This is a genomic window from uncultured Gordonia sp. (assembly GCF_937858515.1).
In the GTDB taxonomy this organism is placed as follows: Bacteria; Actinomycetota; Actinomycetes; order Mycobacteriales; family Mycobacteriaceae; genus Gordonia.
In genome coordinates this window covers 1-54,832 of sequence record NZ_CALLZT010000167.1, presented here as the reverse complement: position 1 = coordinate 54,832, position 54,832 = coordinate 1, and the positions used below count along the sequence as shown (strand labels likewise).

Below are 54,832 nucleotides of genomic sequence, written 5' to 3'. Positions count from 1 at the left end.
ACAGCGACATCAAGGTCGACGACGTCATCGAGACGTACGAGCTGCGCGAGAAGCCGCGCGACTGATCCGCTGTCCCGCATCCCGGCGCACAGGGTCCACCCGGACCCTGTGCGCTGCGGTCGTGCCCGGTGTTTCCTCCCTTGAAAGTGACGCGTCACACGACGTGGCGTCGCACGCTCCGAGCTCCGGGGGAGTAGTAGTACTTTGAAATGTGAAAGGACGTGACATATGGCTGACCCCGCACGGGCACAACGGCTGGCCAAGCGGATTTCCTCGATCGTGGCCTCCGCTATCGCGCACGACATCAAGGATCCGCGGTTGGCGCACGTCACCATCACCGACGCCCGCGTCACCAACGACCTGCACGAGGCGACGCTCTATTACACAGTGATGGGCGAGTCCATCGATTCGCCGCCCGACTACGCCGAAGCGGCCGCCGGCCTGGCCAAAGCCACCGGAGTCCTGCGGTCCAAGGTCGGTGCGGGGACAGGTGTCCGGTTCACCCCCACGCTGACGTTCGTCCGTGACTCGGTGCCCGACGCGGCCCGGCACATGGAAGAGCTCGTCGCCCGCGCCCGGGCCAACGACCTCGCAGTCGCGCAGCAGGCGGCCGCGGCCCAGCCCGCGGGCGAGGCGGATCCGTACCGGCACGACGACGAGGACGGTCGGACCGAGTGAGGGCGAGCACGCCCCAGGACGTCGCCGAGGTGCTCGGCGATGCGACGGCCGTGACGATTCTCTGTCATGTCCGGCCAGATCCCGACACGATCGGCAGCGGACTGGCGCTGGCCTTGGGGCTGTCGCGGCGCGGCGTCGACGTCGAGGTGTCGTTTCCGGGGTCCGAGAAGCTGCCCCGGTCGCTGACTGCGCTCGCAGGAGCCGATCTGGTGGTTCCCGCCGGTGAGGTGGTGGGTCATCCGGTGGTGGTGTCGGTCGACGCGGCGACCCTCGGTCGTCTCGGCGATCTCGGCGCCGTTTTCGAACGTGCCGAACACAACATCGTCATCGACCATCACGTATCCAACAGCGGATTCGGTGAGTTGAACCTGATCGATCCGGCCGCCGATTGCACATCGATCCTGATCCTGGCGGTCCTCGACGAACTCGGGGCCGAGATCGACGCCGATATCGCCACCTGCGTCTACGCCGGCCTGATCACCGATACGGGTTCCTTCAAATGGGCACGTCCGGAGTCGCTGCGCGTCGGTGCCCGGCTCCTGGACACCGGGGTCGACGGTGCGGCCTGGAGCCGGGTTCTGCTCGACAGCCATCCGGTGTCCTGGTTGTCGCTGGTGTCCAAGGTGCTCGGCGGGGCGCGTTTCGACGCGAACGCCTGCGACGGGCACGGCGTGATCTACGCGGTCGTCGAACACGACATGATGGGGCCGGTGGGCTGGGCCGATGTCGAGAGCATCATCGACGTGCTGCGCGTCGCCGAGGAGGCCGAGGTGGCGGCGGTGTTCAAGGAGACCGCACCGTCGAAGTGGGCCGTGTCGCTGCGGGCCAAGGACAAGGTCGATCTCGTTCCGCTGGCCGGCGCGCACGGCGGCGGTGGCCATCGGCGGGCGGCAGGCTACAGCGACAGCGGTGTGGTCGGCGATGTGGTCGACCGGTTCCTGAGGTCCCTCTGACCACTGGCCCGGCGCCTGCCGACGGTACTGACGGGCGGGTACCCGACACCGGTGTGCGCCGTATCGCGGTGCTGTCGGTGTCCGCTCTGGTGGTGCTGGTCGCGCCGCCTTTCTACCTGCTGCTCGATCTTGCCGTCGTCGGCCGGCTCGGTGGTCACGAACTCGCTGCCCTGGGCGTGGGCACGCTGGTGCTGGCCACCATCAGTACGCAGCTCACCTTCCTCTCATATGGCACGACGGCCCGATCGGCTCGGTTGTTCGGTGCCGGTGATCGCGGCGGTGCTGTGCGTGAGGGTGTGCAGGCGACGTGGGTGGCGCTCGGTGTCGGTGTCCTGCTGATCGTTCTCGCGTATCCGTTGGCGCCGGTGGTGATGGGCGCGCTGGTGGGTTCCGGCGAGGATGGCTCGGCACAGGTCGCGGCCGATGCGACGCGTTGGGTGCGGATCGCGATGTTCGGTGTCCCGCTGATCCTGGCGTCGATGGCGGGCAACGGCTGGATGCGTGGCGTGCAGGACACCCGCAGGCCGGTTCTGTTCGTGCTGTGCGGTTTGTCGATCGGTGCTGCCGGGGTGATCGGGCTGGTCCACGGTGTCGGCTGGTTCCCGCGGCTGGGCCTGACCGGCAGTGCGGTGGCCAACGTGGTCGGCCAGTCGATCACGGGGGCGCTGTTCGTGACCCGGTTGATCGGCGAATCGCGGCGGCGAAGGCTGTCGTTGAGCCCGGATCGCTCGATCATCGCCGCGCAGCTTCTGATGGCGCGTGACCTGATCCTGCGTAGTCTGTCGTTTCAGGTATGTTTCGTGTCGGCGACGGCCGTCGCGGCACGGTTCGGGATGGCCTCCGTGGCCGCCCATCAGGTGACCATTCAGGTGTGGGATTTCGTCGCGTTGCTGCTCGACTCGGTGGCGATCGCCGCGCAGTCGCTGGTGGGTGCGGCGCTCGGGGCCGGTGCGGCCGGCGTAGCAGTCACCGTCGCCCGGCGGGTCACCGTGGTGGCGGTGGCGATCGCCGTGGGCGTGGCCGCCGTGTTCACCCTCGGTGCCGGGGCCATCCCGGGGCTGTTCACCTCAGATGCCGACGTCCGCGACGCCATGCTGGTGCCCTGGTGGTTCCTGGTCGGTATGCTGCCGATCGCCGCGATAGTGTTCGCGCTCGATGGTGTTCTACTCGGTGCCGGCGACGTGGTGTTCCTGCGCAAGGCCACCCTGTTCTCGGCGCTGTGCGGATTTCTGCCGCTGATCTGGTTGTCGCTCGTGCTCGGCTGGGGGCTGGCGGGGATATGGTCGGGTCTGGTGGCGCTGATGGTGTTGCGTCTGATTCTGGTGGTTGTGCGGGTTCTCGGTGGACGCTGGCAACTCGTCGGCACGGAGTCTGTGACCTGATCGGCATTTGCATACCGTGGTGAACGGTGTCCGTAGGATGATTCGCGCCGGCAATGAGTCCGGGCGGCGGGGTGGGGAGCGAACGTATGGCAATGAGACCGGCGAAGACAGCGTTGGTCGTGGGCCTGAGCATGCTGGCACTGTCCGGCTGCGAGCAACTCGACAAGGTCATCGCGACGGAGACCGTCACCGTCACCGAGACCCCCGGCCCCGAGACCCAGGACGGCCTGACTGCGGCCGAGGACAACGACCCGGTCGACGAGGGCAACCAGGAGGAAACGGTCGAAGCCGACGATCAGGTCGGCGGTTCGCGTGACTATTTCCAGGGCCCGACGATCAGCCAGGACCGGGGTGCCGTCGTCTGGACGTGCGGCCGTAAGGCGATCCTGATCAGCGGTGACGCCAACATCGTCACGCTGCTGGGCATGTGTCCTTCGGTGCTGGTCAGCGGCGACGGCAACAAGGTGATCCTCAGCGGCGTCGAGCGGCTGTCGGTGTCGGGCAACGGCAACACCATCACCTACTGGCCCAGCACCGCCAAACTCACTGACACCGGCAACGGCAATACCTACTTCAAACGCTGACGTCGCTTCCGCTGCCCGCTGCGTCGACGGTGAGGGTGAGATCGACGGGTGCGCAACCGCGGGCCGACGCGGTCAGGCGCACCTGGCCGGGCACGTGCCCGGCCCGCAGTACGGCCAGAGCCCGGCCCTGATAGGTGCGGTGTACAGGTGAACAGAACCCTTCTTCGGTGATCGGTTCGGCGCTGCCGAATCCGAGCAGGGCAGCGGCACCGTCGATTTCAAGTGATACAGGACGATCGTCGAGTGGCCGGACGATGCCCTCGGCGTCGGTTATCTCGACATGTACGAACGCCAGGTCGTGGCCGTCAGCGCGTAGCGATCCGGATTCGGCCCGCACCGTCAGGCATAGGTCCGGTCCGGCACTGCGCAGGGTGTCGCGGCCGATCTCAGTGCCGTCTGTGCCGCGCAGTACCGCGGTCAGTTCCCCTGGCGCGTACGGCACGGTGAAGCTGACCAGGTGCCCGGACTTCGCCGATATCTGCCCGCGCCCGACCGGTACTCCGTTCAGGGACAGTTCGGCCACACCGTCTGCGCCGTACACCTCGACCGTCGCGGGTTCGCCTTCCAGCCCGGCCCAGCTCCAGCTGCGGATTGAGTCGGTGGAGCGCCAACTGGAGTCGACCGGCCGGTCCCGCGCATGGTCGACCGGCCGCACCGCCAGATGCGGCCCGTAACTTGAACCCCACGCGATCTCGTTGAGGTAAGTCTGCGTGTGCCGATGCCCGGTGATGTCGAAGTTGGGGGTGCCGGCCGCGAGCGCGGGGTACGGCTGGAACAGCCGAGGACGGTCGTTGTAGCGGGCCGCGGCGATCGCGCCCTCGCCCAGGTAGTCCCAGCCGGTCCACACAAAATCCCCGATGACGTGCGGTTGGTCGGCGATGTCGTGCCAGATCTCGACGGTTTGGGTGGGTGGATTCTCGCTGCCGACGGCGATCCGGTCCGGATGCAGCAGGTGGTCCTGGCGGAACCGGGCAGCCATGTAGTTGTAGCCGGCGATGTCGACGTCGGCGAACGCGTCGCGGGTCTTGCGGTCGACAACCGGTTTGGTGAGGACCACTTTCATGATCTTGCTCATCGCACCCATCGCCAGGTTCAGCAGCAGAATCAGGTTCTTGTTGGCTGCCGTGGTTCCCGCGGCGCGGGCCTTGGCGGCCTTGCTCTGGGCCTTCGCCTCGTCCTTGGAGGCCACCAGATTGAGAAGACCGTTGATGCAGTTGGTGACCGGCCGGGAAGGGTCGAACTCGCGGGTCGTCGCGGCGAGTTGCGCGCCGAGCCGGATTCCGTCGGTGGTCGCGGTCTCGCCGATCTCGTTGCCGATCGAGTACATGATCACCGACGGGTGGTTGATGTCCTTGGCGATCATCGCCGCGAGGTCGGTGCGCCACTGATCGGTGAACTCCAGCGAGGCGTCCCAGGTGGTTTTCGGTCGGGTCCACACGTCGGTGAGCTCGTCCATCACCAACATTCCCAGCTCGTCGCAGGCGTCGAGCATGGCCCGTGATGCGGGGTTGTGGGCGCTGCGGATCGCGTTGAACCCGGCCTCTTTGAGCAGCCGTACGCGCCGGTGCTCGGCGGCCGGGAGACAATGCGCGCCGATCACCCCATGGTCGTGATGTACCGCTGCGCCGCGCAGCTTGGTCGATTCGCCGTTGATCAGCAGTCCCGAGGCCGCAGTCACCTCGACGGTGCGGATCCCGAACCTGGCATGTGCCTCGTCGGTGCGTCCGCCGGCAGCAGTGGTGACGCGCACCGTGTACAGGGTGGGTGATCGGAGTGACCACAGTGCGGGATCGGGTATCTCGACGGTCTGTGTCACGGGCAGCCGGGCTCCGGTGGCCACCTGAACGGTACGCCGCGCCTGCTGTACCGGTTGTCCGGACGGATCGTCGACCGTGATCGCCAACCACACGTCGCGGTCGGTGTCTCCGGCATTGACCACGTCGGTACGGATGTCGAGCGTCGCGGTCCCGGTGGCGACCGTTCGCGTCGTCACCTGTGGGTATCCGGGTGCGATGTGCACCGCCGGCCCGACCAGCACGTGCACGGGACGGTAGATTCCGCTGCCGGTGTACCAGCGGCTGTTGGGTTGCTGCGAGTTGTCGACGATCACCTCGATCGTGTTGGTCTCACCGAACCGCAACCCGGTCAGCGGCACCCTGAACTCGGTGTACCCCGACGGGCAGCCGCCCACCTCGACGCCGTTGAGCAGCACGTGCGAGCGGTGATAGACGCCCTCGAACTCGCACTCGACGACGCAGTCGCGCCACTCCTGCGGGGCGGTGAAGCGCTTGCTGTAGCGGTAGACACCACCGGGGAAGTAGCCGGTGTTGTGCGCAGCCGCGCAATCGGGATCGCGGGTCTCGAACATCATCGCGTCGTACGGCAATGTGGCCGGCCCGACGGTCCGTGCGGGTCGACCGGGCGTCTCGGTCGTGACCGTCCAGTCGGCGTCGAACGAGGAACCGATCACAGAGATCTCCATCCATAGCCCGGCTTCTGATATGTCAGTACATGTAAAACATATCAGCAGGGCGGGACGATGTTCGGTGTTCCCGCGTCCGGGATCGCAATACCGGACGCGGGCTCTGGCACTATGGACCCTCGTGGCTACTCTCTGGGCGATCAGTGATCTGCATGTCGGGCATCGTGGAAACGAGGAGATCGTCGGCAAGATCCGGCCGCAGAGGTCTGATGACTGGCTGATCGTCGCGGGTGACGTCGCCGAACGCACCGACGACATCATCGACACGCTGCGCCGGTTGGAGATGAAGTTCAACACCGTGATCTGGGTACCCGGCAATCACGAGCTGTATACGACCAGCCGCGATCCGCGTCAGTTGTTCGGGGTGGCCCGCTACGACTATCTGGTGCAGGCGTGCCGGGACATCGGCGTGGTGACGCCCGAGGACATCTATCCGCTGTTCGATCCCGGCACGGGGGAACCGCCGGTGCGGATCGTGCCGATGTTCCTGCTGTACGACTACACGTTCCGGCCCGAGGGCACCACGACGACGCTGTCGGCGCTGGCGCTGGCCCGCGAACGCAACGTGGTGGCCACCGACGAGTTCCTGCTGTCCCCGGAACCGTTCCCGACGCGGGACGCGTGGAGCCGTGCGCGGATCGAGGCCACCCGGCTGCGGCTGGAGGCGCTCGATCCGAACGAGAGGAAGGTCCTGATCAACCATTGGCCGCTGCGCCGCGAACCGACCGACGTGCTGATGTATCCGGAGTTCGCGCTGTGGTGCGGCAGCGAGCTGACCGCCGACTGGCACACCCGGTTCAACGCGGTGAACTGCGTGTACGGACACCTGCACATTCCGCGTTCCACCTGGTACGACGGCGTCAAGTTCGATGAGGTGTCGGTCGGCTATCCCCGTGAGTGGAAGAAGCGTGGACTGCCCGAGCCGTTGCTGCGCAAGATCGTTCCCGACGAGGGGGTCAGGCCGGCCGACCTGTCGGAGTTCGGCGAACGTTTCGACCTGCCGCCGGAACTGTATGCCGAGCGGGCCGAGGCATTGCGGCGCCGGGTCGCGCAGGCGGAGGCGCGGCGGCGCATGACCGGCGGGTCCTGATCACCCGATCGTCGTCGCAGGGTGAGAATCAGGTCACCCTTGCTAGAAATTTCGGTTACCCGAAATTAGGGTATCGGGCATGTGGAACTGGTGTCGGTTGCGGTGGAGGGCGCCGGTCGTGGCTGCCGTCGTCGCGGTGGGTGCGCTGTCGGGGTGCGCACCCGAGGATTTCCCCGACGACGGCAAACCGATCGTGGTGACCACCTTCACGGTCCTGGCCGATATCGCCTCGGTGGTGGCCGGCGACCGGATCCACGTGCGGTCCATCACCAAGCCGGGCGCCGAGATCCACGGTTACGAGCCCACCCCCGGCGACATGCGGCGATCGGCGAAAGCCGACCTCATCGTCGACAACGGTCTGAACCTCGAATCGTGGTTCTCCCAGTTCGTCGAGCCGCTCGACGTCGAACATGTCGTGATCAGCGACGGTGTGAAACCGATCGACATCACCTCCGATGCGTATGCGGGTAAACCGAATCCGCACGCCTGGATGAGTCCGTTGAACGTCGAGATCTACGTCGACAATCTGGTGCGGGCCTTCACCGGCATCGACCCCGGCGGCGCCGTCGCGTTCCAGGCCAACGCGGTGGCCTACAAGAAGCAACTGCGGCAGGTGCACGACGACCTGGTCGCGGCGCTGCGCACTGTGCCTGAGAAGCAGCGTGCCCTGGTGACCTGCGAGGGCGCGTTCCCGTACCTGACCCGCGACGCAGGGATCGCCGAACACTACATCTGGCCGGTGAACGCCGAACAGCAGGCCACTCCTAAACAGGTGTCGGAGACCATCGATTATGTCCGTGACAACGACGTGCCGGCGGTGTTCTGCGAGTCGACCGTGTCGGACCGGCCGATGAAACAGGTCGCCGCAGCCACGGGCGCACGGTTCGGCGGCACTCTGTACGTCGACTCGCTGTCGGATGCCGACGGGCCGGTGCCGACCTATCTGGATTTGATCCGCCACGACGCGAAGACCATCGTGTCGGGCCTGACGGGCAGGTGAACCGATGAGAACCACTGATCCGGCCGCGATCGTCGTCGACGACGTGACCGTCCGCTACGGCGACGTGGTCGCCCTCGACGGCGCGTCGCTGACGTTGCGGGCGGGCACGGTGTGCGGGTTGGTCGGGATGAACGGGTCCGGCAAGTCGACGCTGTTCAAGACGATCATGGGTCTGGTGCGGCCCGATGCGGGCACCGTCACCGTCGGCGGCCAGGCACCGCGCACGGCGCGCCGGTCGGCCTCGATCGGGTACGTTCCGCAGTCCGAGGACATCGACTGGCAGTTCCCGGTGTCGGTGGAGGATGTGGTGATGACCGGCCGCTACGGACAACTCGGGTTCACCCGGAGGCCGCGCCGCAAGGACAGGGCGGCTGTCGACGACGCGCTGGCCCGGGTGGAGCTGACCGAGTATCGGCACCGGCAGATCGGCCGGCTCTCCGGAGGTCAGCGCAAACGGGCATTTGTCGCCCGGGGCATCGCCCAGGGGGCGTCGATCCTACTGCTCGATGAGCCGTTCGCCGGTGTCGACAAACGCACCGAGGCCACCATCACCGCGCAGCTGCGGGCCCTGGCCGCCGACGGGGTAACCGTTCTGGTGTCGACGCACGACCTGCATGCACTGCCGGCGCTGGCCGACGAGGCGATCCTGCTGATGCGCAAGGTTCTTGTGCACGACACCCCCGAGACGGTGCTCAAACCGGAAAACCTGGTCCGTGCCTTCGGAGTGGACCCGCTCGACCTGGCACCCGGGGGTGTGGCGTGATCGACTACCTGATCGACCCGTTCACCTACTCGTTCATGGCCCGAGCGCTTGCGACGACGCTCATAGCGTCGGCGGTGTGCGCGTTGCTTTCGTGCTGGCTGGTGCTGATCGGCTGGTCGCTGATGGGCGATGCCGTCTCCCATTCGGTGCTGCCCGGCGTGGTCCTGGCCTACATCGTCGGCGCGCCGTTCGCGCTCGGTGCGGTGGTGTTCGGCTTCCTGGCGGTGGGACTGATCGGTGCGGTCCGTGACCGGGGCCGCATCAAGGAGGACGCGGCGATCGGCATCGTGTTCACCACGCTGTTCGCGGTCGGACTGGTGCTGATCTCGGTGACTCCCAGCCAAACCGACCTCAACCACATCGTGTTCGGCAACGTGCTGGGCGTCTCGCGGTCGGATCTGGTGCAGATCGCGGTGCTCGGCGCGATCGTCGCGGTGGTGTTGCTCCTCAAACGCCGTGACCTGGTCCTGTTCGCGTTCGATCCCATCCACACCCACGCCATCGGACTCAATCCGCGACTGCTCGGCGCACTGCTGCTCGGGCTGCTCGCGCTGACGACCGTCACGGCGTTGCAGGTGGTGGGAATTGTGCTGGTGGTGGCGATGCTCATCATCCCGGGCGCCACCGCCTACCTGCTGACCGACCGGTTCAGCCGGATGCTGGTCATCGCACCCATCGTGTCGATGCTGTGCGGCCTCGTCGGCCTCTACATCTCCTACTACCGCGACACCTCGCCCGGTGGGATGGTCGTGGTGGTGCAGGGCAGCCTGTTCACCCTCGTCTACCTGTTCAGCCCGAGCCATGGGATCGTCACCGGCTGGATCAGACGCCGCCGGCAGCCGCGTCCGGTGGGAGCCAGCCCTGTCGCGGCGGAGTTGAACCAGTGATCATCACCGCGACGGCTACACGTGTTGCTGCTCAGACGGATGCGGTCCCGGTGCTGAGCGCCCCATACGGCCGCGGCGCACCCTTCGCGTAGAACTGATCCAGCTCGGCGACGACCAGCCCGGAACCTGTGAGCAGGGACGGGATGTCGCGGGTGAGGTGGCAGCCGCCGCCCAGCCGTTTCTGGACCGGTTCGAGCAGCCGCTGAGTACGACGCACCTTCTCGTCGGGTGCGCGCCCATGTTCCAGAAAGCACACCGTGCCACCGGGTTTCACAACCCGCCGCAGTTCGGCGAGCGCCGCCGCGACATCGGGAATCGTGCACAGCGTGAACGTACTCAGGGCACTGTCAAAAGTGTTGTCGTCGAACGGAAGTCGCTGACCGTCAAGGCCGGCCCGTTCGATCGGCACCGCCGAGCCCGCTACTCGATCGGCAGCCAACCCCCAGCCGCCGTCGGACGGTTCGACGGCACTGACCCGCGTCACCGCGTCCGGATACAGCCCGACATTGAGCCCGGAACCGAACCCGATCTCCACGACCTCCCCGGTCAGTCCCGCACACGCCCGCTGCCGCAGCGGCCGCATCGCCGCCATCCCGCACGTCTTCTCCACCAGACGCGGCAGAATCCGGTCGTCATAAAAGTCCATGCGCCCATCATGGCGCCTTCGACACGACGGACATGCGGATTGCGTCATCCCTTCGCATTCCTCGTGCTGGTCCACATCACCGCGTCCTTGCTAGCATTGAATGCATTGCATGAAGGAGATGGGCTATGGCGACGTTGACGATCAGGGATCTTGATGACGGCTTGAAGGCTCGACTGCGCATCCGTGCGGCCGAACATGGCCGATCGATGGAGGCTGAAGTTCGTGAAATTCTGCGAACCACGCTCGACGAACCACGCGGTCAGCGCGGACTTGCCACGAGGATCCGTCGTCGCCTCGCCGGCGACGGCTTTGATCTGGAACTGCCTCCCCGCACCGAGATGCCCCGCGCGGCGGAGTTCGACGAGTGATCGTCCTCGACACCGATGTGGTGTCGGAGGTGATCCGCGTCGAACCGAATCCCGAGGTGATCGGGTGGATCGACGGTCTCCTCGATGACGAAGTGTTCATCACGGCCGTCACTGAGGCTGAACTCCTGTACGGGATGGAGCAGCTGCCGGACGGCAAGCGGAAGTCCGCCCTCGGCGGAGCGATTGAGGAGATTGTCGAAGACGATTTCCGCGACAGGGTCTTGCCGTTCGACCATGGCGCTGCGAGCCACTACGGGCGCATCGTGGCCGGTCGCGAACGGGTCGGCAGGCCGATCGCCGCGCTGGACGCGCAGATTGCATCGATCTGTGCGTTCTGGGGCGCGACATTGGCGACTCGCAACATATCGGACTTCGTCGGAACGGGTATTGAGCTCGTGAATCCTTGGGATCCCGTGATCGGTGGAGAGGAATCCGATGCGCATACCCGCTGATTGGACCCCGCACAGACGATCCGGACGGTTCACCTTCTCAGCGAGTGGGGTCACGACGGAGTGACTTGTTCGGTCCGTTTCGGAAGTGCGACCGCTCAAGCTCTGAACGCCTCCGCAAGGGCGATACGGAGGTCATTTCGTGCACCTGGCCGATCGATCCCAGGAGGCGACGGCGACGGTGTGAACACCGTCCGGAGCCCGGGCGCAACGGACGTGAAATCGTGATCGTGCCATCCCTTGCGAATCGCGGAGCCCATGACGACGATAGTCTTCGGGCGTCGGAGATGGGCAACGAAACTTCGGAAGTCCTCCTTGCCCTTGACGAATTCTTCATCGGATGGGTCGAAGTTCCGGATCGGGAAGATACACATATTCCATGCGACGAAGCGCTTGCGGTCGACTCCCAGTTCGCCGAGTAGCTCGAAAAGTGTGGCGGCGACATCGTCGTCATTGTCGAGCGACAACAATCGACCGCTTCCACGTCTGACGTCGGCGTCGGCCTGCGGCGCCTTGAGTAAGAGGACGACCTCCGCATCTATGCCACCGAATGTGGGATCAAGGTATGCGAGTTTGCCTTCGCGGTTCTCCCGCTTGCTGATCCGCCATACGAGTCGGTTGATTTCCAGGACAGCGGGATCCCGTTTCGCTTGCTCCAACCTGTACGCGCGGAGCGCGCCGTCATTCAACGCGCGAGGCGAGGACGGGTATGCGCAAATGCGAGTCTCGACCAGTTCTGCGGCGTTGCGGGCCCCGGCGCGGCGAAGCGCATCGAGTGTTGACTGATCCGTTGCGCCTTTGAGTCCGGTGACGTGTGCCCGGTGCACTTTGATCATGGTCTCTGGATGGTCCGTGATGATGGCGCTCAGGAGACTGTCGGATGTGATCACCTTGATCCCCAATTCTTGCATGACGTCGGGAGGGAAGCCCGTGCGGTCGTCGCTGCACAGCGCTGTTGCTTCGGCAGAGACAGCTGCGGCGATGACGTGGCGGTCGTCCTCGTCGGTCATTCGGTACCCGGCGACGGCCGCTCGTGCTTCATCTGTGATCTCGATCTGGGAATGCGGGAACGCAGAGTTCATGGCCGAGACCAATCGGCGTCCGGCCTCCTTGTCGAAGGACTCGATGTTTGCCGTCAGATGTTCGATGACTTCGTCAAGGATTTCGGCGCTCCAGATGACACGGATCAAGTGGTGAGTCATCGCATAGAGCAGGTAGTCGCGTAAGACACGCGAGTACAGGACGTTGGCATCTCCCAAGACGATGCTGAACAGGGCGCGGGATTCGGCCGAGTCCGCGCTCACTCCAGCAGGCCCAGATCGTTCTGAAGTGAAGAGAGTGCCGTCATGCCGATCTCCATGTGGCGGCGCTCAGTCTCGAGGAACGCGTCGATAGACGCGACGGTGACGCGGTGGTGAGTGCCGACCTTGCGGAAGGCGAGCTGTCCCTGGTTCATCAGCTTGCGAACCTGCGGCCTTGACATACCCAGCAATTGGGCCGCCTCCGCAGGGGTGACTTCCGTCGCGCCGCGAGACAGTACGACTTCGTGACCTTGAGCCTTGGCGTCGATCAACTGGGCAAGCCACTCCGCTGTCTGGCGGGAGACACTGACCTCGACCTCGTCGCCGGCCTGCTCCAGCGCGAGATGCAGCGCGTGAGCGTCGCGAGCCAACAGGTCCGTCATGATCTACCTCCGGCAATAGCTGCAACATCTGAACTTACTGAAATAACTGTAACAGATCGAACCGAAATGCCCCGTGCGGCCGAGTTCGACGAGTGATCACTTTTGACACGAATGCGGTGTCCGAGCTCGTTCGCGATACACCGAACCTCACACTGTCATCGCGTGGATTGACGGCTAACTTGACACTAGAATCTTCTGATGCCGATCCCGTCTGACTGGACCCCGTATCGTCGTGAGGACGGTGAACTTCTCGGCTGGATTGTCGCCGACGACGCGTCGGGCGATGCGTGGACGAGCTACGACGTGCTGGGTCGCGCCGTGGCCGCCGGCGCCGACTGGCTCGACGCCGAGGTCGCCCTCGACGACCACGGTCTCCACTATCTCGCCGACCCGTACATGCTCGAAGGTGTGTGGGCGCAACCGCTGCGGGTGCGTCTGGTGGAGGTCACGCCGGAGCGGATCGTCGTCAAGGAGGAGGACTTCGGGGACATGACCGCCAAGACCGAACGTTTCGTGCTGCCGTGGCCGATGCCGACGGAGCTGCGGTCGGTGCGCCCAGATGATCCGGACGGGTTCACCTTCGGCGCTTCCCACTAGACTCTCGGACGGACTTTCGTAGAAGGGAACTGGGTGTGATCGAGCAGGTTGTGGCGTCCGGTGTCGCGTCGGTGGAGACGTTCGCCGACCCGCCGGGTATCGCGCCGATGGCGGGGGAGGAGGCGATCATCGCCCGCGCCGTCGACAAGCGGCGCCGCGAATTCATCACCGCCCGCGACTGCGCACGCAAGGCGATGGCACAGCTCGGTGTGGAACCGGCGCCGATCTTGCGCTCGCCCACCGGGTCGCCGCAGGAGAAGGCCGCCCCGATCTGGCCGCGCGGCATCGTCGGCTCCATCACCCACACCGACGGCTACCGGGCCGCGGTGGTGGCGTACAAGCTGCAGATACGTTCCCTGGGCATCGACGCCGAACCTCACGAGGCGCTGCCCGACGGGGTGCTCGATCACACGAGCATCGCCGAGGAACGCACCGTGCTCGCGACCCGGCCGTCGGGTCTGCACTGGGACCGACTGCTGTTCTGCGCCAAGGAGGCCACCTTCAAGACGTGGTTCCCGCTGACCAAGCGGTGGCTCGGTTTCGAGGACGCCCACATCACCTTCGAGCAGACCGGCGACAACGAGGGCACGTTCGTGTCCAAGCTCCTCGTGGACGGTTCGGTGATCGACGGCGGCACCCCGCTGACCTCGTTCGACGGTGTGTGGCGCGTCGAGCAGAACTTTATCCTGACCTCGATCGCGCTGACCTGACATGGCCGACGCGTCCATCGAGAACGCCGGACTGCTGATCGTCGACAAAGAAGCCGGCATGACCAGCCACGACGTCGTGTCGCGCTGCCGCAAGATCTTCAACACCCGCCGCGTCGGCCACGCAGGCACGCTCGACCCGATGGCGACGGGCGTGCTGGTGATCGGTATCGAACGCGCCACCAAACTCCTCGGCCTGCTGTCGCTGACGACGAAGGCCTACGAGGCGACGATCCGCCTGGGAGCATCCACCACCACCGACGACCGCGAGGGCGACATCCTCGAAACCATCGACGCCTCAACCGTTTCCGACGACGAGATCCGTTCCGGTGTCGCTGCCCTGACCGGCGACATCGAGCAGGTCCCAGCGAAGGTCAGCGCCATCAAGGTTGACGGCCGCCGTGCCCATGCCCTGGTCCGTGGAGGCAAGGAGTTCGACCTCGAAGCCCGCCCGGTTACGGTGTCCCGCTTCGACATTCATCACATCCGCCGCGACGAGCCGGGTTTCATCGACCTCGACGTGACCGTCGAATGCTCCGCCGGCACCTACATCCGTTCCCTCGCACGCGATCTCGGCGCTACTCTGGGCGTAGGTGGCCACTTGACCGCGCTACGCCGCACCGCCGTCGGCCCCTTCACCCTCGAACATGCGTTGACGCTGGACGAGGTACGCGACAACCCCCACGTCAGCCTCGACATCGACCAGGCCGTCAAACTCTCCTTCCCCCGCCGCGACATCGACGACGACGAAGCCGAATCCATCAGCCAGGGCCGCTGGCTGGAACCCATCGGCCGCAAAGACATCTACGTCGTAGTAGACCCCGCCGACAAAGCCATCGCCCTCATCCAGGAAAAAGGCCGTCGCGCCAGCTCGATCATGGTCGTCCGCCCCGCCACCCTCCGCTGACCCCGGAAACTCCGCTTTTCCTTGTCGCTGACGGCAACAAAACGCGGAGTCCTCGCCGGAGAGGATCAGTGGTGCATCACAACGCCGGATGCGGACACAAACCTTGCGTTCAGGTCTGGATTCCGGAGCTGAACGCAAAGTTCAGCGGTTCCGGGGGCTATGTCGCGGCCGGGGATCGCGATGTCGCACCGGCGAGATCCGATAGTTGCATCGAGACCCGAACCGCCGCACCCTGACCCGAAACACGCACCGACGACGCGTCGAGTGAGCCGATCAGTTCAGTCAGCACCCGCGTTCCGTTTTCGGCGTACACCTCGACGGCGTGCCTGTCGAGCCAGATCGTCAGGGACACGACCGCCGAATCGTCGGGCACAACGGCAGGGGTAGGGCTGACCGGGAGCCGGACGGTGCCGGCGAACTCCGGCGGGAAGCCGTGGGCGGCCGCCTGCCGGTCCAGCGTCAGCTCCTGGGCGGCGCAGATGTAGGTGAGCGTGACGCGGGAGTCGTTGTCGTCGGTGAACTCGACGGCGAACCCCGCAGCTCCGTCCGGTGTGACGTCCAGGTCGATCCGGCATGCACCCCGGATCGACTGCACCACAACGGGTTCAGTGACGACTGTGGGGCTGTCCCCGGCGGGTGGGCCGATGGGGATTTGCCGCACCCTCAGCCGGCCGTGGACCTTCACCAGGGAGAGTCTGCGCGGCAATGTCATTCGTCCACGTTGCGGAGGATCGGCATCGAATGGCATGTGGCGCGCGTAATCCCAGTTGCTCATCCACGCGATGAGTGTTCGGGAGTCGTCATCGAGTCCGGCGAATGTGACCCCCGCATAGCAGTCATGCCCGAAGTCCAGCCAGTTCAGCGCATGCAGGCCGGGCACATCGTCGGCCTGTACGCGCGGCGTGCCATCGTGCGGGGTAAAGGTGCGCCCGTCAAAATCGCCGACGAAGTACTGCGTTCCCGACCCGCCAGCGATGGCTCCCGGGTTGAGGCTGACGAGCAACACCCAGTGCGTCTCGTCGGTGCCGTCGACACGGAGTGGAAACAGGTCCGGGCATTCCCATTCACCGCCGACGGCACCGGCCGGCCCGAATGACGACAGAAACTCCCAGGTCAGCAGGTCGTCGGAACGGTAGAGCACCACCTGACGGTCGATCGCCTCCACGGCGACCATCACCCAGTAGGACTCGTCCTGACCCTGCCATCGGATGATCTTCGGGTCACGGAAGTTGTCCGATCCGCGATCGAGGACCGGATTGCCGCCGTACTTGGTCCAGGTCAGACCCTCATCGGTGCTGTACGCGACGGACTGGACCTGCCTGCCCGTAATGGTGGACATCGAGGTGTAGAGCGCGACGAACGCGGGGACTTCCGGGTTACCGAACCCGGTTGTCCCCGCCTCGTCGACGACCACCGATCCCGAGTACACCTGCTCCCCGTCGTCGAACGCGATGGCCACCGGATGGTCCTCCCAGGTGACCAGGTCGACGCTCGATGCGTGCCCCCAACTGAGGTTCGTATGGTCGACGCCGAGCGGGTTGTACTGGAAGTACAGGTGATAGCGGCCGTTGTGGTGGATCAATCCGTTCGGATCGTTCACCCAATTGCGGGGCGGCGCGTAGTGCAGGCTGTTCATGAATCCGTATCTGTGCAGCGGGGGAGTCGGATCGACCGGCATCCACGATACGTAGCGGGATCGGGTGATGCGCCGCACGCTACTCGACAGCGACTTTCGTGTCGTCGCGAGGTGTGTCATCGTCACTTCTGGTGTCCTTGTGTGCCGTATCGCGGATGAACGGATCGCCGAGGACGTCCTGGTCGTCGTGCTTGAGCGCGAAGTACGCCCATAGTCCGGCTACGAACACCACGCCGGAGATCACGAAGAAGGTGGGCTGATATCCGATGTGGTCGCGCAGACGGCCGAACGCGGGCGCGAGGACGACATTGCCGATCTGTGCAGACACCTCGAAACCCACGAGATAGAGGGTTGCGGAGAGTTTCGACGGGAAATGAACGGTGATGTAACGAAAGATGCCCAGGATGAACAACGGAACCTCGATGGCGTGGAACATCTTCACCACCGACACCAGGACCGGGTCGCTGAACACCGCGGAGCCGAAGATCCGCAGACCCATCACCGCCACGCCCATCAGCAGGATGTTGCGGACACCGACCTTACGCATCAGGATCGGGACAAGCATCATCATTCCGCCTTCGATGAACACCTGGACCGAGTTGAGAACACCGTAGGTCCGTTCACCGGTGTCCTTGTCGGCGAACAATCCGGTGTAGAAGTCGGGAAACATCTGCTGGTCGTAGAGGTTGTAGAAGGTCCAGCTGAAGATCACGAAGATGATGATCTGCCACAGCGCCGGCATTCTCAGCACGCCGGCGATCTCCTGGAAACTGGGTGTCGACGGAGTATCGGTGTGACCGGGAGCGGTAGGTACATTGGTTGTGCGCCAAAAGATCTGGACCAGAAGGCACACGATGCCGAGGACCGATCCGCCGACGAAGTTGATCATCGGGTTGACGGTGAACATGAATCCGGCGATCAGTGCCGCAACCGCGTACCCGAGTGAGCCCCAGCCGCGGGCCTGTCCGTATTCGAATCCGTAGGTTCGGCTCATGCGTTCGGAGAACGCTTCGAGAAGTCCTGCCGCGGCGGTGAATCCGACCGGCAGAAACAGCATTCCCGCGACGACGCCGAGGGTGAATGCGTGCTCAAGCAGCGGTTTGTACACGAAAATCACGAATGGTGCCAGACACGCCATTCCTATCGACGCGACGATCATCAGGTGCCGCTTGAGCGCGAGCCGGTCCTGGATCGTGCCGTAGAGGAACATCACGACCAGGGTGGCCATGGAGTTGGCCGAGTACAGGGTGCCGACCTGCGAGCCGTTGAGGCCCAGGCCGGTGTCGTCGTCGGTGAGCCAGATCTGGAAGAACGACCACCAGATGCCCCACGACGCGAAGAACAGCATCAGCGTCGCGGAGCTTTGTAAGTAGGCGCCGTTTCGGAACAACTGGGTGTTGATGGGCACGAGCAGGACCTCCGTTGGTCTCAGGGCACGTCGATCGGCGCATCGCCCCGTCCCGATCTGGTGAACCGTTTTATCATCGGTGCTGAATCGATTTAGCAGGTCGAAAATAGCGCAGTGATCCACATCACGTCAAGGTCGGCGTGTGGGTTATGGTGCAGGAGGGATGGCGGTCGGCGCGATCGGGCGGTGTGGCAGATTTCGTAGCCGGAGCAGGGAATGGGCCGGAGCAGGAAATGGGCCGCAGCAGGGAGTGGGCAGGAGCAGGGATGGGTAAACGCAGTACCGGACGTCCGACCCTCGCCGACGTGGCACAGCGGGCTGGGATGTCCAAGGCTGCGGTGAGTATGGTCCTCAACGATCGGCCCGGTTCGCGGGTGTCGGCCGACGCGGCGCGACGTATCAGGGAGGCTGCGGCCGCACTCGACTACCGCCCCAACCCCGCCGCACAGAGCCTGCGCCGCGGTACCACTCAAACGATCGGATTCATCTCCGACGAGGTGACCATCACCCGGTACGCGTCGGGAATGATCCGCGGAGTGCTCGACGCCGCCCGCGCCAACGGTCACATCGTGCTGATGTCCGAGACCGGCGACCAGCACGACATCGCCAGTGCCGCAAGAGCAATGACCGACCGGCGCGTCGACGGCCTACTCATCGGCCTGATGGCGGCGCGCTTGATCGATGCCCCCGACGTGCCACCCGGCCTGCCGGTGGTGATCCTCAACGGTATGTCGTCACAAGGACATCCGTGTGTCCTGCCCGACGAGTCGGCCGCCGGCGAGGCCGTCGCCCGGTACCTCCTCGATCGCGGTCACCGATCCATCGGCATCATCGGTGACCTGCCCGAGATCGCGAGCGACCCACGCCGTTCGGTGACCATCGCCGACAGATTCGCCGGCATCCGGAGGGCCCTCGCCGATGCGGACGTCGACGCACGGTGCGTAGAACTCGACGCGTGGGGACCCCAGATCGGCTATGACCACACTCATGAGCTACTTGACGCCCACCCCACGATCACTGCTCTCATCGCCGGCAACGACAGCGTCGCATTCGGCATCTACCAGGCGCTCGCCGAACGCAACCTCAAGGTGGCGCAGGATATTTCGGTCATCTCCTTCGACGACGAAGAATTCGCCGCCATCCAGCGTCCCGGTCTGACCACCGCCCGCCTGCCCTACGAAGACATGGCCACCTGCGGCGTCGACATGCTCCTCGGCCGCAGGGAGCCAGAGCACCTACGACTGCCGATGCCCTTGATCCAACGGGCATCGGTGGCCGATGTGTCATGAGATCTGCCTGATTCGAGAGTGACAATCATCCCGGTCGGTGCCGCGGCTCGTGCACGGACCCAACTCCCGGTACTAGCGATACCCTGGAACCCATGACCGCAGTGCTCCGTCACGACGACGCCGACGACGAGTTCGCGCCGAGCGCAGAAATATTGCCAAAACCGCAGGTTGCAGATCTCCCCACCGGCGCCTGAGGTCCGATCGACGCGAGTTGGGACGCTACGCCACAAACCGTGCGCCTGGTTCCGGGCCAGGTCGGCGGATGATCTCGCATAAAACTGTATTGCAGTTTACTGATAACCGCAGTACAGTACCCAACGCAAGTAGAGGGGACTGACATCATGAGTACTCGTCGCCGTACCGATGCGGAATACGCTGAACTGCAAGCCGACATCGAGGCTGGTGCCTGGCTGCCCGTCAGTGAGCCTGTTGCCGGAACCGGCGCCCAGGTCGTTCTCAAAGGCGGCCGGCCGGCCGGCCGGAAGCTTCCGAGCGGGAACACCCCGACTACTTCCGTTCGGCTGCCCGTCGACATCAAGGCGCGGCTCGATGATCGGGCAGCAGCTGAAGACGTCAAACCCGCCGAGATCATCCGCAGGGCGCTCGTGGAGTACCTTGACCGGCATCCCGCCTGACACTGCCATCTCCTGGAACGGTCAATATGGTGGCGCCGACATCGCCGCTTCCCCTGTTCGCACGCTCCGCGCCGAACATTCCACCGCTCCTCGCCTGCCCGCGAGGCCGGACCGACGCGAGTTGGGACGCTGTGCCGCAAACCTTGCGCGTAATTCCGGTTTCCGGAGCTAATCGCAAAATTCAGTGTTGCTCACCGATGGGCCGTTTCCCACCGCCCTGCCATTTCCGTCTGCGTAGAAATCTACTAATCGAATACGTGAGCAGTGGACACATGAGATGAACCTGAATTGACCTGTGTGCCGGGTCATGTGGTGACGATGAAGATGGCCCGGGTGGCGATGTCGCCGAGGTCAACGGTAGTGGCGTTGTCGATGGCGACTGAGATCGTGCCGGCGAAGGGGCGCTTTTCGCGGATGGTGAGGATTGAGTCGAGGGCTACGCCGACTTCGTCGAAGTAGCGGAGCATGTTGGGGTCGTCGTCGGAAATGCGGGCGACGCGGCCGGATTGGCCGGTGTCGAGGTCTGAGAGGAGACAGGCGTCGGGGGTGGGGACCGAGCCGTCTGTGCGGGGGATCGGGTCGCCGTGCGGATCACGTTCGGGGAAGCCGAGTTTCGCGTCGAGGCGGGCCAGCATGCGGTCGGAGACGGCGTGTTCGAGGATTTCGGCTTCGTCGTGGACCTCGTCCCAGCCGTAGCCGAGTTCGCGGACGAGGAAGGTTTCGAGGAGGCGGTGGCGGCGGACCATGTCGATGGCGGCGGTGCGGCCCTCGTCGGTGAGGGTGACCGCGCCGTACTTCGCGTGGGACACCAGGCCTTGTTCGGCGAGTTTGCGGATCGCCTCCGACGCCGTCGACGCCGACACGCCCAGTGATTCGGCGAGCATCTTGGTGGTGACCTTGACCTCGGCCCACTCCTGGCTGGTCCAGATCACCTTCAGATAGTCCTGCGTCACCGACGACAGATCGGTGACCGCGCGCCCGGAACCGGGGCCGGCGGGCCGCGCCGAACGGGCACGCGAGTTGGGCATACCTGTCACTGTAAGCCATACGGTTCCGATCCTCTCGCAAGCCGAAAGGCCGCCCCGGTCCGGCTGTTTACCGGGCCGTCGCTTGTGTGTCGGGTGTCCGCGGTGGTTGCCGCGGGCGGGCGGTCGTAGGCTTGTGCGCGTGTTGCGTTGGAGAGGCTTGGAAGACATCCCCGCCGATTGGGGTCGCTGTGTGGTCACCATCGGCGTGTTCGACGGCGTCCACCGGGGGCACGCCCAGCTCATCAACTCGGCGACGGCCGCGGCCAAGGACCGCGGGATCCCGTCGGTGCTGATGACGTTCGACCCGCACCCCACCGAGGTGGTGCCCCCCGGTGCGCTCCCGCCGCAACTGACCACCCTCACCCGGCCCGCCGAATTGGCGGAAGAGCTCGGCATCGACGTGTTCTGCGTCGTGCCGTTCACACCCGAGGTGATGTCGCGGACGCCCAAAGACTTCGCGCACGAAGTGCTCGTCGAACATCTGCACGCCGCCGTCGTCGTGGTCGGCGACAACTTCACGTTCGGGCGCAAAGCTGCCGGTGACGTCGCGAAACTCACCGAACTCGGACAGCGATTCGGATTCGAGGTCGAGGCGATCTCGCTGTTCGGTGAACATGCCGTCACCTACTCGTCCACCTACATCCGGTCATGTGTTGCCGCCGGTGATGTGGAAAGCGCCGCCGAGGCGCTCGGTCGGCCGCACCGGGTCGAGGGGGTCATCGTGCACGGTGAGAAGCGGGGCCGTGACCTCGGATTTCCCACCGCCAACGTCGCCCCGCCCATGTATTCGGCGATCCCCGCCGATGGTGTGTACGCGGCCTGGTTCACCGTCCTCGGCCAGGGCCCGGTCACCGGACAGGTCGAACCGGGACAGCGGTACCAGGCCGCGGTGTCGGTCGGCACCAACCCGACGTTCTCCGGGCGCACCCGTACCGTCGAGGCATTCGTGCTGGACCGCACCGCTGACCTTTACGGTCAGCACGTGGCCGTCGACTTCGTCAGCCGCATCCGGGGTATGGAACCGTTCGCCGACGTCGATGCCCTCATCGCCGAGATGAACCGCGACGTCGAGAAGACGCGGGTGATCCTGGGAGCACAAGAGTCCTGATTTGGGCCGACGGTCCGAGCGCTGGTAGATTGGCCCGTCGGTGTTGCTGCGGTCCGCGGCGGCGCACCACCCGCATCGGTACCTGGGTAGGCGCCTGATCGGGACATCATCACGCGGGACTGAAAAACAGGGAGTATCCCCATGTCTTTGACTGCTGAGCAGAAGAAGGTCATCCTGGCCGAATACGGGCTGCACGAGACCGACACCGGCTCACCCGAGGCTCAGGTCGCGCTGCTGACCAAGCGCATCACCGACCTCACCGAGCACCTCAAGCAGCACAAGCACGATCATCACAGCCGCCGCGGCCTGCTGTTGCTCGTCGGTCGTCGCCGTCGCCTGCTCAAGTACGTCGCCAAGGTCGACATCAACCGCTACCGGTCGCTCATCGAGCGTCTGGGCCTGCGTCGCTGATACCTTCGCGCACTTCATACTTCGCTTCGGCCGCTCCCCGGGATTCGGGGGGCGGCCGAAGAGTTATATCCGGCCGCGGGCCGACAGTGATAGGCTGGAACAGGCTGTTGTCAAGATATATGCAGGATGAATACGGGCATCGTCGGTAGATCGGTCCTCGGTAGTGGCCGCCGGAACAGGGGTTCCGGCCGCTTCGATCGAAGGCCGTCTCCGCGGAACCGGACACAACACGATCGTGTCCGACGTATCTGATCCGCGATATGCCTCGACTCCACCCTGCTCGACGCTCTTCGCGCACATCCGATGGTGTGCTGCGTGGCGTCAGGCTGTCCACAAGATCCGGCCCACGCGCCGGAGACACACCCGGCCGCCACCGATGAGCGGCCGACACGAAGGGAATCCCCACCTCACATGACCGATGTGAACACCGACGTCGCCGAAGACTTCGACGACTCGATCACCGAAGCCACCGCCATCATCGACAACGGCAGCTTCGGCACCCGCACCATCCGGTTCGAAACCGGACGTCTCGCTCTGCAGGCCGCCGGCGCGGTCGTCGCCTACCTCGACGATGAGACCATGCTGCTGTCCACCACCGCAGCCTCCAAGCAGCCGAAGGAACACTTCGACTTCTTCCCGCTGACCGTCGACGTCGAAGAGCGCATGTACGCAGCCGGCCGCATCCCCGGCTCGTTCTTCCGTCGCGAAGGCCGCCCGTCCACCGACGCCATCCTCACCTGCCGGCTCATCGACCGGCCGCTGCGCCCGTCGTTCGTCGACGGCCTGCGCAACGAGATCCAGGTCGTCGTCACCGTCCTGAGCCTCAACCCGCAGGACCTGTACGACGTGCTTGCCATCAACGCCGCCTCGGCCTCCACCCAGATCGCCGGCCTGCCGTTCTCCGGTCCCGTCGGCGGTGTGCGCGTGGCCCTCATCCCGACCGAAGAGAACAAGGTCGGCCAGTGGGTCGCGTTCCCGACCGTCGAGCAGCTCGAGGGCGCCGTGTTCGACATGGTCGTCGCCGGTCGCATCGTCTCCGGTGAAGGCGCCGACGCCGACGTCGCCATCATGATGGTCGAGGCCGAGGCCACCGAGAACGTCATCGACATCATCGCCGGTGGTGCGCAGGCACCCACCGAGGCGATCGTCGCCGAAGGTCTCGAAGCCGCCAAGCCGTTCATCGCCGCCCTGTGCGAGGCCCAGAAGTCGATGGCTGCCGCCGCGGCCAAGGAGACCGGCGAGTTCCCGCTGTTCCCGGCCTACGAGGCCGACGCCTTCGACGCCGTCGCCGCAGCCGCGTCCGACAAGCTGTCGCAGATCCTCACCATCGCCGGCAAGCACGAGCGCGAGGACGCAACCGACGACCTCAAGGCCGAGATCCTCGACCAGCTCGCCGGTCAGTTCGAGGGCCGCGAGAAGGAGATCGGGGCGGCGTTCCGCTCGCTCACCAAGAAGCTGGTGCGTCAGCGCATCCTCACCGACCACTTCCGCATCGACGGCCGCGGCACCACCGACATCCGGTCGCTGTCCGCGGAGGTCGCGGTCATCCCGCGCGCCCACGGTTCGGCCCTGTTCGAGCGCGGCGAGACCCAGATCATGGGCGTCACCACCCTTGACATGGTGAAGATGGCCCAGCAGATCGACTCGCTCGGACCCGAAACGTCCAAGCGGTACATGCACCACTACAACTTCCCGCCGTACTCGACCGGTGAGACCGGCCGCGTCGGGTCGCCCAAGCGCCGCGAAATCGGTCACGGTGCGCTCGCCGAGCGGGCCCTCGTGCCGGTGCTGCCGAGCGTCGCCGACTTCCCCTACGCGATCCGTCAGGTGTCCGAGGCGTTGGGCTCCAACGGTTCCACCTCGATGGGTTCGGTGTGCGCATCCACCCTGTCGCTGCTCAATGCCGGTGTGCCGCTGCGTGCCCCGGTCGCCGGTATCGCGATGGGTCTGGTGTCCGACGACGTCGACGGCGAAACCCGCTATGTCGCACTGACCGACATCCTCGGCGCCGAAGACGCCTTCGGCGACATGGACTTCAAGGTCGCCGGCACCAAGGATTTCGTGACCGCGCTGCAGCTCGACACCAAGCTCGACGGCATCCCGTCGCACGTGCTGGCCGGTGCGCTCAACCAGGCCAAGGACGCCCGGCTGACCATCCTCGACGTGATGGCCGAGGCCATCGACGAGCCCGACGAGATGAGCCCGTACGCGCCGCGGATCACCACCATCAAGATCCCCGTCGACAAGATCGGCGAGCTGATCGGCCCCAAGGGTAAGACGATCAACGGCATCACCGAGGAGACCGGCGCCAACATCTCGATCGAGGACGACGGCACCGTGTTCGTCGGAGCCGCCGACGGCCCGTCCGCGCAGGCCGCGATCGATCGGGTCAACGCCATCGCCAACCCGCAGCTGCCCAAGGTGGGCGAGCGGTTCCTCGGCACCGTGGTCAAGACCACCGCGTTCGGTGCGTTCGTGTCGCTGCTGCCGGGCCGCGACGGCCTGGTGCACATCTCCAAGCTCGGCAAGGGCAAGCGCATCAACAAGGTGGAGGACGTGGTGAACGTCGGCTCCAAACTGCGTGTGGAGATCGCCGACATCGACGAGCGCGGCAAGATCAGCCTCGTCCCCGTCGACGACGACAAGCCTGCCGAGGCCAAGGCCGACGCGGAGAAGGTCGACGCCTGACCGATCAGGGTCCGATGACAGGGCGGCCCGCCATCCTCACCGGGATGGCGGGCCGCTCTCGTTGTCGGTATGTGATCAGGAGTTGTTCGGCCGGTCGTTGCCGGGGCCGAGTGACCCGTTGTCGAGTGCCGTGGTGAGCAGGGTGGTGATCTGCTGCATTCCCACGGTCATCTTGGCGAACCCGGTGCGGACCTCGGTTTCGAGTCCATCCATGCGTGCATCCAGTCCATCCATGCGTGCATCGAGTCCGTCTATGCGGTCGCCGAACCGGCCTTCTTGCTCGAGTTGGGTTTCGCGCAAGGCGTTCAGGATCATCGTCTGTGCGCGGAATGCGGCGTGCATCCCGCTGACATCCTGGTCGGCTCCCGCGGCCAGTACCCGCGCTGCCGACACATCACGGCGTAGTTGCTCGTTCTCTGTCTTGAGTCCTTCGACGTCGCGTTCCACATTACGCAATCGCGCGTCGAGTTCTTCCGGATCTGCCACTGTGCCCCCTCACTGGTTCTTCGTGTCCGTTCAGCGTAACGGCTCCCTGAGGCTGCCGCGGAAAGTTATCCACAGGCTGAGCGCCGTCGGAGTGCGGCCGTAGAATCACGGAGTGCAGCAGTCGACTCCGCAGGTCCCGGTCCCGCATTCTCGTGGGTGGCAAACCGGTATGACCGGGGACAAGCTGACCGTGCCACATCGGGTCGGTGAGGCACCGGCCGGTGCGATCGGCACCCTGATCTCAGGTGATCCGATGGTGGTGGCGGCCTCGATGCCGGTGCGTGATGCGGCGACGGTGATGACCGAGCGTGGTTTCGCGGCGCTGATCGTGGGGGTCGGCGACGGCTTCTGTGTACTGACTGATGTCGGGATCCGCGCCGATGTGGTGGCCCGTGGAGTCGACCCGTGCACGCCCGTCGGCGACATAGTCGGGCCACCGGTGCCCGCGGTCGCCGCCGATACCCCGGTGGCGACCGTGCTCGCCCTGGTGCTCGAACAGGACTTGACCTGTGTGCCCGTCGTCGACGCGGAAGGCGCGCTGTTGGGTTCGGTGACGGCCGCCGACCTGCTGTCGGCTCCCGCCGGACCCAGCCTGACATTGCGCCGGCAGATTGCGACGGCAGTAACACCGTCCGGGCTGCAGCGGCATGCGGCGCGGATCCCGTACTTCGTGGCGGACCTGGTCCGCCGGGGTCAGCCGGCGCACGAGGTGAGTGCGATCGCGTCCCTGCTCAGTGACGCGGTGGTCCGCCGTGCGCTGGATCTCGTGAACGACAGACACGACCTCGACCCGGCCGGGATCTGCTGGATGTCGTTGGGCAGCAACGCCCGTCGCGATGCTGTGCTCAGCTCCGATGTCGACTCCGCGGTGGCCTTCGCCGACGATGTCACCGACGCCGACATCGCCCGGTTCCGGCAGGCCTGCGCAGAGGTGATCGGGATCGCCGGCGGCGGTGGGCTGGCCATCGACCTCAACGGGGTGGTCGCCTCCAAACCGTGGTTCTCGCGGCGTCGTGGCGAATGGTCGGCTGCGGCGCAGAAGTGGATGGACTCCCCACTGCGCGACGAGGCGATCGTGTACACCTCCCTGCTGCTCGACGCCCGGCCCATCTGGGGGACCGGCGGCACCGGGATGGAATCGGTGCTCGACGGGCTCCGGGGCCGCCGGGACACGATGGGTCTGATCCTCGCCGAGGCATTGAGCACCAAAGCCCGGATACGGTCGATGCGCGATGTGCTGTCCGGGAAGGGCGGCACCTTCGACATCAAGGAGCACGCGCTGGCGCCGCTCACCGACATCGCCCGCTGGGTGGCGCTATTCGTCGGCTCCGGCGAACGCGACACCCGGTCGAGGCTGCGGGCGGCCGCGGGCAGCGTCGTGTTGCCGGGAGATCAGGCATCCACGCTGATCGAGGTGTTCGAGGTGCTGCAGCGCGTGCGCCTGAATTATCAAGTGGCTCAGTTCGACAGGGGTGAGACGGTCAGCGACCTGTTGGAGATGAAACGACTGTCCCCATTGGACCGGAGTCTGGTGGCGCAGGCGGTGCGCGAGATCGCCGGTATTCAGCGCAGGCTCGACAATCTCGGGCAGAATCTTCCCCTGATCGATTGACGGGTGTTTTCGATGACTATGGAACCGGCCGGTGCCGGGTCAGGGATGTGGTGACGGATGTGTCTGATTGTGTTCGCGGTCAACGTGATCGACGGCTACCCGTTGGTGGTGGCCGCCAACCGCGATGAGTTCTATGCGCGCGAGACCCGGACGATTCACCGATGGCCGGACCTGCCGATCATCGGTGGCCGGGATACGCAGGCCGGCGGCACCTGGATGGGAGTGAGTGCCGAGGTACCGGGGCGGTTCGCGGCGGTCACCAATGTCCGCGACGGTGATCCGGTGCCCGAACCGGACAAACGCTCACGCGGCGCATTGCCCGTCGACTTCCTGACGTCCGATATTTCCCCGGCCGATGAGGCACAGCGCCTCACCGATACCGCCGAGGAGTATGCGCCGGTGAATCTACTTGTCTCGGATGGTGATTCGGTGTGGTGGGCGGCCAACAAGCCAGAGGTCGCGGCGCATCGGGTCTCCGATGGTGTACGCGGGGTGTCCAACGGCGCCCTCGACAACTCGTGGCCCAAGGTGACCCGCACCGTCGACGCGGTGGCCGCGGTTCTGAAAACCGCACCGCCGCAAACCAATGCGACCGACGAGGCATTGTTCTCCGTGCTCGCCGACGATCGGCCCGCACCCGATGACCTGCTGCCCGACACCGGAGTCGGCCTCGAACGGGAACGGGACCTGTCGCCGGCGTTCATCCGCATGCCCGGCTACGGCACCCGCACCAGCTCGGTCCTGTGGATGCGCGCCGACGGCCACGGCGTACTCACCGAACGACGTTTCGACGAGGGTCGCTACCTCGATCAGTCGACCATGCAGTGGTAGACCGCCACGATCTCGGCCATCCGGGGCGAACGTAGACTGTGCGGGTAATCAGGTCGCACAGGTGAGGGAGTGGCAGTGAGCGGAATCAACGTCGGCGTGCTCGGCAGCAATGGCAAAGTCGGGCAGGCGATCGTGGCCGCAGTGGAGGCGGCCGACGACCTGGCCTACAGCACCGGCGTCGACAAGGACGACGCGCTCACCGCCTTCACCGACACCCAGACCTCGGTGGTCGTCGACTTCACCCACCCCGACGTCGTCATGGGCAACCTGGAATTCCTCATCAACAACGGCATCCACGCCGTCGTCGGCACCACCGGATTCACCACCGAACGCCTCGACACCGTCCGAGGCTGGCTCGACGCCAATCCTGGCGTCGGCGTGCTCATCGCCCCCAACTTCGCGATCGGTGCGGTGCTGTCGATGCGATTCGCCCAGCAAGCGGCCCGGTTCTACGAATCGGTGGAGGTCATCGAGTTGCATCACCCGCACAAGGCCGACGCGCCGTCGGGCACCGCCTACCGCACCGCCGAACTCATCGGAGCGGCCCGCGCCGATGCCGGACTCGCACCCTGCCCGGACGCGACGTCGCAGGAACTCGACGGTGCCCGCGGTGCCGACGTTTCAGGCGTTCGGGTGCATTCGGTGCGCCTGGCCGGTCTCGTCGCCCATCAGGAAGTGCTGCTCGGCACCCAGGGCGAGACGCTGACCATCCGGCACGACTCGCTGGACCGGTCGTCGTTCGCGCCGGGCGTGCTGCTGGGTGTGCGCAATGTGGCCGCGCATCCGGGGCTGACCGTCGGTCTCGAATACTTCATGGACCTCTGAGGTCATGGCGTCTGAGAAGACCTCGGGAAAGCCGCGGGAGAAGGACGCCCGGCCGATCGTCTGGCTGATCGCGTTCCTCGTCGTCGCGCTGTGCTTCTACTTCGGGCTGCTGGGCTGGCGTGGTTTCGGGCTCATCGCCACCGGCAGTGTCGCCGGCATCGGACTGGGCATCGGTGTGATCCTGCTGCCGATCATCGGGGTGTGGCTGGTGTATTCGACTCTGCGCGCCGGCATCGAACACCAGCAACTGGCGCGCGTGATCAAGGACGAGGGCCGCGAACTGGACATCTCACACCTGCCGCGCCGCCCGTCGGGACGCATCGAACGCGACGCCGCCGACGAACTGTTCGCCCAGGTCAAGGCCGAGTGGGAGGCCGACCCCGACGACTGGCGCAACACCTACCGCATCGCCCGTGCCTACGACTACGCCGGCGACCGCACCCGCGCCCGCGAGATGATGAAGCGCGCCGTCACCCAATACCAGGACGCCGCAAAGGGGTCCGGCTCGTGAGCAGGTTGCTGATCATCCACCACACGCCGTCCCCGCACTGCCAGGAGATGTTCGAGGCGGTGGTCAGCGGCGCCACGGACCCCGAAATCGAGGGTGTGGAGGTGGTGCGCAAGGCAGCGCTGTCCGTCACAGCGACGGATGTGCTCGAAGCCGACGGCTACCTGCTCGGCACCCCGGCCAATCTCGGCTACATCAGCGGCGCCCTCAAACACGCCTTCGACACCATCTACTATCCGTGCCTCGACGAGACGCGCGGACGTCCGTACGGGCTGTTCCTGCACGCCAACGAGGGCGGCGAGGGCGCGGTGCGGGCCGTGGAGTCGATCACCACCGGGCTGGCGTGGGTCAAGTCGGCCGACCACGTCGTCCTGTCCGGGAAGCCGGGCAAACAACAGCTGGAAGAATGCTGGAACCTCGGTGCGACGGTGGCCGCACAGTTGATGCGGTAGTGCCGCAGGGACGCGAGGGTCGACCGACATTAGACTTGCGCGAGTGAGCACAGGGCAAGCGGAACGCCGGGACGATATCGCGACCGAGCACGACCCGGTGCGCCCCGCGCCCGGAACCATCCCCACCCCGTACGAAGATCTGTTGCGGCTGGTGCTGAACAGTGGCACGTCGAAGGCAGACCGGACCGGGACCGGTACCCGCAGCGTCTTCGGGCATCAGCTGCGCTACGACCTGGCGGCCGGGTTTCCGCTGATCACCACCAAGAAAGTCCATCTGAAGTCGATCATCTACGAATTGTTGTGGTTCCTGCGCGGCGACTCCAACATCGGCTGGCTCAACGAGCACGGCGTCACGATCTGGGATGAGTGGGCCGATCCTTTCGGTGAACTCGGTCCTATCTACGGCGCGCAGTGGCGGGCTTGGCCGACGCCGTCGGGGGAGTACATCGACCAGATCTCCGCGGCCCTCGATCTGCTCAAGAGCGACCCGGATTCGCGGCGCAACATCGTGTCGGCCTGGAATGTGGGGGAGATTCCGCAGATGGCGCTGCCACCGTGCCATGCGTTTTTTCAGTTCTATGTCGCCGACGGAAAACTGTCGTGCCAGCTGTATCAGCGCAGCGCCGACCTGTTCCTCGGCGTGCCGTTCAACATCGCGTCGTACGCACTGCTCACCCACATGATGGCCGCGCAGGCCGGACTCCGGGTGGGCGAGTTCATCTGGACCGGCGGCGACTGCCACATCTACGACAACCACGTCGAGCAGGTGACCCGGCAACTACTCCGGGATCCGTACCCGTATCCGACATTGCACCTGCGTAAGCGCGCGTCGATCTTCGACTACGAGTACGACGACATCGCCGTGATCGGCTACCGCTCGCACCCGGGTATCGCCGCACCCGTGGCCATCTGAGGTGATCTCACTCATCTGGGCTCAGGACCGCCGCGGGGCGATCGGCCGGGCGAACACCATCCCGTGGCGGGTGCCCGAGGACATGCGGCGCTTCCGGGAACTCACCGGGGCGTCGCCGGTGATCATGGGGCGGCGGACCTGGGAGTCGCTGCCGCCGAAGTTCAGGCCGCTGCCCGGGCGGCGCAACATAGTGATCAGCCGTAACCCCGACCTGCGGGCCGATGGCGCCGAAGTGGCCGCATCGCTCGATGAGGCGTATGCGCTGACAGCGGCCCCGGATATGACTGTGTCGGTGATCGGCGGTGAACAGATATACCGGGCCGCGATCGTCGGCGCCGATGAACTTCGGGTCACCGAGTTGGATCTGGTCATCGAGAATGCGGACGCCTTCGCTCCGGCGATCGATGAGGCGACCTGGTATGCGGTCGACGTCGGTGACTGGCTGACGTCGTCGTCGGGGGCGCGATACCGGTTCGCCGACTACCGTCGGCGGCGCCCGCGGTGACGGCAGCGGACATCTCGGCGGCGCAGGCGCGCAGGATCGCCCTTGCCGCACAGGGTTTCGCCGACAGGCGACCCACGTCGGCCCCTACGATGACGCATCTGAAACGGGTGCTGGGGCGCACCGGGCTCATTCAGCTGGACTCAGTGAATGTGGCGGTGCGCGCTCACTTCCTGCCGCTGTTCGCGCGCCTGGGACCTTACGACCGGCAGCTGCTCGCCAGAGCCGCTTGGCAACCGGTCGGCAAACCGCGGGCGCTGGCCGAATACTGGGCGCATGAAGCGGCGCTCATCCCCGTCGATGATTGGCCGCTGTTCCGTTGGCGTATGGACGAATTCACGGGCGGCCGATGGAAATACACCCGCGAGGTGATGGCCGCCAACGCGGCGCTGGCTGCCGACATTGTCGCCGTCATCGACGAACTCGGCCCGAGCATGCCCCGCGACATCGAGGCCGCCCTCGGCATCGTGCGCGACAAAGGCGACGCCGGAAGCTGGTGGGAGCGCGGCGAGGTCAAACACGTCTGCGAGGCACTGTTCGCCGAGGGGCGGCTGTCGGCGGTGCGGGACGAGAAGTTCTCCCGCTTCTATGACCGCAGCGAACGCATCGTCGGCACCGATATCGCCGAGACGCGGATCGACCGCGCCGATGCACAGCGCATCCTGGTCGGGCGAGCGGCGGCATCGCTGGGCGTCGGCACCCTCACCGACATCGCCGACTACTACCGCATGAGCCGTACCGATGCGCAGCGGGCCATCGCCGAGGCGAACGACGACGGGATGGTCAGCGAGGTGACCGTCGAGGGGTGGGACGACCGCGCCTACCTGGCCGCCGGAGCGCGCACGCCACGCGCCGTCACCTGCTCGACGATCCTCTCACCGTTCGACCCGCTGGTGTTCTGCCGACCACGGGCATTGCGGCTGTTCGACTTTCACTACCGCATCGAGATCTACACACCGGCCCACAAACGCGTCCACGGCTACTACGTGCACCCGTACCTGCTCGGCGACGACATCGCCGCACGGGTCGATCTGAAAGCCGACCGCGCCACCGGCGTGCTGCGGGTGCCCGCCGCGCATCTGGAGCCGGGCCGTGATCGCGGAGTCGTCGCCGAGCGCCTTGCCGCGGACTTGACGACGATGGCGCAGTGGCTGGGACTTGACGCGGTGGCGGTGGCGGACTCCGGTGATCTCGCGAAGGAATTGGCCCGCCGGGTTCGGTCCTGACGACCTCAGGATGCGATCTTGGGCACACCACGGCCGTTCACGAGTTGTAGCGGATAATGGTTGCACTACCCAACACGTAGTGTCCTCGTACAGCGACGTGCGCGCACGCGCGCGTGGATCGAGGAAGAGTAGGTACGCACTGCGATGGCTGTTGAACACGGCGGCAACACATACCGGCTGGTGATGTTCGATCTCGACGACACGCTGGCCCCGTCCAAGAGTCCACTGCCCGACGAGATGGCCGCGCAACTGCGCAGGCTCCTCGAGCGCGGCCTGGTCTGCATCATCTCCGGCGGCCAGTTCGGGCAGTTCGACGCCCAGGTGCTGAGCCGCATCGGCGATGACCCCAACGCCGCGAACCTGCACCTGATGCCCACCTGTGGTACCCAGTACGTCCGGCTCGGCGACTCCGGCTGGGAGACGGTCTACGCCGAATACCTGTCCGACGACGAGAAGTCACGCACGCTCGATGTCCTGGAGAGCGGCGCCGAAGAACTGGGCCTGTGGGAGGCGCAGCCGTGGGGTCCGATCCTGGAGGACCGGGGCTCACAGATCACCTACAGTGCGCTCGGCCAGGCGGCCCCCGTCGACGCCAAGGCCGCCTGGGACCCCGACGGTGCCAAAAAGGAAGCATTGCGTGCGTATGCGGCGCAACGGCTCCCGGACCTGGAGGTCCGCAGCGGCGGATCGACGTCGGTCGATGTCACCCGCAAGGGCATCGACAAGGCCTACGGTGCCCGGCGCCTGATGGAGATCCTCGACCTGAACATCGCCGACATCCTGTTCTACGGCGACCGGCTCGACGAGGGTGGCAACGACCGCCCCGTCGCCGACCTCGGGATCACCTCGATCGCCGTGCACGGCTGGCATGACACCCACGCCAGACTCGACGAGTTGCTCAGCGCAGCAGATTAGCCCGCAGCGTATTCAGATCCTTGGTGGTCAGGCCCAGACCCTTGCGCAGGTAGCCGTCGAGACTGCCGTACTTGCTGTTGGCGGTGGCGAACGATGAGCGCAACCACTCGATGCGGACACCGTTGAGCGGGTCACTCGGCGAGGCGTGGCGGTAGGTGTTGCTGGCCAGGTAATCGCGTTCGATGGTCGCCCGGTCGACGCCGAGGATGCTCAGCAGCAGCGCGGCCGTCCAGCCCGTGCGGTCCTTGCCCGCGGTGCAGTGGAAGATCACCGAGTTGCCGGCGGAGGTGGTGTTCTTGATGTTGAGCAGTGTCTTGCGGAACGCGGCGCGGGCCGACGGCGAGGTCACGAACGCTCGATAGGCCGACGAGAGGTCGATCAGATTGGTGATCGGTGTCTGACCGAGCACGTCGAAATGCTTGAGTGGGGCACCCGGGACCGCCCTGTTCGGCTGGACCGTGTATTCGAGCTGGGTGCGCAGATCCACGATCGACGTCACGTTCAGGCGCTTGAGGGTGCGGATGTCCGACGCGGTCAGCTTCGACAGATTGTCGCTGCGGATCACGGCGGGCGAAACGCTCTTGCCCGATGTGGTGGTGTACGCGGCGAAGGTCCGGGTGTTCTCGGTACCCGCGAGATGAATGACGCTCGGCGTCGCCACCGCGGGTGCGTCGGTGGTGGACGAGCCGGTGTCGGCCGGAACAGCCACCGCGACACCGGCCTGCCCGGTGACGGCCGGAGCCAGGGCGATGGCGGACACGGCGGCCACACTGGTGATGACGCGCATCGGCCGGGATAATGAGCGAGTTGTCATCGCAAGGTTGTCCTTTCGGGGACGGGGGCGTGTCTCAGGGTATGGGGTTGACTACCGGAATAACACGGTTGGACCCGCTGCGGACCCGAAATGACCTGCCGTGGTACTCGCCGGTGCGGGGTTGGGTCTTGTCCCGCAGGAAGTACCAGTCCATCTGCACGGCGGCCTTGGTGACGGTGAGCACCCCGTAACCGTGCGCGTCGAGGTCGGTCCACTTGATGTGCGGGTTGAGGGCTGTGATCGCCGGGGGGATCGCGTTGCTGACCGTGTGTTCAGGCACCTTGATCATCTCGTCGATGTTGGATGCGGTCACCGACGGCACCACCAGCTCGGTGGCCACGGCACCCGTCGACCGATACCGGGCGGCGTCAACAGGGACATCGCACGCCCACGACGTGTGGATGTCGCCGGTGATGAACACCACGTTGGAAATCTTCTTGTCCCGGATGGTGCGCAGCAGCCGTGCGCGGTCGGCGGTGTAGCCGTCCCACTGGTCGGCGTTGTAGGGGATACCGCCTTCCGGGATACCCAGGACGTCGGTGATCGCGCCGGTGGTGGCCCTGTCGAGCGGCGGGAGGAGCACAGGCGTGATCATCACCGGGTTGCCGACGATCCGCCAGGTGGCCGTGGAGCCGGTCAGGCCGTCGGTCAGCCACTTCAGCTGCGCCTTCCCGGTGATCGAACGCGCCTTGTCGTCGATCTTGCGGGAGAGCACCGACACCTCCCTGTCCCGGTATGTGCGCAAATCCAGCATCGACAGGTCCAGCAGGTTGCCGAACCTGAGGCGGCGATAGAGATGCAGACCGCCCGCATCGGCCGGTGGCCGCACCGGCATCCACTCGTAGTACGCACGTTCAGCAGCTGCCTTGCGGGCGGCCCAGCTTCCTTCCGACGGTGAATGGTTCTCGGCACCACCGAGCCAGCTGTTGTCGGCAGACTCGTGATCGTCCCAGGTGCAGATCCACGGCAGCGCCCGATGCAGCGCGGCCAGGTCGGTGTCGGTCTTGTACTGGGCGTGCCGGATCCGGTAGTCGCGGAGCGTCCGGGCCTCGTTTCGCGGTGCGTGGACACGGATCGCGTGCCCTTTACCCGTGTACTCACCGGTCTTGTACTCGTAGTAGTAGTCGCCGAGGTGCACGATCGCGCTGAGGTCGCGACGGCCGAGGAGGTGGCGGTACGCGCCGAAGTATCCGGCCTCCCAGTTGGCGCACGACACCACGCCGAACCGGACACGGCTGACATCCGCATCCGCGGGGGGCGCGGTGCGAGTCGCACCGATCGGTGACCTGTGCGTCGTCCCGGCGGAGGTGAGAGCGAACTCGTACCAATAGCGGGTGTCGGGAGAGAGCCCCGTCGCGTCGATCTTGACGGTGAAGTCGCGTTCGGGGCCGGTCGTCGTGGTGCCCGACGCGACCACCGATCGCAATGCGCTGTCGGTGCCGATCCGCCAGGTCACCTGGACCGGGGCCCCGACGCCCGAGCCGGGTGTGGCGGCCGGGGTGGGGGAGACCCGCGTCCACAGGATGACCCGGTCGGGTAACGGATCTCCCGAGGCCACACCGTGCGCGAAAACGTCATGGCTGCGCGGGCGGGGCGGCGCGGCAGGTGCTGCGGTGGACCGCCCGGCACCGTACACGGCACCGGCGACGCCGATACCCGCGCCGCCCAGCAATACGCTGCGTCGGGAGGGGGAGCCTGCGGTGACGGCCGGCGGAGCGTCGGCGGGGGACGGCATGCCGGGAACGGGGGGCTGAGTACGCACGTCGAACATCATGCGCCATCGGGCCGGTGCCCGTGTGCGTCTGGTCACCTTCACCTGGGAATGTCGACCCGGCGAAACGCGGGAATCGGGCAGAATTCGTTCCCGATTCACCACATCGGCACCGCGAAACCGGAGGCAGCGACGCGATCGACGGGCCTGACGACGACCATCGCAGATGTCTGGGGGAGAATCGAGGCGCGGCGGCGACGGAGGAGCCCGCCCTGACCGCACTCGTCATGCGAACGAGTCGACCGATGAGCGGTGGCAGACGACGAGCGGCGGGAATCGACGATGGAGGAGGCGGTGTGTCCGAACTGGTGCCGTTGAAGGTCCAGATGGTGGCGGTGACCGAGTTCACGCCGCCGCCGGACGTGCCGTGGAGCACCGACACCGACGGCGGTGAGGCGCTGGTCGAGTTCGCCGGGCGCGCCTGCTACGAAAGCTGGGACAAACCGAACCCGCGGACCGCGACCAACGCCGGTTATCTGCGGCACATTCTTGAGGTCGGGCACCTGTCGCTGCTCGAACATGCGTCGGTCACCTTCTACATCACCGGGATCTCGCGATCGTGTACCCACGAACTGATCCGGCACCGGCACTTCTCGTACTCGCAGCTCTCGCAGCGATTCGTACCCGAACACGACTCCAATGTGGTCGCCCCACCGGCGATCAAGGATGACGCCGCACTCGAAGAACTGTTCATCAAAGCGACCGACGCCAGCCGCGCGGCGTACGTCGAACTGCTCAACGCCCTCGAAGCGAAGTTCGCGGACGTGCCCAACGCGATCCTGCGCCGCAAGCAGGCTCGGCAAGCTGCCCGCTCGGTGCTGCCGAACGCCACCGAGACCCGGATCGTCGTGACCGGGAACTACCGCGCCTGGCGGCATTTCGTCGGCATGCGCGCCACCGAACACGCCGACGTCGAGATCCGCCAGCTCGCCGTCGAATGCCTGCGGCAGCTGATGGCGATCGCGCCCACCGTCTTCGGCGATTTCGAGATCGGGACGCTCGCCGACGGCACCGAGGTGGCCACTTCGCCGTACGTTCTCGAAGGCTGATCGCATTCGCGACTCGCCTGTGCGCGCCGGCCTCGCGCGTGCGACCATTCGGCCCGCTCTCGTTCTCGACACACCACTGCCCGCACAGGTATCCCCGGCGCGGGATCGACCCAGGAGAAGGTAGCCTTGACCACCATGAACGCAGCCGTGCAGCAGCCTGACGCGCACCCTTTCGGGACGAATGTGGTGGCGATGGTGACTCCGTTCCGCGCCGACGGAACTCTCGATCTCGACAAGGCGGCGGAGCTGGCCGACCACCTGGTGACCAAGGGTTGTGACGGGCTGGTGCTGTCCGGCACGACGGGTGAGTCGCCCACCACCCAGCCTGCCGAGAAACTCGAACTGCTGCGGGCCGTCCTCGACGCGGTCGGCGATCGCTGCCGCATCACTCACGGCGTCGGTACTTACGACACCGCTGAAAGCGTCGAGTTCGCGATCGCCGGTGCAGAGGCGGGTGCGCACGGTCTGCTCGTGGTCACCCCGTACTACTCCAAACCACCGCAGGCCGGTCTGCTGGCCCATTTCCGGGCGGTCGCCGACGCCACCGACCTGCCCGTGCTGCTCTACGACATTCCCCCGCGTTCGGTGATCCCGATCGCCGAACCCACCATCCGCGCACTCGCCGAACACCCCAGGATCGTCGGGGTCAAGGACGCCAAGGGCGACCTGGCCGCAGGTGCCGGGCTCATCGCCTCCACCGGTCTGGAGTACCTGTCCGGCGACGACGGGCTGAACCTGCCGTGGCTGTCGGTCGGCGCCACCGGATTCGTCAGCGTCATCGGTCATCTCGTCGCCGACCGGCTCCGCGAGATGCAACTGGCGTTCGAGAAGGGTGACGTGGTGGCCGCCCGCGAGATCAACAACTCGGTGGCCCCGCTCGTGGGTGCGATGGGCCGGCTCGGCGGTGTCACGATGGTCAAGGCATCGCTGCGGCTGCTCGGCCTCGACGTGGGCGATCCACGTCTGCCGCAGGTGCCGGCCGACGCCGCACAACTCGATGAGCTGGCAGCGGATCTGACCGCAGCGGGATTACTGAACTGATGACGAGCCCAGCCCGGCGTCGGCGCGGCGCCTCACGACATGCAGGCCCGCCGAGCCCCGCGACGGTCGCCGAGAGCGCCTCGGGCGCGGCCCGGCACGCCACGGAAACCGAAGCCCCCGGTACCGGCGGGCAGGCATCCCGCGGCAAACACGAACGCGCCGTTGCCGAATCGCAGACCACCCAGACCGCCCCCGACCGGATGGGGCCTCCGCCCAAGCTGCGCAGCGGTGGATTGCGGGTCGTCGCACTCGGCGGTATCGGCGAGGTCGGCCGCAACATGACCGTCTTCGAATACGACGGCCGTCTGCTGATCGTCGACTGCGGCGTGTTGTTCCCCGAGGACGCGCAGCCCGGCGTCGACCTGATCCTGCCCGACTTCCGGTACATCGAGGACCGAATCGATGACGTCGAGGCGGTGATCCTCACCCACGGCCACGAGGACCACATCGGTGCGGTCCCGTTCCTGCTGCGGTTGCGCGGCGACATCCCGGTCGTGGGCTCCACGTTCACGCTGGCATTGCTGGAGGCCAAGTGCCGGGAGCATCGGCAGCGGCCCAAGCTGGTCAAGGTCACCGAGGGTGAACGGACCCAGCACGGGCCGTTCGACTGCGAGTACTTCGCGGTCAACCACTCGATTCCCGATGCCATCGCCGTCGCCATCCGCACCGGTGCGGGTCTGGCACTGCACACCGGCGACATCAAACTGGACCAGCTCCCGCTCGACGGCAGGCTCACCGATCTCGCCGGGTTCAGTCGGCTCGGCGACGAGGGCGTCGACCTGTTCCTCGTCGATTCCACCAATGCCGAGGTCCCCGGCTTCGTCACCCCCGAACGGCAGATCGGTGGCGTGCTCGACCAAGTCATCGGCAAGGCCCGCCAGCGGGTGATCGTGGCGTCGTTCGCCAGCCACGTACACCGCATCCAGCAGATCATCGACGTCGCGCACGCCCACAACCGGCGGGTCACGTTCGTCGGGCGTTCAATGGTCCGCAACATGCAGATCGCCCAGGACCTGGGGTATCTGTCGGTGCCCGACGGGGTGGTCGTCGACCTCGACACCGCAGCCACGCTTCCCGATCACCGGGTGGTGCTGATCTCCACCGGGTCACAGGGCGAGCCGTTGTCGGCGCTGTCGCGGATGGCGCGCGGCGAACACCGGCAGATCAACATCCGCGCCGACGACCTCGTCGTCCTTGCCTCCTCGCTGATCCCGGGCAACGAGAACTCTGTGTTCGCGGTGGTCAACGGCCTGGCCAAGCGAGGCGCGACCGTCATCACCCAGCAGTCGGCGAAGGTGCACGTGTCCGGGCACGCCTCGGCCGGCGAGCTGCTGTACCTGTACAACGCGGTGCGCCCCACCAACGTGATGCCGGTACACGGGGAGTGGCGGCACCTGCGCGCCAACGGCGACCTGGCCATCGCCACCGGTGTGGCGCCGGGCCGGGTGGCCCTGGCCGAGGACGGCGTGGTCGTCGACCTCGTCGACGGCTTGGCCACCATCACCGGGCGCGTACCCGTCGGCTACGTATACGTCGACGGGCTGTCCGTCGGCGACGTCGGCGAGTCCACGCTGTCGGAACGTTTGGTCCTCGGCGAGGGCGGTTTCATCGCCATCACCGTCGCGGTCGATCCGGAGACCGGCCGCACGGTCAGTCCGCCGGAGATCTCCGGGCGTGGTTTCTCCGACGATCCGGCCGCGCTCAAGGACGCCGCCGATCTCGTCGGCAGGGCCCTGGACACCCTGTATGCCGAAGGGGTCACCGACACCCATCGCATCGCCCAGACCATCCGTCGGACCGTCGGCCGCTGGGTGTCGGAGAAGTACCGTCGCCGCCCGATGATCGTGCCCACGGTTCTGGCCGTGCGGGGCAACTGACTGCCCTGAACCCCACGAACAGGCCCCGGCATCACAAATATTGCGATGCCGGGGCTTATTCGTGGGGTTTACGACGAGCCTTCGCGCAGGTGCCGCCGCAGTAGTTTCCCGGTGGACGTTCTCGGCAGGGCACCGACCACCTCGACCTCACGCGGATACTTGTAGGCCGCCAGACGAGCCCGGCAGAACTCGATCAGACCCGCCTCCGTGACCGGGCACTGTCCAGTCGCTTCTTGCGGAGTATCAAGCACCACAAAGGCTTTCACGCTCTGTCCGCGATAGTCATCCGGGATCGCGACCACCGCGGCATCGCGGACCAGCGGATGTGAGAGGAGAACCCGCTCGACTTCCCACGGCCACACCTTGTACCCGGCGGCATTGATCACGTCGGTGCTGCGGTCGACCACATAGAACCAGCCCTCGGCATCCATGAAACCCACATCGCCAGTGTGCAATTCACCCCCAGCCAGCGCCGCGGCCGTGGCAGCCGGGTTGCCCCAATACTGGCTGATCACCTGTGGCCCGGAGGTGACCAGCTCACCGATCGCACCGACGGGAACCTCCTCACCGTTGTCGTCGACGACACGAACCATGGTGTTGCACACCGGGATTCCGACCGAGATCACCCCCGTATCGGCGTCGACGGGTGCCCGCAGGCCCGGTGGCACGATATGCGATGGTGACGTGCTCTCGGTCTGGCCGTACACGTTGTGGATGTAGCCGCCGAGAACGGCTTCGAGCCGGTCGGCGGTATCGGGGTCGATCGGGGAACCGCCCGAAAAGCGCAGACGCAGGCATGTCAGGTCCTCGGGCGTGAGATCGGACTCGTCGGCCAGCGCGATGTAGGCGGTGATCGCGGCGGTCGCGAACGCGGGCCGATGCGTCCTGATCGCGTCGGCGACGACCATCGGGTGGATGCGATGGGTGAGTACCAACGCTGATCCCAGGTGCATCGCCAAGGTGACACCCGCAACCAGGCCGGTGACATGGAAGATCGGGGCGAGCGCGAGAATCGGGTCCATCTCACCCACACCGGTCCAGTTCCGGTAGGTCTGAGTGCTGAACATGAGGTTGGCGTGCGTGATGGCAGCGCCCTTGGGAAATCCCGTGGTGCCGGATGTGTTGAGCAGCACCGCGGTGTCTCCGGGCCCGATGGTGCACCGGACGCGCGGCCGGGTGTGGGCGGCGGTCAGTGCATACAGGTCGACTGTGTCTGCTGGGCGGTGCCGGGCTGATTCCTCCAGCACCCGCGGATCGTCGGTGCTCTGACCGTCGAACGGTGATGCGGTCACCACGATCGGAACGGGCCAGGTGTCCGAGATGTCGGTGAGCGCGGTACGGGCGATGTCCCGGTAGATGTCGCCGAGCACCAGCAGCCCTGATGGCCGGTAGGTACCGAGGAACTGGCCGAACTCCTCTAGGGTGCTCATCGGGCTGATCAATACCGCGGCACCTCCGGCCTTCCACGCCGCGACGAGCCCGATGACCAGGGCGGGGTTGTTCTGAGTGCAGATCGCCAGCCGGTCGCCGGACCTGAAGCCACGCGTCTGCATGTACGCGGCCAGCGAGTCCGCCGCCCGGTCGAGCTGTGTCCATGTGGTGGCGCCGTCGAAATAGTGCAGGGCGATGTCATCGCCGCGCGCTGCGACGGTGGCGTCGAACATCTCCAGTGCCGTGTCGTAGCGGCTGCGCTGGAATGCCGGCCGTTCGCCGTAGAGAGCGAGCCATGGCCGGGAAACGTAGTCGGACATCGGTCTCCCTTCCCGCACAGTTTAGGGCGTGCCTCCGCTACGGTGTTCAGTATGGCTGAACATCCGGGCCCTGCCATACGTGCCGCGCGCGCACGGGCCAGGTTGACATTGCGAGCCCTCGCCGACGCCATCGGCGTGAGCGTGGGCACCATGAGTGCCATCGAAACAGCCAAGGTAGCGCTGACGACGGACCGGCTCGACGTCATCGCGGCAACCCTGGGCGTGCGTTCGGCGGATCTGCTCGATCCGCCACCTGAACGCGCCGAACCCGCGCCGGGTCCGGTGGGGGAGGTGATGTCGTGGCGGCGGTTCGACGAACTGCACCTCGATCCCGCGCTGCGGGCGGCGATTGAAGTGTTCACCGAGTTCGGCTACCACGGGGCGACGATGAGGATGGTGGCCACCGCCGCCGACAGCAGCGTCGCCGGCATCTACCACTATCACCGCAGTAAGCAGGGCCTGCTGGCGACGCTGACAAACCTCACCATCGACGATCTGGAATGGCGGGTCGCTGCGGCGGACTCAGCCGGCGACACGCCTGCCACCCGGTTCGCGCTGATGGTGGAAGCGCTGGCGTTGTTTCATGCGAGCCGACGCGACCTGGCGTTGATCACCGTTACGGAGATGCGCAGTCTGGAGGAGCCCGACAGAGGGCGGCTCGCCGATCGGCGCCGCGCGATACAGTCTCGGGTCGACGCGGCCGCGATGGCGGCGGTGGCCGACGGGACGTTCGCCACCGGTGATCCCCGAGAGACGGCGCGCGCAGTGGCCACGATGTGCATGGCATTGCCGCAGTGGTTCCACGCCGATGGTTCCGCCGGTGCCCAGGAGGTGGCGCGGGACTATGTGCGCTATTCGATGGCGATGATGCGATTTCAGTCTGACTGAACTCCTGGTCCGCTGGAATTCCCGGTGGGGCAGCTGTTTTCGTCGTCAAGGGCATGCTTGACGAAACCCCGCCGGAGTGTGATGCTGGTCTCGACTGAAACATCCCGAACGTTCGATCAGCCTTGTTCAACTTCCGGGTCTTCAGTGACATTCGCCGGCACTGGCACCGCTATCGCATTGGAGAGTTGTCATGACCTATCCCGACCCCACCGCCCGGCCCGCCGGTCAACCCGGGGCTCAGGCGAGTCCGGCGTCGGGGATCTACGCGGCGCGGCCGTGGCTGGGGTTGTATCCCGAGGGCTCTCCCGTTGACATCACCGCCGAGTGCGCGACAGCGCTCGACGTGTTCGACGCGTCAGTCCGAACCGGCGCCGACGACCCGTTTCTGATCTACTTCGACGGTGTCCTGACCTTCGGCGACGTCGACAAGGCAGCCGACGTTCTGGCGGCGGCGCTCATCGCCGAGGGGTTCGCCGCGGGTGACAGGCTGGCACTGTACGTCCAGAACAACCCGGGCTACGTGATCGGCCTGGTCGCGGCCTGGAAGGCCGGTGGTATCGCCGTCGCCATCAACCCCATGAACCAGCAGCGCGAACTCCGGTACATGCTCGCCGACTCCGGCGCGGTGGCCCTGCTGACCCTTGACGATCTGTACCTATCCGTGGCCAAGCCCGTGATCGCCGAGGGCGGATCATCGATCCGGACAGTCATCACATGTTCGCCGCTGGACTTCCAGACCCGCGACGATGAGCGGCTCTTCGCCGGGGTATCCCGGAGCGCGGTGCCCGGCACCGTCGACCTGGCGGAGGTCATCGCCGCGTACGAGGGATCCGCCCCGCCGGTGCCCACACTGAGTCCGGACGACACCGCGGTGCTTACCTACACCTCGGGCACCACCGGAGAACCCAAGGGCGCGATGAACACCCATCGCAATCTCGCATTCAACGCACAGGTATACCGGGACTGGACCGGACTGGGCGCGGGTGAGCCGATCCTCGGTATCGGCCCGCTGTTCCACATCACCGGGCTCGTCGGCCACATCATGTTCGCGATGATCGCCCACACGTCGCTGATCCTGATGCACCGCTTCGCACCCGACGTCGCCGTGGACACGATCCGGGAGTATCGGCCGGTGTTCACGGTGGCGGCGATCACCGCCTACAACGCGCTGTCGGCCGCACCGGGTGCCACACCCGCCGACTTCGAGAGTCTGCGGATCCTCTATTCCGGTGGCGCACCGATCTCACCGGCCATCGGCGACCGCATGGAAAAGGTCTTCGGTGCCTACATCCACAACATCTACGGCATGACCGAGACGTCCTCGCCCTCGCACGGTGTGCCGTTCGGCGTGCGTGCCCCTGTCGATGAGGACTCGGGCGCGCTGTCGGTGGGTGTACCCGTGTTCAACACGGTTGTGCGTGTGGTCGCCGAGGACGGCAACGACGTTCCCGTCGGCGAGGTGGGGGAGTTCGTGACATCGGGTCCGCAGGTGGTACCCGGCTACTGGAACAAACCGGACAAGACTGCCGAGTCCATGCCGGACGGCGCGATCATGACCGGCGACGTCGGGTTCATGGACGCCGACGGTTGGTTCTACATCGTCGACCGCAAGAAGGACATGATCAACGCCTCCGGCTACAAAGTATGGCCCCGTGAGGTGGAGGACGTGATCTATACCCACCCCGCCGTGCGCGAGTGCGCGGTGATCGGAGTGCCCGACGAATACCGCGGGGAAACCGTGAAGGCGTACGTCTCGCTGAACGAGGGGGCGTCGGTGACCGAGAAAGAACTGGTCGGGTTCTGCAAACAGCAGATGGCCGCCTACAAGTATCCGCGGCAGGTGGTGATCGTAGAGGAACTGCCCAAGACGGTGACCGGCAAGATCCTTCGGCGGACGCTGCGTGCCGGGAAATGACCGTGACCGCAGTGCTGCGACACGCGCCACACCGGGACAGTTGTTGCGTAAGTGACTGACGGGGTCGGGGCGGACTACTCTGTCCGCATGGCTTCGAGAGCGAGCACGGGTTCACGCGCGTCTTCGGCGCGCACCCCGGCCACGGATACGGCCGCCGGCCGATCGACCGGCGGACGGTCGTCTGCTGCTCGGACGTCCCGGGGAAAGAGCGCCTCGTCGACGCGGGGACGCGCCGACGACACCGACAGTACCCCGGCGCGACGGAAGGGTACGGCGAAGAAACCTGCTGCCCGATCGTCCACACGTGCCTCGGGCACGGGACGTCGATCGGTCCGCAGCACGCGTTCGCGCGGCGAACCGGAAAAGCCCATCACCGAGCGGACAACCGACGTGCACCGGCCGTCCGTCGCCTCGACCGTCGGACGAGGTGTGGGGCGGGGGGTCGGCGGTGGCTGGGCCCTGCTCGCCCGTGGCATCGGAGGCCTGGCGCGCGTCGGAACAGGACGCGACACACCGGCCGGAGACGACGGCGACCCCGGCTACCGCGGTCGCGGCCGACGTGGTGCCAATGATCAGGATCCAGGCGATCGTGGCCCCGACGGCCGTGCTCCCCGTGATCCCGGTCCCCGTGATCCCAGTCCCAGTGATCGTGGTCCCGACAGTCGTGACCCAGACAACCGACACACCGGAGTCGTACCCGGCGGCCCGGACGACGGCGCCGACGGCGAGACCGGTGGTCCATCGCATCAGCGTGACGGCATAGCTCTGCTTCTCCTGATCTTCGGACTCCTGATGGCCGTGGGTGTGTGGTTCGGCGCAGCGGGTCCGGTGGGGGCATTCATCAACGCAGGGGTGCGGGCTGCGGTCGGTCTCGTCGCGATCGGCGTGCCGGTGGTCCTGGTGGCGGTCGCGGTGATCCTCATGCGCAGCCCGGCGACGCTCGCCAAGCAGTCACCCGGCCAGCTCGTCGGGGCAGTGCTGCTCGGCCCTCCGGCGCTGGGCCTGATACACCTGATCGCGGGCGCACCATCGGACTTCACCGGCCGATCGAACGCCGCCGGCTATGCCGGGTGGTTGGTCGGCACCCCGCTGACCCACTGGGTCACCGCGTGGGTCTCGGTGCCGATCCTGCTGCTGATCATGGCCTTCGGTGCGCTGTTGCTGAGCGATCGCACGATGAGCGACCTGGTAATCGGGATCAGTGACTACCTCGGCCTGCGGCTGCGCGGGTCGAGGGACACCGGTGAGCACGACGAAGCGCCGTGGGAATCCGAGCGGCGACACGACTCCGAACGCTATCGGCGCGGAGCGGACGACGGCCCGGCGGATCGGCGTGCCGTAGACGGCGGTGCGGGCTATCGACCCGAACGAGCCGAGCCCGGATACTCTCCGGATCCGTACGAGAACTATCCCCCCGACAACGGTCCCGCGCGCCGCCGGACATCCCGGAAGACGCAGTACGGGGCCTACGAGACTCCGGCGTCCGGCCGGGACACCGGGGCTTCCCGGCGCGGTGCCACCGCGGGGGAGATGCGTGACTCCGCACGCACCGAGTTCATCGGCGACAGACGCCCGGCCGGCGCGGGCGGATACGACGACCCCAGGACCGGGCGTCGATCGGGTGCCGCCGATTTCGGTCCCGGTGACTACGATCCTGGTGATTACGGCGCCGCAGACTTTGCCGATGCCGCTACCGATCCACTCGGACCGGGCGGCGTAGGTCCCGCCGATCTCACCGAACCCATCGACCGTGGCAGCGGCGCCCGCCCGGCCGCCGCGACCACCACCGGCGACGACGCGGACCTGCCGCCGCGGCAGGACGCGCCCGTATCGGGAACGAGGCCGACCACCCAGAGAGGCCGCCGCATGAGTGCCGCCACCGCATCCGGTACCAGCCGGACGGGACGGCCCGCGTCAGCGTCCCGTGGACACTCCGCGGAGAACTCGCCCTATCATGTCCCCCCGACCTCGTTGCTCATCGAGGGCGAGCCGCCGGTGGCGGGCAGCCGTGCCAATGACGACATGATCGACCGCATCACCGGCGTCCTCGAGCAGTTCAAGATAGACGCGATGGTCACCGGGTACACCCGCGGCCCGACGGTCACCCGCTACGAGGTCGAACTCGGCCCGGGTGTGAAGGTCGAGAAGATCACCGCGCTGCAGCGCAACATCGCCTATGCGGTCGCCACCGACAACGTGCGGCTGCTGGCACCCATCCCCGGCAAATCGGCCGTCGGGATCGAGGTCCCCAACTCCGATCGCGAGATGGTGCGTCTGGCCGACGTGCTGGAGGCGCCGTCGACGCTCAAGGACAAGCACCCGCTCGTCATCGGTCTGGGTAAGGATATCGAGGGCGACTTCGTCTCGGCCAATCTCGCCAAGATGCCGCACCTGCTGGTGGCCGGCTCCACCGGTTCGGGCAAGTCGAGTTTCGTCAACTCGATGCTCGTCTCGCTGCTCACCCGCGCCACCCCCGAGGACGTGCGGATGATCCTCATCGACCCCAAGATGGTCGAGCTCACCCCGTACGAGGGGATTCCGCACCTGATCACCCCGATCATCACCGAACCCAAGAAGGCCGCCGCCGCGCTGGCCTGGCTGGTCGAGGAGATGGAACAGCGCTATCAGGACATGAAAGCCTCCCGGGTGCGTCACATCGACGACTTCAACCGGAAGGTGCGGTCGGGGGAGATCACCGCGCCACTGGGGTCCGAACGCGACTACAAGCCGTATCCGTACATCCTCGCGATCGTCGACGAGCTCGCCGACCTGATGATGACCGCTCCCCGCGACGTCGAGGACGCGATCGTGCGGATAACGCAGAAGGCGCGTGCGGCGGGCATCCACCTGGTCCTGGCCACCCAGCGGCCATCGGTCGACGTGGTGACCGGCTTGATCAAGACGAACGTCCCGTCCCGTCTGGCGTTCGCGACGTCCTCACTGACCGACTCGCGCGTCATCCTCGATCAGCCGGGCGCCGAGAAACTCATCGGTATGGGTGACGGACTTTTCCTGCCCATGGGTGCGGGTCGGCCCATCCGGATGCAGGGGGCGTTCGTCGCCGACGAGGAGATCTCCGCGGTCGTCGAGTACAGCCGGGAGCAGGCACAGCCCGAGTTCGTCGACGGTGTCACCACCTCGAAGGCCGGGGACAAGAAGGAGATCGACTCCGACATCGGTAACGACCTCGACGACCTGCTGCAGGCGATCGAGCTGGTGGTTTCCAGTCAGTTCGGATCGACGTCGATGCTCCAGCGCAAGCTGCGCGTCGGTTTCGCCAAGGCGGGCCGGTTGATGGATCTGATGGAGACGCGTGGGGTCGTGGGTCCGAGCGAGGGATCCAAGGCCCGCGAGGTTCTGGTGAAACCGGAGGACCTGGCCGGGGTGATCGCATCGATCACGGGCGGAGATGCCTCCGCACCGGATCCGGCCTGACAGCCCGGCTCGTGCCTGCGTGACCGACCGAGGCCGGGGCGATACCCGGCCTCAGCCGTTGTCATGCAGGTGAGCCAGCATCCGGGTGTTGCCGAGTGTGTTCGGTTTGACGTAGCTCAGGTCGAGGAACTCGGCGACACCGGTGTCGTACGAGCGGCACATCTCCTCGAACACCTCGCGGGTGACGGGCGTACCCTCGATCTCGATGAATCCGTGGCGGCCGAAGAACTCCGTCTCGAACGTGAGCACGAACACCCGGCTCAGTTCCAGCTCGCGCGCGACGTCCATGAGCCGAGCGACGATCCGGTGCCCGATGCCATACCCGCTGCGGGTGCGGTCGACCGCCACGGTTCTGACCTCGCCGAGATCGGACCACAGCACGTGCAGGGCTCCGCAGCCGACCACGTCGCCGCCCATGTCGCCGACCCAGAACTCCTGCACCGACTCGTACAACGTCACCAGGTTCTTCTCCAGGAGAATCCGGCCGGCGTACTGGTCGATGAGTTCTTTGATCCGCGGCACATCGGATGTCCGGGCGCGGCGCACCACGACGGTGCGGTGATCGGTCGTGTCGGCCTCGGGGTCGGCGGAGGACATGCGAATCAATGTACGTCGGATGACTGCGGCGCCGGGCGATGAGCCGGTCAATCGACATGAATCCCATCGCGTGTGACCTGGTGATCAATCCCGGCCGGTATCGCGGATAGTCTGTTCTGTGTGCGAGTGTGCTTTCGGCGCCCCATGGGCGAGTCGTCATCGGTCGGTGAGTCATGACCGGCCGGGCTCGCCGTGCTCTCGACGAGGAGCCGTGCCAAGCCGTGGATGAGCCGGTGACCGGTGACCTCACCCCGTCCGTCCCCCACGAGGTGCCCCCGAACGAAGTGCGCCCGGACGAGGTCCCGCTGCTCAACATCGCCAACGTGCTCACGATGTTCCGGATCGTGCTGGTGCCGGTGTTCGTCGTCACGCTGTTCGTCGACGACGGGGACAGCACGGCGTGGCGTATCGCGGCCACCGTGATCTTCGCCGTCGCAGCGCTCACCGACCGCTACGACGGTCGGCTGGCCCGCGAGCGGGGCCTGGTCACCGAGTTCGGCAAACTGGCCGACCCGATTGCCGACAAGGCCCTGATCGGCGCCGCGCTCATCAGCTTGTCGGTGCTCGGTGAGCTGTCCTGGTGGGTGACCGGTGTCATCGTGGTCCGTGAACTGGGCGTGACCGCGCTGCGGTTCTGGGTACTCAAGCACGGTGTGATTCCGGCCAGCCGTGGAGGCAAGCTGAAAACGCTGCTCCAATCGTTGGCGATCGGTTTCTACCTCCTTCCACTGGACGGTGGCTGGCACCTGATCGCCGTGGTCCTGATGGCGGCGGCGGTCGTCGTGACCGTCGTGACCGCCTGCGACTACCTCTGGCAGGCGATCGCGTTGCGGGCGAAGGGCCGCGCCGGCCGCTGACAGCCTGCTTCAGGATCGCTCAACCCGGCACGACGGGGGCGTCGGCGGGGGTGTGTCGGTCACGTCTTGGTAGCGTGAGACGAGCGCCACGTGAGATGAGTCACGACCGGACTTTCGCCGGTCGTGCAGCGCGACGGCGCCGATAGTGGACTACTGTCGGCGGAACGGAGCAGAGCGCCCGATGCCGGATCCGCCCCGAATGAGCGGTGCGGGAACCGATCGGGCGATGCGATCGTTGTCAAGGTCGGTCGGCGCACTAGGACGGTGACGACCCGAAGGAGGGAGTGTCAATGGCGGTACTGCTGCGAGAGGCGCTGGGGGAAAGTCTGCGCCGGGTACGTACGGACCAGGGCCGGACGCTGCGTGAAGTCTCCACCGACGCGCGGGTGAGTCTGGGCTATCTCTCCGAGGTCGAGCGGGGCCAGAAGGAGGCATCGAGCGAATTGCTCGCGGCGATCTGTGATGCTCTCGACGTCGAACTCGCCGACATCGTGCTCGACGCGGGCCAGACATTGCGCCCAGCGCAGCACGATGCCGCGTTGTCGGCCACAAAGGTGGTCATTCCGGCTCCTGCCGGGCGGCCCGGTGCCGAGCTCGCCGCGGCCTGACCGGCGATCCCGAACCGGCCGTGTCCGGTGACACATCCGAACGACAGCGGTGCCTGTACCCGGTGGGGGCGGCTACAGTCGGATGTCAGGGCTAGATTGGTCCCCGATCCACTTTTCAACCGGTGAATGGAGTTGACGCAAGCATGGCGAACCCGTTCGTGAAGTTCTGGCGCTATCTGATGGCCCTGGGCAATTCGAAGATCGACGAGTACGCCGATCCGAAGGTGCAGATCCAGCAGGCGATCGAGGATGCGCAGCGTCAGCATCAGGCGCTGTCCCAGCAGGCCGCCAATGTGATCGGCAACCAGCGCCAGCTGGAGATGAAGCTCAACCGGCAACTCGAAGAGATCGAGAAGCTGCAGGCCAACACGCGTCAGGCACTGACCCTGGCCGATCAGGCCGCCGCGGCCGGTGACGCGCAGAAGTCGCAGGAGTACACCAACGCCGCCGAGGCGTTTGCCGCGCAGCTGGTCACCGCCGAGCAGAGTGTCGAAGACCTCAAGGTGCTGCACGATCAGTCGCTGCAGGCGGCGGCGCAGGCCAAGCAGGCCGTCGAGCGTAACGCGATGATGCTGCAGCAGAAGCTGGCTGAGCGGTCCAAGCTGCTGAGTCAGCTCGAGCAGGCCAAGATGCAGGAGCAGGTGTCGGCATCGCTCAATCAGATGAGTGAGTTGGCCGTTCCGGGTAACACGCCCAACCTGGATCAGGTGCGCGACAAGATCGAACGCCGCTACGCCAACGCTCTGGGATCGGCCGAGCTGGCGAAGAACTCCGTCCAGGGGCGGATGGCCGAGGTCGAGCAGGCCGGTGTCCAGATGGCCGGGCACTCCCGGCTGGAGCAGATCCGCGCCAGCATGCGGGGTGAGGCACTGCCGTCGGCGGGTGCACCGGCTGCGGCGCCGGACTTGGCCAAGCCCGGTACTTTGCCCGGACAGACGCTTCCGCCGCAGACCCACTAGGTGACCGGGGCGTCGCCGCGGGGCCGCACGCACCGTATCGGTATCGTCGCGGGGCCGGACGCCGGTCATGCGTTTCCGGCGTTCGCCCTGGCAGGGTTGTTCGACGCCGCCGGGTATGGGGTTGTCGTCTATACCGGCAGACGCTGGCTGGACGAGGCCTCGCGGCGCGGTATACGGACACTGGAGTTACCCGGGCTGACCGCGCTCGCAGATGACGACGACGGTGATGCGGGAGACAAGCTCAGTGGACGTGCCGCACGCATCGCGTGTGCGCTGGAGCCGTCCCTGGTGGCGGAGCATATTGATCTGGTCGTCTCCGATGCCATCACCGTCGGCGGTGGTTGGGGAGCCGAACTCGCCGGAATCCCGTGGGTGGAATGCTCGCCGCACCCGCTGTACGACGCATCGCGTGGCCTGCCTCCGGTGGGTTCGGGCCTCGCAGTGGGGACCGGACTGCAAGGCAGGCTACGGGATTCGCTGATGCGGGTCGCCACCGCGCGGTCGATCCGGCTCGGCGAGCGTCAGCGGTCGAGTGCCCGGACATCGATCGGATTGCCCGGAACTCCGGCACCCGCCGCCCGACTGGTGGCCACGCTGCCCGCGCTGGAGGTACGCCGCCCGGACTGGCCCGAGCGGACCCACATCGTCGGTCCGCTGCTGTGGGAACCTACGGACGAGATATTCACGGTCCCGGGGGGTGACGGGCCGCTGATCATGGTGGCACCGTCCACCGCCGCCACCGGCGCCGGCGACATGATCGACCACGTGCTCGGCGGACTCGCCGGATTGCGCCGTGATGTCCGCGTGGTGGTGTCCGGGCTCGGCATCGACGATTCGACCGTGGCGGCGATCTGTGTCGGAGCCGGGCTTCCGGCCGGTGCCGTGGTGGCGGGCCTGGCCCGTCAGGATCAGCTGCTGGCCTCGGGTGCGGTCGACGTATTGATCTGCGGTGGCGGTCACGGAATTCTGGCCAAGAGTCTGACTCACGGCGTTCCGGTGGTCACCATCCCCGGTGGCGGTGATCAGTGGGAACTGGCCAACCGGGTGAGCCGGATCGGTGTGGGAGAACTCGTCCGGCCCGTCACCGCGGACACGGTGACCGGTGCCGTGCGTACCGTCCTCGACGACCCGGGATATGCGGACCGGGCCGCGTCGGTCGCGGCATCAGCCAGGGGGACCGTCGATCCGGTGACGGTAGTCAATCGGGTTCTGGGGAGATCGGGTGCCGCACCGGCGGACCGTACACCGATAGGCTCGACGCCGTGCGACTGACGGAGTTCACCGAGTTGATGAACGCTCAGTTCGGTGTGCAGACGGCCGATTCGATTCTCACCGACCACGTTCTCATCGAGTTCGGCGGCCGGACCGGTGCGCAGGCCATCGAGGACGGCCGCGACCCCCGCACGGTATGGGTCGCAATCTGCCGCGACTTCGACGTGCCCCGCGAACGCTGGTAGCCCGCACTCGATGCCTGTGAAGGCCCCGACCAGTGAAGACCTTCGCCTGTGGAGACCTTCGCCTGTGGAGAACCTCGGCCTGTGGAGAACCTTGGCCTGTGGAAACTCTGTTTGCCGGGTATCGGGGGCCGTGCCAGTATTGCCAATAGAACATTCGTTCGTTCATACTGATGTTCGATAAACGCCGGATGTTCGGCAGAGCGATGTTCGGCTAGAGCAAGGCAGTCCCGGCACGCCGGAGGCTGATTGTCAGACCCTCCGGATAGTGTGCGGGGCGATGGCAACCACAGCTTCGGGCAAACCCCGGTCAACACAGCAGACACGTAAACGCGGCAGCACCAAGGCCAACCCGGTACCGACCAGAGGAGACACAATGGCACCGACTCACGATCGTGAGAAGGCACTCGACCTCGCGCTCGCACAGATCGACAAGAACTTCGGCAAGGGCTCGGTCATGCGGCTCGGGCAGGAGGCCCGTCAACCTCTCGAAGTCATCCCGACCGGCTCGATCGCCCTCGATATCGCGCTGGGTATCGGTGGGCTGCCCCGTGGTCGTGTCGTGGAGATCTACGGTCCGGAGTCCTCGGGTAAGACGACGGTGGCGCTGCATGCGGTGGCCAATGCTCAGGCGCAGGGCGGTATCGCCGCCTTCATCGATGCCGAGCATGCGCTCGATCCCGACTACGCGGCCAAGCTAGGCGTCGATACCGACGCGCTGCTGGTGTCCCAGCCGGACACCGGCGAGCAGGCCCTGGAAATCGCTGACATGCTGATCCGGTCGGGCGCACTCGACATCCTGGTCATCGACTCGGTCGCGGCGCTGGTGCCCAAGGCTGAGATCGAGGGTGAGATGGGCGACAGCCACGTCGGTCTGCAGGCTCGTTTGATGAGCCAGGCGCTGCGCAAGATGACCTCGGCGCTCAACCAGTCCAACACCACCGCCATCTTCATCAACCAGCTCCGCGAGAAGATCGGTGTGATGTTCGGCTCCCCCGAAACCACCACGGGCGGTAAGGCATTGAAGTTCTACTCGTCGGTGCGCCTGGATGTGCGGCGCATCGAGACACTCAAGGACGGCACCGACGCGGTCGGTAACCGCACCCGCGTCAAGGTGGTCAAGAACAAGGTGGCGCCGCCGTTCAAGCAGGCCGAGTTCGACATCCTCTACGGACATGGCATCAGCAAGGAGGGTTCGCTGATCGACCTCGGCGTGGCCGAGGGCTTCATCCGTAAGTCGGGATCCTGGTACACCTACGAGGGCGATCAGCTCGGTCAGGGCAAGGAGAACGCCCGCAACTATCTCAAGGAGAACCCGGAGACGGCCGACGAGATCGAGAAGAAGATCAAGGAGAAGCTCGGCATCGGCGCGGTTCTCGACGACGATGACGTGGCTCCCGCGCCGGTTGAATTCTGACGATGACCGCAGACGCTGAGACCGGGCGCACCGCCTCCCCGTGGGACGTGGCGCTCCGGCTTCTCGGAGTCCGGGCGCGCAGTCGCCACGAAATGCGGGAGCGGCTGTTGCGCAGAGGTTTTGCCGACGATGTCGTCGAGGACGTGATGGCCCGGCTCGACCGTGCAGGATTGCTCGACGACGCCGATTTCGCCGCCGAATGGGTACGGTCGCGACATGCGTACAGCGGCAGGGGGCGGATCGCACTCAAACAGGAGCTGCGTTCCAAAGGGATCGACGCCGAGGTCATCGACGAGGCGCTCGGCGACATCAGCCCGGATGCAGAGCGGGTCAACGCCGTGTCGATGGCCACGAAGAAGCTGGCCGCGATGCGCGTGGATCTCACCGACCGCGCCGAACGTGACAAGGCGTTCCGCAGGCTTGCCGGCGTGCTGTCGCGGCGCGGCTACGACCAGTCGACGGTGATCGACGTGGTGACAGAGGTGCTGGGCACCCGATCGTGACGGGCCCCACCCGAATGTCAAGGCCGGGACTACAGGGCGCAAGCAGTTCGTCCTGTAGTCCCGGCCTCGTTCGTCTGTGCGGGCGCTACTTGGTTCCGAAGGTGGGCAGGTTCTCCGATGCGGCGATATCGACCTCGTCAGGATCGACGGCGGCCACCTTGCGGCGGCCGGTGCGCAGACGCTTCTCCAGATACGTCGCCAGCGACGACAGACCGAAGTTGATCAGGATCATGATGATCGCGATGA

The 54,832-nt window shown here is 66.2% G+C and carries 53 protein-coding genes and 1 pseudogene; 40 read left to right on the top strand and 14 right to left on the bottom strand.

The genetic code is table 11. The features are described 5' to 3' along the window. Nucleotides 1-228: 228 nt before the first annotated feature. The 4 genes from rbfA (at nt 229) to Q0627_RS16110 (ending at nt 3,597) form a co-directional block, all read left to right on the top strand. Nucleotides 229-678, top strand: a complete 450-nt coding sequence (gene rbfA / locus Q0627_RS16125) for a 30S ribosome-binding factor RbfA (protein ID WP_291017602.1) — start codon at nt 229-231, stop codon at nt 676-678. Continuing rightward, complete coding sequence (locus tag Q0627_RS16120) at nt 675-1,631, top strand: bifunctional oligoribonuclease/PAP phosphatase NrnA (RefSeq protein WP_291017605.1); 957 nt, start codon at nt 675-677, stop codon at nt 1,629-1,631. Before rbfA ends, Q0627_RS16120 begins: the two co-directional genes overlap by 4 nt. 53 nt (nt 1,632-1,684) lie before the next feature. Beyond that, nucleotides 1,685-3,013, top strand: coding sequence for an MATE family efflux transporter (locus tag Q0627_RS16115; RefSeq protein WP_291017608.1), 1,329 nt, complete (start codon nt 1,685-1,687; stop codon nt 3,011-3,013). 86 nt (nt 3,014-3,099) lie between these two features. Further along, complete coding sequence (locus Q0627_RS16110; RefSeq protein WP_291017610.1) at nt 3,100-3,597, top strand: DUF3060 domain-containing protein; 498 nt, start codon at nt 3,100-3,102, stop codon at nt 3,595-3,597. On the opposite strand, the gene Q0627_RS16105 is transcribed toward Q0627_RS16110, so the two are convergent. Continuing rightward, nucleotides 3,587-6,079: a glycoside hydrolase family 2 TIM barrel-domain containing protein gene (locus Q0627_RS16105; RefSeq protein ID WP_291017613.1), complete on the bottom strand. Its 2,493-nt coding sequence runs from the start codon at nt 6,077-6,079 to the stop codon at nt 3,587-3,589. The genes Q0627_RS16110 and Q0627_RS16105 overlap by 11 nt on opposite strands. 121 nt (nt 6,080-6,200) lie before the next feature. Here Q0627_RS16105 and Q0627_RS16100 point away from each other — a divergent pair, with 121 nt between their 5' ends. From Q0627_RS16100 to Q0627_RS16085, 4 genes are all read left to right on the top strand, one after another. Continuing rightward, nucleotides 6,201-7,169: a metallophosphoesterase gene (locus Q0627_RS16100; RefSeq protein WP_291017616.1), complete on the top strand. Its 969-nt coding sequence runs from the start codon at nt 6,201-6,203 to the stop codon at nt 7,167-7,169. A 79-nt stretch (nt 7,170-7,248) separates the two neighbouring features. Beyond that, on the top strand, nt 7,249-8,169 hold the full coding sequence (locus tag Q0627_RS16095) for a metal ABC transporter substrate-binding protein (RefSeq protein WP_291017618.1): 921 nt from the start codon (nt 7,249-7,251) through the stop codon (nt 8,167-8,169). A 4-nt stretch (nt 8,170-8,173) separates the two neighbouring features. Beyond that, nucleotides 8,174-8,932, top strand: a complete 759-nt coding sequence (locus Q0627_RS16090) for a metal ABC transporter ATP-binding protein (protein ID WP_291017620.1) — start codon at nt 8,174-8,176, stop codon at nt 8,930-8,932. Nucleotides 8,933-8,967: 35 nt separating this feature from the next. Next, the gene (locus tag Q0627_RS16085; RefSeq protein ID WP_298811401.1) at nt 8,968-9,819 is read left to right on the top strand and encodes a metal ABC transporter permease; all 852 of its coding nucleotides are present in this window, start codon (nt 8,968-8,970) and stop codon (nt 9,817-9,819) included. A gap of 31 nt (nt 9,820-9,850) precedes the next feature. Here the strand turns inward: Q0627_RS16085 and Q0627_RS16080 are convergent, their stop codons facing one another. Continuing rightward, entirely contained in the window at nt 9,851-10,465 is a 615-nt protein-coding gene (locus Q0627_RS16080) for a class I SAM-dependent methyltransferase (protein ID WP_291011997.1), read from the bottom strand. Between the two features lie 125 nt (nt 10,466-10,590). Here Q0627_RS16080 and Q0627_RS16075 point away from each other — a divergent pair, with 125 nt between their 5' ends. Both Q0627_RS16075 and Q0627_RS16070 read left to right on the top strand, forming a co-directional pair. Beyond that, complete coding sequence (locus tag Q0627_RS16075) at nt 10,591-10,833, top strand: FitA-like ribbon-helix-helix domain-containing protein (protein ID WP_291012000.1); 243 nt, start codon at nt 10,591-10,593, stop codon at nt 10,831-10,833. Then, nucleotides 10,830-11,285: a type II toxin-antitoxin system VapC family toxin gene (locus Q0627_RS16070; RefSeq protein WP_291012003.1), complete on the top strand. Its 456-nt coding sequence runs from the start codon at nt 10,830-10,832 to the stop codon at nt 11,283-11,285. The genes Q0627_RS16075 and Q0627_RS16070 overlap by 4 nt, the downstream gene beginning before the upstream one ends. A gap of 95 nt (nt 11,286-11,380) precedes the next feature. Here Q0627_RS16070 and Q0627_RS16065 read toward each other — a convergent pair whose 3' ends face one another. Together Q0627_RS16065 and Q0627_RS16060 are read right to left on the bottom strand one after the other, a co-directional pair. Further along, nucleotides 11,381-12,586 carry a PIN domain-containing protein gene (locus Q0627_RS16065; RefSeq protein ID WP_291012004.1) on the bottom strand — a complete coding sequence of 402 codons (1,206 nt, stop codon included), beginning with the start codon at nt 12,584-12,586 and terminating at the stop codon, nt 11,381-11,383. Beyond that, nucleotides 12,583-12,966: a helix-turn-helix domain-containing protein gene (locus Q0627_RS16060; protein WP_291012006.1), complete on the bottom strand. Its 384-nt coding sequence runs from the start codon at nt 12,964-12,966 to the stop codon at nt 12,583-12,585. Before Q0627_RS16060 ends, Q0627_RS16065 begins: the two co-directional genes overlap by 4 nt. 198 nt (nt 12,967-13,164) lie before the next feature. Here Q0627_RS16060 and Q0627_RS16055 point away from each other — a divergent pair, with 198 nt between their 5' ends. Genes Q0627_RS16055 through truB form a run of 3 tightly spaced genes read left to right on the top strand, consistent with a single transcriptional unit; the run spans nt 13,165 to nt 15,177 of the window. Beyond that, nucleotides 13,165-13,563, top strand: a complete 399-nt coding sequence (locus tag Q0627_RS16055) for a hypothetical protein (protein WP_291012008.1) — start codon at nt 13,165-13,167, stop codon at nt 13,561-13,563. 35 nt (nt 13,564-13,598) lie between these two features. Then, nucleotides 13,599-14,273: a 4'-phosphopantetheinyl transferase gene (locus tag Q0627_RS16050; protein ID WP_291012012.1), complete on the top strand. Its 675-nt coding sequence runs from the start codon at nt 13,599-13,601 to the stop codon at nt 14,271-14,273. A gap of 1 nt (nt 14,274) precedes the next feature. After that, nucleotides 14,275-15,177 carry a tRNA pseudouridine(55) synthase TruB gene (gene truB, locus Q0627_RS16045; protein ID WP_291012014.1) on the top strand — a complete coding sequence of 301 codons (903 nt, stop codon included), beginning with the start codon at nt 14,275-14,277 and terminating at the stop codon, nt 15,175-15,177. Between the two features lie 157 nt (nt 15,178-15,334). Here truB and Q0627_RS16040 read toward each other — a convergent pair whose 3' ends face one another. Together Q0627_RS16040 and Q0627_RS16035 are read right to left on the bottom strand one after the other, a co-directional pair. Further along, nucleotides 15,335-16,933: a glycoside hydrolase family 32 protein gene (locus Q0627_RS16040; protein ID WP_298811398.1), complete on the bottom strand. Its 1,599-nt coding sequence runs from the start codon at nt 16,931-16,933 to the stop codon at nt 15,335-15,337. Then, nucleotides 16,893-18,221 (bottom strand): MFS transporter, encoded by a 1,329-nt coding sequence (locus Q0627_RS16035; protein ID WP_291014085.1) that lies wholly within the window; start codon nt 18,219-18,221, stop codon nt 16,893-16,895. Before Q0627_RS16035 ends, Q0627_RS16040 begins: the two co-directional genes overlap by 41 nt. A 266-nt stretch (nt 18,222-18,487) precedes the next feature. Here Q0627_RS16035 and Q0627_RS16030 point away from each other — a divergent pair, with 266 nt between their 5' ends. Together Q0627_RS16030 and Q0627_RS16025 are read left to right on the top strand one after the other, a co-directional pair. Beyond that, complete coding sequence (locus Q0627_RS16030; protein ID WP_291014083.1) at nt 18,488-19,510, top strand: LacI family DNA-binding transcriptional regulator; 1,023 nt, start codon at nt 18,488-18,490, stop codon at nt 19,508-19,510. A 341-nt stretch (nt 19,511-19,851) separates the two neighbouring features. Next, on the top strand, nt 19,852-20,145 hold the full coding sequence (locus Q0627_RS16025) for a CopG family transcriptional regulator (protein WP_291014081.1): 294 nt from the start codon (nt 19,852-19,854) through the stop codon (nt 20,143-20,145). Nucleotides 20,146-20,450: 305 nt separating this feature from the next. Here Q0627_RS16025 and Q0627_RS16020 read toward each other — a convergent pair whose 3' ends face one another. Next, nucleotides 20,451-21,173, bottom strand: coding sequence for a metal-dependent transcriptional regulator (locus Q0627_RS16020; RefSeq protein ID WP_298811375.1), 723 nt, complete (start codon nt 21,171-21,173; stop codon nt 20,451-20,453). A gap of 139 nt (nt 21,174-21,312) precedes the next feature. Between Q0627_RS16020 and Q0627_RS16015 the strand changes: the two genes are divergently transcribed. The 3 genes from Q0627_RS16015 (at nt 21,313) to Q0627_RS16005 (ending at nt 25,380) form a co-directional block, all read left to right on the top strand. Continuing rightward, nucleotides 21,313-22,281 (top strand): bifunctional riboflavin kinase/FAD synthetase, encoded by a 969-nt coding sequence (locus tag Q0627_RS16015; protein WP_298811372.1) that lies wholly within the window; start codon nt 21,313-21,315, stop codon nt 22,279-22,281. 141 nt (nt 22,282-22,422) lie between these two features. After that, nucleotides 22,423-22,692, top strand: coding sequence for a 30S ribosomal protein S15 (gene rpsO / locus Q0627_RS16010; protein WP_291013795.1), 270 nt, complete (start codon nt 22,423-22,425; stop codon nt 22,690-22,692). Between the two features lie 411 nt (nt 22,693-23,103). Beyond that, on the top strand, nt 23,104-25,380 hold the full coding sequence (locus Q0627_RS16005; protein WP_291013792.1) for a polyribonucleotide nucleotidyltransferase: 2,277 nt from the start codon (nt 23,104-23,106) through the stop codon (nt 25,378-25,380). A 75-nt stretch (nt 25,381-25,455) separates the two neighbouring features. Here Q0627_RS16005 and Q0627_RS16000 read toward each other — a convergent pair whose 3' ends face one another. Continuing rightward, a complete protein-coding gene (locus Q0627_RS16000) occupies nt 25,456-25,866 on the bottom strand; it encodes a hypothetical protein (RefSeq protein ID WP_291013789.1) in 411 nt (136 codons plus the stop codon). A gap of 169 nt (nt 25,867-26,035) precedes the next feature. Here Q0627_RS16000 and Q0627_RS15995 point away from each other — a divergent pair, with 169 nt between their 5' ends. The 9 genes from Q0627_RS15995 (at nt 26,036) to Q0627_RS15955 (ending at nt 33,650) form a co-directional block, all read left to right on the top strand. Beyond that, a complete protein-coding gene (locus Q0627_RS15995) occupies nt 26,036-27,478 on the top strand; it encodes a putative nucleotidyltransferase substrate binding domain-containing protein (RefSeq protein WP_298811365.1) in 1,443 nt (480 codons plus the stop codon). A gap of 57 nt (nt 27,479-27,535) precedes the next feature. Further along, on the top strand, nt 27,536-28,309 hold the full coding sequence (locus tag Q0627_RS15990) for an NRDE family protein (RefSeq protein WP_298811363.1): 774 nt from the start codon (nt 27,536-27,538) through the stop codon (nt 28,307-28,309). Nucleotides 28,310-28,384: 75 nt separating this feature from the next. Then, nucleotides 28,385-29,134: a 4-hydroxy-tetrahydrodipicolinate reductase gene (dapB, locus tag Q0627_RS15985; protein WP_291013782.1), complete on the top strand. Its 750-nt coding sequence runs from the start codon at nt 28,385-28,387 to the stop codon at nt 29,132-29,134. Nucleotides 29,135-29,138: 4 nt separating this feature from the next. Beyond that, nucleotides 29,139-29,645, top strand: a complete 507-nt coding sequence (locus tag Q0627_RS15980) for a hypothetical protein (RefSeq protein WP_291013779.1) — start codon at nt 29,139-29,141, stop codon at nt 29,643-29,645. Next, complete coding sequence (locus Q0627_RS15975) at nt 29,642-30,094, top strand: NAD(P)H-dependent oxidoreductase (RefSeq protein WP_291013777.1); 453 nt, start codon at nt 29,642-29,644, stop codon at nt 30,092-30,094. The genes Q0627_RS15980 and Q0627_RS15975 overlap by 4 nt, the downstream gene beginning before the upstream one ends. 97 nt (nt 30,095-30,191) lie before the next feature. Next, nucleotides 30,192-31,007 carry a thymidylate synthase gene (locus Q0627_RS15970; protein ID WP_291013803.1) on the top strand — a complete coding sequence of 272 codons (816 nt, stop codon included), beginning with the start codon at nt 30,192-30,194 and terminating at the stop codon, nt 31,005-31,007. A 1-nt stretch (nt 31,008) separates the two neighbouring features. Next, nucleotides 31,009-31,512, top strand: a complete 504-nt coding sequence (locus Q0627_RS15965; RefSeq protein ID WP_291013775.1) for a dihydrofolate reductase — start codon at nt 31,009-31,011, stop codon at nt 31,510-31,512. Continuing rightward, nucleotides 31,509-32,735, top strand: a complete 1,227-nt coding sequence (locus Q0627_RS15960) for a winged helix-turn-helix domain-containing protein (protein WP_291013773.1) — start codon at nt 31,509-31,511, stop codon at nt 32,733-32,735. The genes Q0627_RS15965 and Q0627_RS15960 overlap by 4 nt, the downstream gene beginning before the upstream one ends. A 144-nt stretch (nt 32,736-32,879) precedes the next feature. After that, nucleotides 32,880-33,650, top strand: a complete 771-nt coding sequence (locus tag Q0627_RS15955) for an HAD-IIB family hydrolase (protein WP_291013771.1) — start codon at nt 32,880-32,882, stop codon at nt 33,648-33,650. Here the strand turns inward: Q0627_RS15955 and Q0627_RS15950 are convergent. Both Q0627_RS15950 and Q0627_RS15945 read right to left on the bottom strand, forming a co-directional pair. Continuing rightward, complete coding sequence (locus Q0627_RS15950) at nt 33,634-34,437, bottom strand: tyrosine-protein phosphatase (RefSeq protein ID WP_291013768.1); 804 nt, start codon at nt 34,435-34,437, stop codon at nt 33,634-33,636. The genes Q0627_RS15955 and Q0627_RS15950 overlap by 17 nt on opposite strands. Before the next feature lie 61 nt (nt 34,438-34,498). After that, nucleotides 34,499-36,199 (bottom strand): alkaline phosphatase, encoded by a 1,701-nt coding sequence (locus Q0627_RS15945; protein ID WP_291013801.1) that lies wholly within the window; start codon nt 36,197-36,199, stop codon nt 34,499-34,501. A 332-nt stretch (nt 36,200-36,531) separates the two neighbouring features. Here Q0627_RS15945 and thyX point away from each other — a divergent pair, with 332 nt between their 5' ends. The 3 genes from thyX to Q0627_RS15930 all read left to right on the top strand — a co-directional run bounded on the left by thyX (nt 36,532) and on the right by Q0627_RS15930 (nt 40,202). After that, complete coding sequence (gene thyX / locus Q0627_RS15940) at nt 36,532-37,284, top strand: FAD-dependent thymidylate synthase (RefSeq protein WP_291013766.1); 753 nt, start codon at nt 36,532-36,534, stop codon at nt 37,282-37,284. A gap of 135 nt (nt 37,285-37,419) precedes the next feature. Further along, on the top strand, nt 37,420-38,325 hold the full coding sequence (gene dapA / locus Q0627_RS15935; protein ID WP_291013764.1) for a 4-hydroxy-tetrahydrodipicolinate synthase: 906 nt from the start codon (nt 37,420-37,422) through the stop codon (nt 38,323-38,325). Beyond that, nucleotides 38,325-40,202 carry a ribonuclease J gene (locus Q0627_RS15930; RefSeq protein ID WP_291013761.1) on the top strand — a complete coding sequence of 626 codons (1,878 nt, stop codon included), beginning with the start codon at nt 38,325-38,327 and terminating at the stop codon, nt 40,200-40,202. Before dapA ends, Q0627_RS15930 begins: the two co-directional genes overlap by 1 nt. A gap of 68 nt (nt 40,203-40,270) precedes the next feature. On the opposite strand, the gene Q0627_RS15925 is transcribed toward Q0627_RS15930, so the two are convergent. Beyond that, on the bottom strand, nt 40,271-41,953 hold the full coding sequence (locus tag Q0627_RS15925) for a class I adenylate-forming enzyme family protein (RefSeq protein WP_298811357.1): 1,683 nt from the start codon (nt 41,951-41,953) through the stop codon (nt 40,271-40,273). 51 nt (nt 41,954-42,004) lie between these two features. Here Q0627_RS15925 and Q0627_RS15920 point away from each other — a divergent pair, with 51 nt between their 5' ends. Beyond that, nucleotides 42,005-42,841 (top strand): TetR family transcriptional regulator, encoded by an 837-nt coding sequence (locus Q0627_RS15920; protein WP_291014558.1) that lies wholly within the window; start codon nt 42,005-42,007, stop codon nt 42,839-42,841. Between the two features lie 190 nt (nt 42,842-43,031). Continuing rightward, a complete protein-coding gene (locus Q0627_RS15915) occupies nt 43,032-44,756 on the top strand; it encodes a class I adenylate-forming enzyme family protein (RefSeq protein WP_291014556.1) in 1,725 nt (574 codons plus the stop codon). Nucleotides 44,757-44,830: 74 nt separating this feature from the next. Here Q0627_RS15915 and Q0627_RS15910 read toward each other — a convergent pair whose 3' ends face one another. Continuing rightward, a complete protein-coding gene (locus Q0627_RS15910) occupies nt 44,831-45,073 on the bottom strand; it encodes a hypothetical protein (RefSeq protein WP_291014554.1) in 243 nt (80 codons plus the stop codon). A gap of 112 nt (nt 45,074-45,185) precedes the next feature. Between Q0627_RS15910 and Q0627_RS15905 the strand changes: the two genes are divergently transcribed. Next, nucleotides 45,186-48,191, top strand: a complete 3,006-nt coding sequence (locus Q0627_RS15905; RefSeq protein ID WP_298811356.1) for a DNA translocase FtsK — start codon at nt 45,186-45,188, stop codon at nt 48,189-48,191. A gap of 51 nt (nt 48,192-48,242) precedes the next feature. Here Q0627_RS15905 and Q0627_RS15900 read toward each other — a convergent pair whose 3' ends face one another. Next, a complete protein-coding gene (locus Q0627_RS15900; protein ID WP_298811354.1) occupies nt 48,243-48,788 on the bottom strand; it encodes an amino-acid N-acetyltransferase in 546 nt (181 codons plus the stop codon). Nucleotides 48,789-48,961: 173 nt separating this feature from the next. On the opposite strand from Q0627_RS15900, the gene pgsA reads away from it, so the two are divergent. The 7 genes from pgsA to Q0627_RS15865 all read left to right on the top strand — a co-directional run bounded on the left by pgsA (nt 48,962) and on the right by Q0627_RS15865 (nt 54,586). Beyond that, nucleotides 48,962-49,645 carry a CDP-diacylglycerol--glycerol-3-phosphate 3-phosphatidyltransferase gene (pgsA, locus tag Q0627_RS15895; RefSeq protein WP_291014548.1) on the top strand — a complete coding sequence of 228 codons (684 nt, stop codon included), beginning with the start codon at nt 48,962-48,964 and terminating at the stop codon, nt 49,643-49,645. Between the two features lie 290 nt (nt 49,646-49,935). Further along, on the top strand, nt 49,936-50,253 hold the full coding sequence (locus tag Q0627_RS15890; protein ID WP_291014546.1) for a helix-turn-helix transcriptional regulator: 318 nt from the start codon (nt 49,936-49,938) through the stop codon (nt 50,251-50,253). Nucleotides 50,254-50,396: 143 nt separating this feature from the next. Continuing rightward, entirely contained in the window at nt 50,397-51,212 is an 816-nt protein-coding gene (gene pspA / locus Q0627_RS15885) for a phage shock protein PspA (protein WP_291014540.1), read from the top strand. Then, nucleotides 51,213-52,484 (top strand): nucleotide disphospho-sugar-binding domain-containing protein, encoded by a 1,272-nt coding sequence (locus Q0627_RS15880; protein WP_291014537.1) that lies wholly within the window; start codon nt 51,213-51,215, stop codon nt 52,482-52,484. It abuts the gene before it with no gap. After that, nucleotides 52,475-52,669, top strand: coding sequence for a DUF3046 domain-containing protein (locus Q0627_RS15875; RefSeq protein ID WP_291014534.1), 195 nt, complete (start codon nt 52,475-52,477; stop codon nt 52,667-52,669). The genes Q0627_RS15880 and Q0627_RS15875 overlap by 10 nt, the downstream gene beginning before the upstream one ends. A 373-nt stretch (nt 52,670-53,042) precedes the next feature. Further along, nucleotides 53,043-54,083, top strand: a complete 1,041-nt coding sequence (recA, locus tag Q0627_RS15870; protein WP_291014562.1) for a recombinase RecA — start codon at nt 53,043-53,045, stop codon at nt 54,081-54,083. A gap of 2 nt (nt 54,084-54,085) precedes the next feature. Further along, a complete protein-coding gene (locus tag Q0627_RS15865; protein WP_298811347.1) occupies nt 54,086-54,586 on the top strand; it encodes a regulatory protein RecX in 501 nt (166 codons plus the stop codon). A gap of 85 nt (nt 54,587-54,671) precedes the next feature. Here Q0627_RS15865 and Q0627_RS15860 read toward each other — a convergent pair. Continuing rightward, nucleotides 54,672-54,832 (bottom strand): annotated as a pseudogene (locus tag Q0627_RS15860) (amino acid ABC transporter permease); the annotation flags it as partial.

Coding starts and splice junctions, on each gene's coding strand:
- rbfA (WP_291017602.1), top strand. CDS start 229: ATGGCTGACCCCGCACGGGCACAACGGCTGGCCAAGCGGATTTCCTCG.
- Q0627_RS16110 (WP_291017610.1), top strand. CDS start 3,100: ATGGCAATGAGACCGGCGAAGACAGCGTTGGTCGTGGGCCTGAGCATG.
- Q0627_RS16105 (WP_291017613.1), bottom strand. CDS start 6,079: ATGGAGATCTCTGTGATCGGTTCCTCGTTCGACGCCGACTGGACGGTC.
- Q0627_RS16095 (WP_291017618.1), top strand. CDS start 7,249: ATGTGGAACTGGTGTCGGTTGCGGTGGAGGGCGCCGGTCGTGGCTGCC.
- Q0627_RS16090 (WP_291017620.1), top strand. CDS start 8,174: ATGAGAACCACTGATCCGGCCGCGATCGTCGTCGACGACGTGACCGTC.
- Q0627_RS16085 (WP_298811401.1), top strand. CDS start 8,968: ATGGCCCGAGCGCTTGCGACGACGCTCATAGCGTCGGCGGTGTGCGCG.
- Q0627_RS16080 (WP_291011997.1), bottom strand. CDS start 10,465: ATGGACTTTTATGACGACCGGATTCTGCCGCGTCTGGTGGAGAAGACG.
- Q0627_RS16075 (WP_291012000.1), top strand. CDS start 10,591: ATGGCGACGTTGACGATCAGGGATCTTGATGACGGCTTGAAGGCTCGA.
- Q0627_RS16060 (WP_291012006.1), bottom strand. CDS start 12,966: ATGACGGACCTGTTGGCTCGCGACGCTCACGCGCTGCATCTCGCGCTG.
- Q0627_RS16055 (WP_291012008.1), top strand. CDS start 13,165: ATGCCGATCCCGTCTGACTGGACCCCGTATCGTCGTGAGGACGGTGAA.
- truB (WP_291012014.1), top strand. CDS start 14,275: ATGGCCGACGCGTCCATCGAGAACGCCGGACTGCTGATCGTCGACAAA.
- Q0627_RS16040 (WP_298811398.1), bottom strand. CDS start 16,933: ATGACACACCTCGCGACGACACGAAAGTCGCTGTCGAGTAGCGTGCGG.
- Q0627_RS16030 (WP_291014083.1), top strand. CDS start 18,488: ATGGGTAAACGCAGTACCGGACGTCCGACCCTCGCCGACGTGGCACAG.
- Q0627_RS16025 (WP_291014081.1), top strand. CDS start 19,852: ATGAGTACTCGTCGCCGTACCGATGCGGAATACGCTGAACTGCAAGCC.
- Q0627_RS16020 (WP_298811375.1), bottom strand. CDS start 21,173: ATGCCCAACTCGCGTGCCCGTTCGGCGCGGCCCGCCGGCCCCGGTTCC.
- rpsO (WP_291013795.1), top strand. CDS start 22,423: ATGTCTTTGACTGCTGAGCAGAAGAAGGTCATCCTGGCCGAATACGGG.
- Q0627_RS16005 (WP_291013792.1), top strand. CDS start 23,104: ATGACCGATGTGAACACCGACGTCGCCGAAGACTTCGACGACTCGATC.
- Q0627_RS15995 (WP_298811365.1), top strand. CDS start 26,036: ATGACCGGGGACAAGCTGACCGTGCCACATCGGGTCGGTGAGGCACCG.
- Q0627_RS15990 (WP_298811363.1), top strand. CDS start 27,536: ATGTGTCTGATTGTGTTCGCGGTCAACGTGATCGACGGCTACCCGTTG.
- Q0627_RS15980 (WP_291013779.1), top strand. CDS start 29,139: ATGGCGTCTGAGAAGACCTCGGGAAAGCCGCGGGAGAAGGACGCCCGG.
- Q0627_RS15955 (WP_291013771.1), top strand. CDS start 32,880: ATGGCTGTTGAACACGGCGGCAACACATACCGGCTGGTGATGTTCGAT.
- Q0627_RS15950 (WP_291013768.1), bottom strand. CDS start 34,437: ATGCGCGTCATCACCAGTGTGGCCGCCGTGTCCGCCATCGCCCTGGCT.
- Q0627_RS15945 (WP_291013801.1), bottom strand. CDS start 36,199: ATGCCGTCCCCCGCCGACGCTCCGCCGGCCGTCACCGCAGGCTCCCCC.
- dapA (WP_291013764.1), top strand. CDS start 37,420: ATGAACGCAGCCGTGCAGCAGCCTGACGCGCACCCTTTCGGGACGAAT.
- Q0627_RS15930 (WP_291013761.1), top strand. CDS start 38,325: ATGACGAGCCCAGCCCGGCGTCGGCGCGGCGCCTCACGACATGCAGGC.
- Q0627_RS15925 (WP_298811357.1), bottom strand. CDS start 41,953: ATGTCCGACTACGTTTCCCGGCCATGGCTCGCTCTCTACGGCGAACGG.
- Q0627_RS15920 (WP_291014558.1), top strand. CDS start 42,005: ATGGCTGAACATCCGGGCCCTGCCATACGTGCCGCGCGCGCACGGGCC.
- Q0627_RS15915 (WP_291014556.1), top strand. CDS start 43,032: ATGACCTATCCCGACCCCACCGCCCGGCCCGCCGGTCAACCCGGGGCT.
- Q0627_RS15900 (WP_298811354.1), bottom strand. CDS start 48,788: ATGTCCTCCGCCGACCCCGAGGCCGACACGACCGATCACCGCACCGTC.
- pgsA (WP_291014548.1), top strand. CDS start 48,962: ATGACCGGCCGGGCTCGCCGTGCTCTCGACGAGGAGCCGTGCCAAGCC.
- Q0627_RS15890 (WP_291014546.1), top strand. CDS start 49,936: ATGGCGGTACTGCTGCGAGAGGCGCTGGGGGAAAGTCTGCGCCGGGTA.
- pspA (WP_291014540.1), top strand. CDS start 50,397: ATGGCGAACCCGTTCGTGAAGTTCTGGCGCTATCTGATGGCCCTGGGC.
- recA (WP_291014562.1), top strand. CDS start 53,043: ATGGCACCGACTCACGATCGTGAGAAGGCACTCGACCTCGCGCTCGCA.
- Q0627_RS15865 (WP_298811347.1), top strand. CDS start 54,086: ATGACCGCAGACGCTGAGACCGGGCGCACCGCCTCCCCGTGGGACGTG.